Genomic DNA, 55,558 nt, shown 5'->3' on the forward strand with positions numbered 1-55,558 from the left:
CGGCGACGAGGCCCCGGTGGGTGTGGCCTGCGGCGCCGTCTGCGACCCGCACCCGGCGAGTGCGATGCCGGCGACGAGGGCCGCGAGCGGCAGTCGTGCTCGTGCCATGTGTCCTGCTCCCCTGCTCCGACCGCGCGCCCCCTGCGCGCGGTATCGACATCATGGACGCCCCGCCGGGGCTCCGGGTTGCCTCGCGCGCCGGGAGTGACCGAGACGTGACCTCCCGGGGTGCGCCGGAGGCCCGGGAGCAGCCATGCGCCACAATCGTCGACATGACTGACCTCCCCACCGCCGGCGACTCCGGCTGGAGCGACCCCGACACGCTCGGCGCCATCCCGCCGGTCGTCGCGGTCACCTACTGCGGTCACTGCGGCACGTCCGCCAGCAAGGGCAACCACGTGCTGTGCCGCCAGGAGCTGGCAGCCCACGCCCCGACCTACTGCACCACCTGCCGCCGCAAGCTCACGGTCGCCACCGAGGGCACGACGTGGACGGCCACGTGCAAGAAGCACGGCGAGACGAGCGGCACGACGGGCGAGGCCTGACGACTCAGCAGGTCCCGCCGCCGAGCAGGTCGGTGAGCGCTGACCGGAGAGCGGCCACCTGCGCCGGCCCGATCCGCTCGGCCCAGTCGCGCTCGACCTCCTCGAAGAGACGGCCGACGACGGCCTGGGCGCACTCCCCCTTCGCCGTGAGGCTGACGATGCGCGCCCGCTGGTCCTGCGCGTCCGGCTCGACGGCGACGTACCCGTTGCGCTCGAGGTGGGCGATCTGCTGGCTGACCGCCTGCTTGGTCACCCCGCACCGGTCGACGATCTCGCGCGCCCGCCGGGGCCCTTCGGACAGGTGCCGCAGGACGTTGGCCGAGTGAGCCAGCGAGAGCCCCTCGATCTCGGAGTCACGCAGCCGCGTCTCGAAGTCGGCGACGAAGCTCGCCTGGGCGCGGGCGAGGAGGTTGACGAGCGGTGCCTGCCCCTCGCCGGGGCACGAGCCGGCCAGCGGGGAGGGCAGGTCGGGGGTCATGCGCCCATGGTAAGCCATTGGTCAAGGACTTGACTTTACTCGCCGGCCGCGATCACCATGGTCAAGCACTTGACCAAAACCCCCAGGAGTCCCCCCTGATGAACGTCCTCTTCCTCCTCGGCAGCCTGCGCGACGGCTCGACCAACCGCAGCCTCGCCGAGGCCGCCGCAGCCCACCTGCCCGAGGGCACGACCGCCACGTGGTTCAACCGCGGCGCCGACCTGCCGCACTACTCCGAGGACCTCGACATCGAGGGCTCGGTCCCGCAGGTCGCCACCGAGCTGCGCGAGGCCGTGGAAGCCGCTGACGCCCTCGTCGTCGTCACCCCCGAGTACAACGGCACCCTCTCGAGCGTCGTCAAGAACACCATCGACTGGGCCTCCCGCCCGCGCGAGGCCGCGAGCATCCACGGCACGCGCGCCATCGTCCTGGCCGCGTCCGGCGCCCCCTACGGTGCCGAGTGGGCCCGCAAGGACGCCGTCCGCTCGCTGCAGATCGCCGGCGCTGACGTCGTCGAGGAGACCTTCGGCGTCGGCTCCTCCTTCGAGGCCTTCGCCGACGGCAGACTCGTCGACAGCGACGCCGATGCCGCACTGCAGGCGCTCATCGCCCGCTTGGGTGCACCCGTCGCCGCCTGAGTCTCCTCACAGCACCCGGAGGGGGTCGACCGCCACGGTCGACCCCCTTCGTCGCGTCCGGCGGAGCAGAAGGGTTTTGCACAAAGGGTTCGAGAGTGCAAGAGTGCACTGTGTGACCGATAGTGCAACCATGCGAGCCGGCAGCCGCCGCTCCGCGATCATCGCCGCCGCTCAGCGGCTCGCCGTGGACTGCGGCTACTCAGGCTTCACCGTCGAGGACCTCGCCCGCGCCGTCGGGGTCTCGCGGCGCACCCTCTTCAACCACGTCTCCTCCAAGGAGGAGGCGGTCCTCGGCATGCTCCCCGAGCTCACCGACGAGCAGGCGCAGACCCTGCGCGACGGCGGCCCGACCGGCCACCTCGTCGACGACGTGCTCGCCGTCACCCTCGACTGCCTGCACGCCGACGACGGCACCCCCGCCGACTTCCAGCAGCTCCACGACGTCATCGAGCGCAACCCCGACCTCTTCGTCCGGGTCAAGGCCCACGTCGAGGACCTGAGCGAGCGACTCGTCACCCATCTCTCCGAGCGCGAGGGCGTCGACGACACCCGGGCCCGGATGGCTCTGGCCATCGTCGGCGGCGTCATCCAGCACTCCGTGGTCCAGTACATTGCCACCCCCACCCTGGGCCCGCTCTCCGCCCGGGCCCGAGCCAACCTCACCATCGCCCGGGGGATCCTCGCCGACCAGGCGTAACCCCCTTCGTCCAGCACGATCGGCCTCGACGACGCGGCCGGCCCACCCCGACGCCTCGAAAGGCACCCTCATGGCCCACGCCCTCTACCGCCTCGGCCGGACCGCGTTCCGGCGCTGGCCGGTCTTCCTCATCGGCTGGCTCGTCGTCCTCATCGGCATCGGCGCCGTCGCCGGCACCCTCTCCAAGCCGCTGAGCGACAAATTCACGATCCCCGGTATCGAGTCGGAGCAGGCGCAGACCCTGCAGCAGGAGCTCTTCCCCGGCGCCAAGGACGCCTTCGACCAGGCCACCGGCACCGTCGTCGTCCAGGCACCGGCAGGCGAAAAGCTCTCCGACCCGGCCAATGCGGCAGCTGTCGAGGACCTGCTCACCGACCTGCGCGCCGCCCCCCAGGTCGGCGCCCCGGAGCAGTTCGTCGACCCCGTCGCCGCGGCGAAGGGGGTCGAGCAGCAGTACCTCGACCAGGCCAAGGAGAGCGGCCAGCCCACCGAGGTGGCGCGGGCCAACGCCGCCGCGGTCTCCCCGCTCACCGAGGATGGCCGCACCGGCCTGATCCAGTGGACCTTCGACGTCGAGACCGTCACCGACGTCGAGCAGACCAGCCGTGACGCCGTCACCGAGGCCGTCGACGACGCCCGAGACGCGGGGCTGACCGTCGAGGCCACCGGCACCGGCATGCAGGGTATGCCCGAGATGGGCATGACGAGCGAGCTCATCGGCATCGCCGTCGCCCTCGTCGTCCTCGTCCTGACCTTCGGCTCCCTCGTCGCTGCCGGCCTGCCGATCCTCACTGCCCTCGTCGGGGTCGGCATCGGCATCACGGGCATCACCGCGTCGACCGCGGTCTTCGACCTCGGCACGACGACCCCGATCCTCGCCTCGATGCTCGGTCTGGCCGTCGGCATCGACTACGCCCTCTTCATCCTCTCCCGCTACCGCACCGAGCTGCGGCGCACCACGGACCGCGAGCACGCGATCGGCCTGGCCGTCGGCCGCGCCGGGTCCGCCGTCGTCTTCGCCGGCCTGACGGTGATCATCGCGCTCGTCGCGCTGGCCGTCGTCAACATCCCCTTCCTCACCGCGATGGGCCTGGCCGCCGCCGCCACGGTGCTCGCCGCCGTGCTCGTCGCCCTCACGCTGCTGCCCGCCGTGCTCGGGGCCCTCGGGCACCGCGCCTTCGCCGGCCAGATCCGCAAGGACAAGGCCGTCGACGAGGGGCAGCACGTCGACAACGGCGGCACGCGCTGGGCCCGGGCCATCGGCGCCCGCCCGGTCCTCGCCGCCCTCGTGGCCGTGCTCGCCCTCGGGGCCCTGGCCATCCCGGCCAAGGACCTGCACCTGGCCCTGCCGAGCGACTCGACCGCCGCCCCCGGCACCTCGCAGCGCGATGCCGCCGACCTCATCGCCGACGGCTTCGGCCGCGGCCAGGAGGCCCGGATGGTCGTCGTCGTCGACGGCCGCGACATCGAGGACCCGCGTCAGGCGCCCGCCGCATACGGCGAGGTCGCCCAGTGGCTCGGCCAGCTCGACGGGGTGACCAATGCCCAGGTCGTCGCGATGAACGACGAGGGCACCGGCGCCCAGGTCATGGTCACGCCCGCCGCGGGCGCGAGCGACGAGGCGACCGAGGAGCTGCTCCACACGATCCGTGACGGCATCCCCGCGCAGGAGGAGGCCACCGGCACGACCCTCGGCGTCACCGGCCTCACCGCGATCCAGACCGACGTGTCGCAGAAGCTGCAGGACGCCCTCGTGCCGTACCTCGCGGTCGTCGTCGGCCTCGCCTTCGTCCTGCTCATGCTCGTCTTCCGCTCGATCCTCGTGCCGCTCACCGCGACGCTCGGCTTCGTGCTGTCGACCCTGGCGACGCTCGGCGCGACCGTGGCGATCTTCCAGGAGGGTGCCTTCGGCCTGGTCGACGGGGCACCGCTCGTCAGCTTCCTGCCGATCCTCATGATCGGCATCGTCTTCGGGCTGGCGATGGACTACCAGGTCTTCCTCGTCACCCGGATGCGTGAGGCCTACGTCCACGGCGACACGGCCCGCGAGGCCGTCGTCGACGGCTTCCGCCACGGCGCTCGCGTCGTCACCGCCGCGGCGCTCATCATGATCTCGGTCTTCGCCGCCTTCATGCTCCAGCCGGACAACCTCATCAAGTCGATGGGCTTCGCGCTCGCGGCCGCCGTCCTGCTCGACGCCTTCGTCGTGCGCATGGTGCTCATCCCCGCGCTGATGTACCTGCTCGGCGACAAGGCCTGGGCGATGCCGCGCTGGCTGGACAAGGTGCTGCCCAACGTCGACGTCGAGGGCGAGGCCCTCACCCGACGCACGTCGGCCGAGGAGCCCGCCGAGGACCTCGCCACCGTGGGGTGACCTCCCTTCGCCGCAGTGCAGGAGCGGCCGGCCCGATCTCGGGCCGGCCGCTTCGTCGTCCCCCGGGGAGCGCTCCCCCTCGCCCTCCCCCGGCCGCGCGCCTACGCTCGCCAGGACGAAGGGGGCATGAGACATGGATGCACGCACCGGTCGACGTGGGCCGGCCCTGGGTCGGCGGACCTTCCTGGCCCTGCTGGGCGCGAGCGCCCTCTCCGCCTGCGGGGACGACTCGGCCGAGGCCGAGCGGACCCCACTGGCCGGCGCGACCGTCCTCCGCCAAAACCTGCCGACGGATGTCGACGGCGTGCGGCTCATCGCCTTCAACATCGACCCCGACCGGGCGGGCCTGCACCTGGGGTCCGACCGGCGGACGATCCGGCTCGACGAGACCCTCTCGGTCGGCGGCACCCGCTACACCGTGGCGGAGCTGGTGCCGACGCACCCGGCACGCGGCGAGCACGCCAACGGATGGGTCTCCCTGACCCGCGAGTGACCGCACCCCTGCGACTAGGATCGTCGCAGCGGCGCTGGACTCGGGGCCGACGGCTCGGCAAGGGGTGAGCACAGTGGAGCGCACACGCGTGGCGGTCATGGGGGCCGGCAGCGTCGGCACCTACATCGGCGGCTGGCTGGCTGCCGGAGCCGATGTCACGCTCGTCGGGCGGCCACACCTCGTCGACGCGATCGAGCGCGACGGCCTCACCGTCACCGACCTGCGCGGCCGCACCCGGGTCGTGCGACCTGACGCCCTGACCCTCGCCACGGAGGCGAGCGCCACCGTCGGCGCGGACATCGTGCTGCTGACGACGAAGACCCTCGACCTGCAGGCCGCCGTCGCCCAGATCGCCCCCTACCTCGGTCACGACTCCATCGTCCTGTCCTTCCAAAACGGTCTGCGCAATGCGAGCGCGATCGACGAGGCACTCGCCGGCGCCTTCCCCAGCAGGGCCTCACGACCACTCGTGCTCTCCGGCATGGTGCCCTTCAACGTCGTGCGCTCCGGCGAGACCCACTGGACCCAGACGACGAGCGGGCACCTCGTCGCCAAGGACCACCCCCGGGTCGACCCCTTCGTCAAGGCGGCCCACGGGGCCGGCCTGCGCGTCGACGTCGAGCCCGACATGCGGGCGGTGCTCTACGCCAAGCTCCTGCTCAACCTCAACAACGCGATCAACGCGCTCACCGGCCTGCCGCTCGCCGTCGAGCTGCGCGACCGTGACTGCCGCGTCGTGCTCGCGGCCTGCCAGGACGAGGCACTCGCCCTCGCGCGGCGGCTCGGCATCACGCCCAGCCGGCTCACCCCGCTCCCCGCCTCCGCGATGCCACGCCTCCTGCGGACCCCGACGCCGGTCTTCGCCAACGTCGCCCGCGCCTCGCTCAAGGTCGCACCGACCGCCCGCTCGTCGATGGCCGACGACCTCGACGCCGGTCGCGCCACCGAGATCGACGAGCTGCAGGGCATCGTCGTCCAGCTGGGTGCCGACCACGGCTCGAGCACGCCCGTCTGCGTGCGGATCGTCGAGCTCGTGCGCGAGGCCGAAGCCGCCGGCCCCGACCGGCACCGGTGGACCGGGGCCCAGCTGCGCCGGGCTGTCGGCCTGTGAGCGCGCTCTCCGAGGTCGCACTCCCCCGCGTCGTCCTCCTCACCGACGCCCGGGGCGTCAACGTGACCGACACCGCCGCCGCCTGCACCTCAGCGCTGCGCGACGAAGGGCGTGAGGTCCACCTGATGGCGCTGTCGCCCGGCCCCGACCCGCTCGCCCGGCGCGCCCTGCGGGCCGTCGAGGCGACCGACGGCCTGCTCCTGCTCACCGCCCCCGGCCTGCTGGCCCGTCTCGACCCACGGGGTGGCACCCTCGCCGACGCGGGGACCGCCCTTCGCTACAAGGGGATCTCCACCGGTGTCGTCCTCGCGGCCGACCCGACGACGCCGGGCACCCTGCACGCCGTCGCCCTGCACAGCGAGGTGCTGCGACACCGCGAGCTGCCGCTGCTCGGGACGTTGGCACTGTCAGCGGGACCACAGGGTCTCTCGTGGTTGCTCCCGGAGGAGTGGGAGACGATGACGGCATGAGCGACTACCGGATCACCGTGGTGTGCACCGGCAACATCTGCCGGTCGCCGATGGGCGAGTGGCTGCTGCGCGAGCGCTTCGAGGCTGCTGGGCTCGGCCACCGCGTCGTGGTCGACTCGGCCGGCACCACCGCGTGGGAGGAGGGCAACCCCGCCGACCCGCGCACCATCGCGGCCATGCACCGTCACGGGCACACCGGCGACTACTCGAACCACCGGGCCCGCACCTTCGACAAGCGGAGGTTCGACGACCGCGACCTCGTGCTCGCCGCCGACCACGGCCACTACACGGTGCTGCGACGTCTCGCCGGTACCCGCGAGGCCAAGGACCGCATCCGGATGATCCGCTCCTACGACCCGAGCGGGCCGAAGGGAGACGACCTCGCCATCGCCGACCCCTGGTACGGCGACGACAACGACTTCGACCGCACCTATGCCGAGATCGATGCCGCGCTCGACGGCATCATCTCGCACGTCCGCCACGAGCTCGGAGAGTGAACCCATGACCCGTGGCCCCGCCCCCCTCGCCCTCGTCCTCGGCACCGCGCTGCTCCTCGGCGCCTGCTCCGGGTCACCCGAGGAGAGCCCCTCGAGCTCGGCCGCGTCGAGCCGCACGTCGAGCCCGACGGATGCGACGAGCTCGAGCACCTCGTCCGAGGGCAGCGAGACGTCGTCGGAGGGCAGCGAGACCTCCGCCTCCGGCGCAGGCGGCGGGCTCGACTGCGGCGCGGTGACCCCCGACGAGCTCGAGGAGTGGGTCGGCTTCCCCGTCGAGGTCTCCGATCTCTCAGGCCAGTGCAACGTCCTCCCCGGCGACGAGGCCGACCTCGGCGAAGGCACCGGATTTTCCTTGAGCTGGGGGCTCGCGGAGGACGGCACCAGCGTCGAGGACGCTGCCGCCAGCGACGAGTTCGCCGGCACGGGCGCCAAGACCGAGAGCCGCACCCTCGACGACGGCACGAAGGCCACCCTCGTCACCCTCGACCCGGCCGGCGCCTCAGGCGGCAACGTCTACCTCTTCGCCGAGCTCGACGGGGGACTCACCCTGACGGTCCTCGCGGCCGATCTCAACGGCGACCGCACGGACAAGCAGCTGACCACCATCGCCGAGGACGTCGCGCAGGCGTACACCTCCTGACCGGCCGTACCGGCCGGGCCTGCAGTGGACGCCGGGACCGGGCCCCCCTTCGTCTCTGGGAGGATGGCGCCATGCAGAGCCTCGCTGACGCCACGCCCCAGATCGCCCTCGGCGCGCTCGACGGTCGCTACCGTCCGGCCGTCGCACCGCTCATCGACCACCTGAGCGAGCCCGCGCTCAACCGGATGCGCGTGCACGTCGAGGTCGAGTGGCTCATCCACCTGACGAGCCGGCAGGTCGTGCCCGGCGTGCGCCAGCTGACCACCGACGAGCAGGCCGCCCTGCGGCAGGTCGTCGAGGACTTCGGCCCCGAGGACATCGCCGAGCTCGCCGCGACCGAAAAGGTCACCCAGCACGACGTCAAGGCCGTCGAGTACTACCTCAAGGAGCGCCTGCGCCAGATCGCGCCGGCGCCCGAGGACGCCGGGCTGTGCGAGCTCATCCACTTCTGCTGCACGAGCGAGGACATCAACAACCTCTCCTACGCGCTCATGGTCCAGGGCGCCGTCGAGCAGGTCTGGCTGCCGCGAGCCGACGCCCTCGCCGAGGCCGTCGCGACGCTGGCTGACGAGCTGCGCGACGTGCCGCTGCTCGCCCACACGCACGGACAGCCGGCCACGCCGACCACGATGGGCAAGGAGCTCGCTGTCCTCGCGCACCGGCTCCTGCGGCAGGTGCGGCGCATCTCGTCCGACGAGTACCTCGGAAAGATCAACGGCGCCACCGGCACCTTCGGCGCCCACCTGGCCGCCGTGCCCGAGGCCGACTGGCTGGAGATCTCGCAGTCCTTCGTCGAGGGTCTCGGCCTGACGTGGAACCCGCTGACCACCCAGATCGAGTCGCACGACTGGCAGGCCGAGATCTACGCCGACATCGCGCGCTACAACCGGGTGCTGCACAACCTCTGCACCGACGTGTGGAGCTACATCTCCATGGGCTACTTCGCCCAGGTGCGTGGACAGGGCACCGTCGGCTCGAGCACGATGCCGCACAAGGTCAACCCGATCCGCTTCGAAAACGCCGAGGCCAACCTCGAGGTGAGCAATGCCCTCCTCGACGTGCTCGCGACGACGCTCGTCACCTCGCGCCTGCAGCGAGACCTGACCGACAGCTCGATGCAGCGCAACATCGGCACCGCGCTCGGCCACTCGCTCCTCGCGATCGACAACGCGGGCCGCGGCCTGGCCGGTCTCGACGCCGTGCCCGAGGCCATGGCGGCCGACCTCGACGCCAACTGGGAGGTGCTCGGCGAGCCGATCCAGTCGGTGATGCGGGCGCTGGGCGCCCGGGGCGTCGAGGGCATGGACGAGCCCTACGAGCGGCTCAAGGAGCTGACCCGCGGGCGCCGCATCGGTCAACCCGAGCTCGTCGACTTCGTCCGTGGGCTCGGCCTGCCGGCCGACGTCGAGGAGCGGGTCGCGGCGATGACGCCCGCCACCTACATCGGTATCGCGCCGCAGCTGGTCGACCTGCTCGACTGATCTGCCGGCGCCGGGTGGCTCAGCGCATGGCGGCGTAGAGCGCCAGCGCACTCGCGCCCCACCCGGCGGCGTTGGGGTGCACCCACTCGGAGAACTCGCGACCGGTGCCGAAGATCGGCACCAGCCAGGCATTGGACTGGCTGGCGAGGGGACGCGGGTCGATGCCGTGGGTGTAGCCACCCCAGTCCGGCTTGACGTCGACGAAGGTGAAGCCGCCCCGCCCGGTCGTGGATCGGTCCAGCTCGAGCATCGCGGCCCGCTGCGCCGTGTCGCCACGCCGCTGCAGCCGGTCGAGCTCCTGCCCGAAGTCGTAGGTCGAGCTCAGCTTGTGGCTCCGGGTGTTGATGAGGTGCGGGTAGCCCAGGAGGTAGACCTCTGCGCGACCACCGGAGCGGGCGTGCACCGCCTTGAGCACCGTCTTGGTGCGTGACTTGAGGGTGCCGATCTCGGCATTGGCAGCGTCGATGGCCTGCTTGCAGCCGGCCGCCGCCCGTAGCGCCATGCACTGCGTGGCGATCGTCGTGAACCCCAGGTCGTTGCCGCCGATCGTCACGAAGACCGCATCGGTCGAGGTCGTCACGGAGTCGATCTGCGGGCGTGCCACGAGCTGGCAGCGGACGGTGGCGGTGAAGAGGGAGCCCGCCGAGGCGCTCGAGCGGATCGAGTAGGTGTAGGAGAAGTCGCGCTGGCTCGGCGTGCCGCACAGCTTGTCCGCCTTGGCCTGGCGCAGCCACTGGGCGCGTGCGTCGACCGCACCCACCGGGACGCGGTAGGTCCGGGTCCGCAGCGTCGGGGACCCGAGCTCACGCGGGGAGAGGATGTCGTCGATGACGCCGCCGCTGCACGCGGCCGTCGTGTGCGTGGCACCCTGCCGCGTCGCCACCCGCTGGCCGTAGTTGTTGGGTGAGCGCCAGCAGGTCTTCTCCACGTAGGCGCCGGCCCCGTTGCCGGCAGAGTAGGAGTCACCGAGCGTCACGTAGTGGGGTCGGGTCTTCGCTGCAGCGGTGGACGCCGGGGCAGCAGACGCACCCCCTGAGGCACCTGCGACGAGGAGTGCCGCGGTCGCAGCGAGGGTGGACAGGACTCGAGGGCGACGCATGGCAGGCCTCCTGGCAGGGGGTCGATCGCCGGTGATCGACCTTGGTTACTCCAGAGTAACTTCAGGAGGTGGGGCGTGCACCAGATGCGTCTCACCCCGCGAGCAGCCCGCCCCCGTACCGGCGCTGCGGAGCACCTCGTGGGCCCGAGGGACCCACCTCGATCACTCTCGCGGCTCGTCGGCCGCGATCCGCCCTGCCCACGGCCACCAAACGCGGTCCCCCAGATCGGCCACGAGGGAGGGGACGAGGATCGAGCGCGTGACGATGGTGTCGAGCAGCACCCCGAAGGCGACGATGAAGGCGATCTGCGCGAGGAAGAGCAGCGGGATGACCCACAGCGCCGAGAAGGTCGCCGCGAGCACCACGCCCGCGCTCGTGATGACCCCGCCGGTCACCGCGACCGCCTGGGCGATGCCGCGGCGCGTGCCCACCTGCAGCGACTCCTCCCGCGCCCGCGTCATGAGGAAGATGGAGTAGTCGACCGCGAGCGCCACGAGGAAGACGAAGGCGAGGACAGGGGTCGACGGGTCTGCGCCGGGGTACCCGAGCAGGCCGAAGACCACCGCGGCGACCCCAAGCGTCGCCGCGAAGCCGAGCACGTTGACGACGACGAGCAACGCGGCCGCGGCGACCGATCGCAGCAGACCGACAAGGATGAGCGTGACGACGAGCAGGATCGCCGGGATGACGACGACGTAGTCGCGCTGGCTCGCGGCGTCGGTGTCGACGCTCGTGGCCGTCGCCCCGCCGACGAGGGCCTCGGGGCTCACGGCACGCACCTCGTCACGCAGCTCGAGCACGACCTCGCGCGCCTCGTCGGACTCGGAACCCACGGTGAGCGGCGCGCTCAGCAGGGCGTCGGAGCCGCCCCGCTCGGCCGACTCCTCGACGCGCTCGGCCACCTGCGGGTGGTCGGCGAGCACCGCCTTCGCCTCGGTCGTCGCGGACGCCGGGACGATCACCTGGACCGGCCGCTGGTCACCGCCGTCGAAGTGCCTGTCGATGACCTCCTGCCCACGCACCGACTCGACCTCGGTCGTGAAGAACTGCGCCTGCGTGATGCCCGAGGCGTCAAAAGTCGTCGCCGCGCCCGCCGCGACGAACATCGCGGCGGCGGTGACGACCCACGTGCGGCGCGGCCGTCGGGTGACACGGTCGGCGACGCCCTGCCAGAGGCGGTGCCGCGGCGCGTCGTCGCGGCGGGGCGGGGAGGGCCAGAAAGCGACGCGCCCCAGCAGCGCCAGCACCGCAGGCAGCAGGGTGAGCGCGGCCACCATGGCCCCGACGATGCCGAGGGCGCCGACCGGCCCGAGACCCGAGATGTTGCCCAGGTCCGACAACAGCAGGCAGAGCAGGCCGGCGATGACCGTCAGCCCGCTCGCCATGACCGGGCCGAGCGTCTGCCGCCAGGCCACGCGCAGCGCGGGCAGCGGGTCGGCCCGGTGCAGCTCTTCGCGATAGCGGGCGACGAGCAGCAGCCCGTAGTCGGTCGCGGCCCCGACGACGAGGATGAAGAGGATGCCCTGGCTCTGTCCCGACAGCTGGATCCACCCGGCCTCGGCCATCGGGTGGATGACCAGCGCGGCCAGGGCCAGACCGCACACGCTCGTGACGAGCACGGCGAAGGGGAGGACCGGACTGCGATAGACGAGCACGAGGATGACGAGGACGACGGCGAGCGCGACGAGCAGGAGGATCCCGTCGATGCCCGCGAAGGCCTCACCGAGGTCAGCGGTGAAGCCGGCCGGTCCGGTCACGGAGACCTCTCCGGTCACGTCGGGAGCAAGGTCACCGCGAAGTGCGTCGACGACGCGTGTCGAGATCGCCTCGCCGTCGACACGCTCCTCGACCTCGGCGGCGTCGAGCTCGATCGGGACGAGGACGGCCGCCCCGTCGTCAGCGGGGATCACCGGCACGGTGTCGGACGCGAGCAGGTCACCCAGCGTGCCGGGCACGCTGTCGACCTGCTGGTCGGGCAACCGCTCGGCCCAGCCCTGCAGCAGGCCGATCGTCGACCGGTCGATGCCGCCGTCGTCCTCGACGACGAGCAGGAGGGGCAAGGTCGCGTCGGCGCCGAAGTCACCGAGCCGCGCGCTCACCTGCGTCGACTCGGCGTCGGCGGGCAGGAAGGACGCCTGGTCGTTGTCCTGCACGCTGCTCAGCTGCCCCACGAGCGGGCCACCGACGCCGGCCACGACAAACCAGAGCACGATGACGACGCCCGCGATGAGGCGGGGCACGGCCGTGGGCCGTCTGCGGAGTGACATGCCCCAAACCTAGACGAGCATGGGACAGCCGTCCTCAGGGCAGACGCACGAGCGCGGAGGGGTCCTCCTGCGGGAGGGTGCCCTCGGTGAGCGTGGCCGTGACGACCTGCCGGTTGAAGGTCATGCGCCCGCCGCGGGTGGTGAGGAAGGCGGTGTCGGCCGCATCGCGGCCGGTGGCGATGCGGATCATCGACTCGCGTGGCGCCAGCCGCGTCGCGTCGACGATGTGCCAGGCGTCGTCGACCCAGGCCTCGGCGACGGCGTGGAAGTCCATCGGCTGAAGACCGGGCGCGTAGACCGAGACCAGGCGCGCCGGCGTCCCCAGCGCACGCAGCAGCGCGACGACGACGTGCGCGAAGTCGCGGCAGACCCCCGACGCCTGGAGGATCGAGTCGACCGCGCCGTCGGTTCCCCGGCTGGAGCCGGAGATGTAGGCCATGTGCGTGTTGACCCACTCGCCGACGGCCTCGACCCGCTCCACGCCCGTCTGGGTCGGGAAGAGCCGAGCAGCCATGGGCGCCAGGCGGTCCGACTCGGCGTAGCGGCTCGGCCGGGTGAAGACCCACCGGTCGAAGTCGATCTCGCGTCCCACCTGGTCGCCGGTCGGCCGGGTGATGTCGACGAGTGCGGAGTAGGTCACCTCGAGCCACCCGTCGCCGACGCCCTCGACGAGGTGGAGCCGGGTGCCGTGGTTGCCCGCGAGCTCACGCGCCTGCACCTCACGCCCGCCGGCGTGAATGAGGATCTCCTCCTCGAGGATGTCGTGGGCGTTGGAGACCGCGAAGGACAGCAGCGCCTCGCGGACCCCCGTCGTGCTGTAGGCGAACTTGGTGCCGACCCGGGCCTGGAGCGGGGTGGCAGCGGCGTCGACGATCGCGAGGTCGGTCATAGGTCCATGGGACAGCGCGCGAGGCCCCCACGTCAAAGCGACGAGGTGCGGTCGGGTGTGGTTCGGTGATTTCCCTAGGGAAATACGGCGGGGCCTGCGCCTCTCCTAGGCAGATGCGCAGCCCGCGCTCTACGCTGGCGGCGACCACGAGGAGGTGGCCGATGGCGGAGTCCGGCCGACAGCGCACGCTGCAGCGCGCCTGGGAGCACTGGCGCGAGGGGAGTGCCCCCGAGCAGGTGCGCCCCGAGATCCTCTCGTCGTGGGAGCGGTCCGCCGAGCACCTGCCGGCGACCGTCGAGGCCGCGCCACTGGCGGACGAAGGGGAGACCGCCACCCTCTTCGCGGAGTCACCGCTGTCGGCCGCCGTCAACCGCCTCGAGGGCGCGCTGCGGTCCGCCGCGGAGGACGGTGACCTCGTCGTCGCGGTCACCGACCCGCAGACCCGCATCCTGTGGACCTACGGCGGGCGGGTCATGCGCAGCGCCGCCGAGCAGGTCAACTTCGTCGCCGGCGGCCGGTGGGACGAGGGCAGCGTGGGGACCAATGCGCTCAACCTCGCCCTGCGCACCGACGCCGTCTCGACCGTCTTCGCCGCCGAGCACTACGCCCCGATCGTGCACAGCTGGGCCTGCTGGGCCGCGCCCGTCCACGACCCGGTGACCGGTGCCCAGCTCGGGGTGCTCGACCTGTCGACGACGTGGGACCGCAGCCACCCCATCGGCGCCGCCACCGCCCAGGCGCTGGCGCGTCTCCTCGAGACGGCGATCCCCGCGTCGTCGCTCGCGTCGACGCTGACCCTGCCCGCCCACCAGGGGCTGCACCTGCGGCTGCTCGGCGCGAGCGAGGTCCACCTCGACGGGTCACGGCTGCTCCTCACCCGACGCCAGGTCGAGATCCTCGCGATCCTCGCGCTGCACCCCGACGGGCTCTCGCTCGGCGAGCTGCACGCCCACCTCTACGGCGACGAGCGGGTCTCGACGAGCACCCTGAAGTCGGAGGTCAGCCACCTGCGCTCGGCCCTCGGCGGCCGGCTCGCATCGCGCCCCTACCGACTCGACCTGCCGGTGGTCAGCGACGTCGACGCGGTGCGAGCAGCGGTGCGGCGCGGCGATGCCCGCTCCGCCGTCGACGCCTACGGCGGCGACCTCGTCCCCGGGACCAGCTCACCCCTGCTCACCGAGACCGCGGAGTACCTCGCGGTCGCCGTCCGCGAGTGCCTGCTCACCGACCCCGACCCCTCGGCGGTCCTCGCCTACAGCGAGGTCGTCGCCGACACCGAGGTGCTGCAGCGGGCACTCGACGAGCTGGGCGATGGGCGCCACCCGGCCCGGGCACCGCTGACCGCGCGGCTGGCGGCGGTGCTGCGGTAGGGCGGTAGCGTCGGGCCATGAGCGCAGCCGACCGAGCGGGCCAGCCCGCACTGCCCGAGGACCTCATCGACGTCAGCCACGTCGTCACCGCCTACTACGCAGTCCAGCCCGACCCCGACGACGTCGACCAGCAGGTCGCCTTCGGCACGAGCGGGCACCGGGGCTCCTCGCTCACCGGGTCCTTCAACGAGGCGCACATCCTCGCGACGACCCAGGCAATCGTCGACCACCGCCGCGCGGCCGGCATCGACGGCCCGCTCTTCCTCGGCCGCGACACGCACGCCCTCTCCGAGCCGGCGTGGACCACCGCCCTCGAGGTCCTCGTCGCCGGCGGTGTCACCGTCCTCGTCGACTCCCGCGACGGCTACACCCCGACCCCCGCGATCTCGCACGCGATCCTCACGGCCAACCGGGGCAAGGACCTCACGGCGAAGGGGACGGGGCTGGCCGACGGCATCGTCGTCACCCCCTCGCACAACCCCCCGAGCGACGGTGGGTTCAAGTACAACCCGCCCCACGGCGGGCCCGCCGACACCGACGTCACCAGCGCCATCGCCGACGCGGCCAATGCCCACCTGCGCGACGGCCTGCGGCAGGTGCGGCGGACTCCCTTCGCCCGGGCCCGGGCCGCCGCGACCGACCACGACTACCTCGCCGCCTATGTCACCGACCTGCCGAGCGTCGTTGACCTGCAACGGATCCGGGACGTCGGAGTGCAGATCGGCGCCGACCCGATGGGCGGGGCGGCCGTGCACTACTGGGGCGAGATCGGCGAGCGCCACGGCCTCGACCTGACAGTGGTCAACCCGCTCCTCGACCCGACGTGGCGGTTCATGACCCTCGACAAGGACGGCAGGATCCGGATGGACTGCAGCTCGCCTGCGGCCATGGCGAGCCTTGTCGCACAACGCGATCGGTACGACATCGCGACCGGCAACGACGCAGACTCCGACCGGCACGGCATCGTCACGCCCGACGCGGGGCTGATGAACCCCAACCACTACCTCGCCGTCGCGATCCAGTACCTGCACGGCGGCGCGCGTCCGGGATGGTCGAGCCGGCGCATCGGCAAGACGCTCGTGTCGAGCTCCATGATCGACCGCGTCGCGGCCGACCTCGGCATGGACCTGTGGGAGGTGCCGGTCGGCTTCAAGTGGTTCGTCCCCGGCCTGCTCGACGGCTCGGTCGGCTTCGGCGGCGAGGAGTCGGCCGGCGCCTCCTTCCTGCGCCACGACGGGTCGGTGTGGACCACTGACAAGGACGGCATCATCCTCGCGCTGCTCGCCTCCGAGATCCTCGCGACCACCGGCCGCTCCCCCAGCGAGCACTACGCCGACCTCGTCGCCCGCCACGGCGAGCCCGCCTACGCCCGCGTCGACGCGCCCGCGGACCGTGAGCAGAAGGCTGCCCTCAAGGCCCTGACCCCGGCCGCCGTCACCGCGGACTCGGTTGCGGGAGAGGCGATCACGGCCAAGCTCACCGAGGCCCCCGGCAACGGCGCGGCCATCGGTGGGCTCAAGGTCACCACCGAGTCGGCATGGTTTGCCGCCCGCCCGTCGGGCACCGAGGACGTCTACAAGATCTACGCCGAGTCCTTCCGCGGACCCGAGCACCTGGCCCAGGTGCAGACGGACGCCAAGGCCGTCGTGGACGCGGCACTGGGCGGCTGACGACCGACCAACCTTTGGCCAACCTTCCTCGTCCTACGGTCGGCCCAGGACGACTTCGCAACGGTGCGTCGTCGATTGACCCCAGGAGGCAGACATGGCCGTCTACAGCCCGCCCGGCAGCTCGGACTCGACCATCGAGGTCAAGGAGCAGTACGACAACTTCATCGGTGGCGAGTGGGTCGCCCCCGTGAACGGCGAGTACTTCGACAACATCACCCCGGTGACCGGTCAGGTCTTCACCCGGGTCGCCCGTAGCACCGCCGAGGACATCGACAAGGCGCTGGACGCCGCGCACGCCGCCAAGGACGCGTGGGGCCGCACCTCGACCACCGACCGCTCCAACATCCTGCTCAAGATCGCCGACACCATCGAGGCCAACCTCGAGGACATCGCGGTCATCGAGACCTGGGACAACGGCAAGGCCGTGCGCGAGACGCTCGCCGCCGACATCCCGCTCGCGGTCGACCACTTCCGCTACTTCGCCGGCGCGATCCGTGCCCAGGAAGGCAGCATCTCGGAGATCGACCACAACACGATGGCGTACCACTTCCACGAGCCTCTCGGCGTCGTCGGCCAGATCATCCCGTGGAACTTCCCGATCCTCATGGGCGTGTGGAAGATCGCTCCGGCGCTGGCCGCCGGCAACTGCATCGTCCTCAAGCCGGCCGAGCAGACCCCGTGGTCGATCCTCAAGGTCGTCGAGCTCATCGCCGACCTGCTGCCCCCGGGCGTGCTCAACGTCGTCAACGGCTTCGGCGTCGAGGCCGGCAAGCCGCTCGCCTCCAGTCCCCGCATCGCCAAGATCGCCTTCACCGGCGAGACGACCACCGGCCGGCTGATCATGCAGTACGCCAGCCAGAACATCATCCCCGTCACCCTCGAGCTCGGCGGCAAGTCGCCCAACGTCTTCTTCGACGACGTCGCGGCCGCGCAGGACGCCTTCTACGACAAGGCGCTCGAGGGCTTCACGATGTTCGCCCTCAACCAGGGCGAGATCTGCACCTGCCCCTCCCGCGCGCTCGTGCAGCAGGGCATGTACGAGCAGTTCGTCGGCGACGCCGTCAAGCGCGTCGAGGCGATCACGCAGGGCAACCCGCTCGACACCGAGACGACGATGGGCGCCCAGGCGAGCAACGACCAGTTCGAGAAGATCAAGAGCTACCTGGCGATCGGCCGCGAGGAGGGCGCCAAGGTGCTCACCGGTGGCGAGTCGGTCGACCTCGGCGGCGACCTGTCCGGCGGCTACTACATCGCGCCGACGGTCTTCGAGGGCAAGAACTCGATGCGGATCTTCCAGGAGGAGATCTTCGGACCGGTCGTCTCGCTGACCTCCTTCGCCGACGAGGACGAGGCGCTGCAGATCGCCAACGACACCCTCTACGGCCTCGGCGCCGGCGTCTGGTCCCGCAGCGCGCACACGACCTTCGCCATGGGGCGCGGGATCCAGGCCGGTCGCGTGTGGACCAACTGCTACCACCAGTACCCGGCCCACGCGGCCTTCGGCGGGTACAAGCAGTCGGGCATCGGCCGCGAAAACCACAAGATGATGCTCGAGCACTACCAGCAGACCAAGAACCTGCTCGTCAGCTACGACCAGAACAAGCTCGGCTTCTTCTGATCGAGCCCGACCGAAGGGAGTCCCCCGCCATGGGTGCACGCGTCGACCTCACCGACGAGGCAGCAGCGCTGCTCGCGAAGCTCGAGCAGCGCCACGGCCCGCTGATGTTCCACCAGAGCGGCGGCTGCTGCGACGGGTCGTCGCCGATGTGCTACCCGGCGGGGGACTTCATCACCAGCCAGGCCGACATCAACCTCGGCACCCTGACCGGCGAGGGCTTCACACCGATCGAGTTCTGGATGAGCGTGTCGCAGTACGAGTACTGGAAGCACACCCACCTCACGGTCGACGTCGTCCCGGGGCGCGGGTCCGGCTTCTCGGTCGAGGCGCCCGAGGGCGTGCGCTTCCTCATCCGCTCGCGCCTGATGACCGAGGACGAGCTGCGGGAGTTCGACCTCCTCTGAGCGGGGTGGGGGCGGCGGAGCGAGCAGGTCTACCGTGGGGTCGTGACCGCTCCCCTCCTCACCGCAGCCGCCGTCGATGCCGCCGCCCGGGTGTTCGCCGACGTGCTGCCCCCCACCCCGCTGCACCGCAGCGACCGCCTCTCCGCCGCGACCGGGGCCGAGGTCTGGCTCAAGCGCGAGGACCTCCAGCCGGTCCGCTCCTACAAGTTGCGCGGAGCCTTCAACTTCATCGCCGGCCTGAGCGACGAGGAGCGGGCGAAGGGAGTCGTCGCCGCCTCCGCGGGCAACCACGCCCAGGGCGTCGCCTTCGCCGGTCAGCGCTTGGGCGTCGGGGCGCGGATCTACCTGCCGCGCAACACCCCTCGGCAGAAGCGTGACCGTGTCGCGGCCCTCGGGGGCGACCTCGTCGAGGTCATCGTCACCGGCGAGGTGTACGACGACGCGGCGACCGCGGCCGCGCAGGACGCGGCCCACACCGGGGCCGTGGTCGTCCCCGCCTTCGACGCCCTCGACACGATGGCCGGTCAGGGCACCGTCGCGAACGAGATCGTCGCGCAGCTGGGGCGGGTCCCCGACCTCGTCACGGTGCCCGTCGGCGGCGGCGGGCTCCTCGGCGGGATGGCGACGTGGCTGGCCGCCCACGCCTCGACCACCCGCCTCGTCGGGGTGGAGCCCGAGGGTGCCGCGTCGATGGCGGCAGCCCTCGCCGCCGGCCGGCCGGTCGACCTGGAGGAGGTCTCCCCCTTCGTCGACGGGGCTGCGGTCCGCCGCGTCGGAGACCTCACCCACGCGGCCGTCGCGGCGACCGGCACCCACCTCACCTCGGTCTCCGAGGGCGCCCTGTGCGTCGAGATGCTCGCGATGTACCAGGCGGACGGGATCATCGCCGAGCCCGCCGGCGCCCTCGCCACGACCGTCCTGCCGGACCTGCGGATCGAGCCCGGGTCGACCGTCGTCGCGGTCGTCTCGGGCGGCAACAACGACGTCTCCCGGTACGCGGAGATCGTCGAGAAGGCGCTGATCCACGAGGGCCGCAAGCACTACTTCCTCGTCACCTTCCCCCAGGAGCCGGGCGCGCTGCGCCGCTTCCTCGACGAGGTGCTCGGGCCCGACGACGACATCGCCTACTTCGAGTACGTCAAGCGGAGCAACCGGGAGACCGGGCCGGCGCTCGTGGGTCTCGAGCTCGGCCACCCCGACGACCTGGTCCCCCTCCTCGCCCGGATGGAGGCCTCCCCGCTGGTCATCGAGCGGGTCGACCCAACGAGCCCGCTCTTCCGCTTCATCGGCTGACCGCTCTCCCTCACGCTGCGCATCTGCCTAGGGAAATGCGCAGGCCCCCCGTATTTGCCTAGGGAAATGCGCAGGCCTGCCGTATTTGCCTAGGGAAATGCGCAGGCCTGCCGTATTTGCCTAGGGAAATGCACAGGTTCGAGCGTCGGGGAAATACCCTAAGGGGGTATGGTGTTCGCGATGGTGAGACCCACGAGACGGAGGACCGCATGCCCGGGTACAGCGGCAGCAAGGACGACTACCTCAAGCGACTCAGGCGCGTCGAGGGGCAGATCCGCGGCATCTCGCGGATGGTCGACGAGGACACCTACTGCATCGACATCCTGACCCAGGTCGCCGCCGCGACCAAGGCGCTGCAGGCCGTGAGCCTGGGCCTGCTCGAGGACCACATCGGTCACTGCGTCGTCGACGCTGCCAAGGAGTCCGACGAGGCTGCGGCCGCCAAGGTCACCGAGGCCAGCGCCGCCATCGCCCGCCTCGTGCGCTCCTGACCCGACCCACCCCCTTCGCCTCCCCGGCCATGCCGACACGACTCGAGATGATGACCCCATGAGCACCACCAGCCCCACGACCGATCCGGCCACCACGACGACCTCCGGGCAGAGCGTCGACCTGGCGATCACCGGCATGACGTGCGCGTCGTGCTCCGCCCGGATCGAACGCAACCTGGGCAAGATCGACGGCGTCGAGGCCGTGGTCAACCTCGCGACGGAAAAGGCGCGCGTCAGCTACCCCGACGACGTCACCGTCGACGACCTCGTCGCCTCGGTCGAGTCCGCCGGCTACGGTGCCAGCGTCATCACCCCCGAGAGCCGGCTCGCTCCCCCGACGCACACGCCCATCAAGCGCGCCGATCTGCAGCGCCGGGCCGTCGTGGCCGGAGCCCTGGCCCTCGTCGTCGTGGTCCTCGCCATGGGCCCGTGGGACTTCGCCGCCAACCCGTGGCTGCAGTGGCTGCTCGCCACGCCGGTCGTGACGTGGGCGGCGTGGCCCTTCCACCGGGCGGCCTACCTCAACGCCCGCCACCTCGCCTCCACGATGGACACCCTCGTGAGCCTCGGCGTGAGCGCCGCCTACCTCTGGTCGACGGTCACCCTGCTCACCGGGGCCGGACCTCACGGCCACTACTACTTCGAGACCGCGGCGGTCATCACCACATTCCTCCTCCTCGGTCGGTGGCTCGAGGCCCGCAGCACCGACGAGGGGCGCTCCGCGCTCACCGAGCTCATGGACCTCGGGTCGAAGGGAGTGGCCGTCCAGCGGATCGACTCCCGCACCCGCGCGACGACCGAGGTCAACATCCCCCTCGACGACCTGCAGGTGGGCGACCACTTCATCGTCCGCCCGGGCGAGAAGGTCGCCACCGACGGCACCGTCATCGACGGCACGAGCTCCATCGACACCTCGCTCGTCACCGGCGAGTCCCTGCCCGTCGACGTCCGCAGCGGTGACCACGTCGACGCCGGCACGGTCAACACCTCCGGCCGGCTCGTCGTCGAGGCGACCGCCGTCGGGTCCGACACGACGTACTCCGCCATCGTCCGCCTCGTCGAGCAGGCCCAGACCGGCAAGGCCGACATCCAGCGGCTCGCCGACCGTGTCTCGGCCTACTTCGTGCCCGCGGTGCTCGGTCTGGCGCTGCTCACCTTCGTCGGGTGGTGGATCGGCAGCGGCTCGGCGACGACGGCGCTCGGCGTCGCCGTCACGGTCCTCATCATCGCCTGCCCCTGCGCCCTGGGTCTCGCGACGCCCATGGCCCTGCTCGTCGGCACGAGCCGCGGCGCCCAGCGCGGCATCCTCGTCAAGGGCGCCCAGGTCCTCGAGGACACCCGACGGATCGACACGATCGTCCTGGACAAGACCGGCACGATCACCACGGGCGTCGCGCAGGTGACCGACCTCGCCGCGGCCCCCGGCCTGCACCCGGCCGCGGTCCTCACCGCCGCGGCCGCGGTCGAGTCGGGCAGCGAGCACCCCATCGCCCGGGCGATCGTCCGGCGTGCCCAGGACAAGGGCATCAAGGTCCCGGCGATCCGGGACTTCGAGGCGCTGCCGGGCTCCGGCGCGGTCGCGACGATCAAGGACACCCGGGTCACCGTCGGCCGCGCAGACCTCTTCGACGAGGTGCCGACCGAGCTCGCGACGCTCGAGCGGCCCGGCACGACCGTCTTCGTCGGCTGGGACGGCGTCGCCCGCGGCGCCCTGACCGTCGCCGACGAGGTCCGCGACACCTCCGGTGACGCGATCCGGGCCCTGCGGGCCGAGGGGCTGCAGGTGTGGCTGCTCAGCGGCGACAACGAGCACAACGCGACCAAGATCGCCGCCCAGGTGGGCATCGACCCCGAGCACGTCGTGGCCGACGTGCGCCCCCAGGACAAGCACGACGAGATCGCGCGCCTCCAGGACTCCGGGAGGGTCGTCGCCATGGTCGGCGACGGCATCAACGACGCCGCCGCCATCGTCAGGGCCGACCTCGGCATGGCGATGGGCACGGGCACCGACGTCGCGATGGAGTCCGCCGACATCGTCCTGGTCCACGCCGACCTCGAGTCCGTCCCCCGCGCGATCGCCCTCTCCCGGGCCACGCTCGACGTCATCAAGCAAAACCTCGCCTGGGCCTTCGGCTACAACATCGCCGCCATCCCGCTCGCGATGGCCGGCCTGCTCAACCCGATGGTCGCCGGCGCCGCGATGGCCCTGAGCTCGGTGCTCGTCGTGCTCAACTCCCTGCGCCTGCGGCGGGCCGTCGAGGACTGACGGCTCTCCCCCTTCGCTCCGGCACTGGAGGGGCGCACGATCGGCCGGGCACCACCCCTGCGGTGCCCGGCCGATCGGTCCGTGTGCGTCAGAGCTCGGCGTTCCACGCGTCCTTGTACGTGAGCTTGCCGCCCGTCTGCATGAGCGCCCGGCGGTAGATCCGCTCGGCGACGAGGATGACGGCGACGGTGGCCGCGGCGAGCAGACCCAGGCTGATGACCGCCTCCCACCACTGCGCCTCGCCCGAGACCAGGCGCATCGGCTGGAGGATCGCCGAGAAGGGCGGGATCCACGCCAGCACGTCGACGACCGTGCCGCTGGCAAACATCGCGCCGAAGAACATCACCATGAGCAGCATCGTCACGGGGAAGGACGTCGACTGGATGTCCTCCTGGCGCGAGGCCAGAGCACCCGACACGGCGTACAGCGCCGCGATCATCGTGAAGCCGGCGATGAAGAAGATGACGAACCACGCCAGCCCGGAGGTCAGGCCCGGCAGCATGTCACCCCAGTCGGTGAAGCTCGCGCCGACCACTGCCACCGCCGCGTAGAGCAGCAGCTGCCCGACCGCGAGCGCGATGGCCGCGATGAGCTTGCCGAAGAGCAGGTGGCGCAGGGGGATCGACGTCGCGATGATCTCGACGATCCGGGACTGCTTTTCCTCCGTCACGCTCATCGCGAGGTACATGCCGAAGATCGCCGCCGACATGTAGAAGAGGATCGCCATGCCGAAGCCGACCGCCTTGGCGATGCCCTGCTGCTCGGCGTCCCCGTCGAGGATGTCCGTGGTCAGGGTCGTCCCCCGCTGCAGGGTCGCGATGTCGGTGCCTGCCTTGTCGGCGTTGGCGGCCAGGGCGACGCTGCTCACGGTCTGGGTGGCGATGTCCTGGAGGGTGCTCGGGACGTCCGCCTTGCCGGTGAGCTGCCAGCCGTCGTCGGTGGGCGCCAGGTAGGCGTCGGCGCTCTCGTCCGTGACGGCCGCCTCTGCGGCTGCGGCGTCGTCGACGTCGATGAGCTGGACGCTCACCTTGTCGTCGATGCCGGGAGCCGCGTCCACGATCGCCTGGCCCATCTCTTGCGACTGGCTGGTGACGGCCAGGTCGTACGTCGTCGCCTTGTTGGCATTCCACGCCTGGAACCCGAAGACGGCGACGAGGATGACGAGCGAGAGCAGGGTGGACCCGATGAAGGTCTTGTCGCGCAGTCGGACGGACAGCTCGCGCTTGGCGACGAGGGTCCATGCGTGTGTGGTCTTCATGCTGTCACCTCTCGGTAGACCTCGGACAGTGGCGGGATGATCGGGGAGAGCTCGGTGACGCCACCGCGGCGCAGGCCCTCCGCGAGGACCTCGCCGAGCAGTCGCTGCCGCTCCGCCTCGGAGTCGGCGCTCAGGTCGAGCACGGCGACGGGCCCGTCGACGTCGACGGCGGCGATGCCGGGCAGGTCACGGACCCAGCCGGCGTCCCGGGCCGCGACGAGGCGGTGCCGGCGCGGCGCGCCGCCCCGCAGGTCGGTCGGGGTACCGGAGGCGCGGACCTGCCCCTTGGCGAGGATGACCAGCTCGTCGCACAGGCGGTCGACGAGGTCGAGCTGGTGGCTGGAAAACAGGACCGGCACGCCACGGGCGGTGTGCTCGCGCAGCAGGTCGGCCATCGAGTCGACGGCGTCGGGGTCGAGCCCGGAAAAGGGCTCGTCGAGGATGAGCGCGGCCGGCTCGATCATCAGCGCCGCGGCGATCTGCACGCGCTGCTGGTTGCCGAGGGAGAGGGACTCGACGGTGTCCTCGGTGCGCTCCTCGAGCCCGAGGCGCTCGAGCAGGGTCATGACCGACTCGCGGGAGGCCTTGGCGGTCATGCCCCGCAGCTGCCCGAGGTAGATCAGCTGGTCGGCGACCTTTTGCTTCGGGTAGAGGCCGCGCTCCTCCGGCATGTAGCCGATGGATCGCTGGTCGGCGGCCGTGATCGGCCGGTCACCCCAGAGCACCCGCCCCTCGGTGATCGACAGGACGCCCATGATCATGCGCATCGTCGTCGTCTTGCCGGCGCCGTTGCCCCCGACAAATCCGGTCATCTTGCCCTGGGGGACGGTGAAGCCGATGTGGTCGACGGCGGTGAAGTCGCCGAAGCGTCGGGTCAGCCCCTCCACGGTGATCGTCTGCGGTGTCGTGTCCATGACCCCAACGCTATGGATCCCGCCGGCACCGCGGATCAGCCTCGAGGCTGGTCTTGGGGTCGCGGGCCCCTCCCCCCGTGGGGGGAGGCACCTCCCCCGCGACGGTGGGGCCCTCCCCCCCCTTCGTCCGACGAAGGGGGGTCAGCCCGCCGAGCCGCCGTCGACGACGAGACCCGACTCGTGGGCGATGATCACCGCACCCACGCGGTCACGCACCTGCAGCTTGGCGAAGATGCTCGAGACGTGCGTCTTGACCGTGGCCGCGCCGATGACGAGCTCGTCGGCGATCTCGGCATTGGACCGGCCCACGCCCATGAGCCGCAGCACGTCGCGCTCACGGTCGGTGAGCTGGCCGAGCAGCCCGGCGTGACGACCGGTACCCCCCGGCTGGGTGGCGGGCCCGACGGACATCTGGGCGATGACCCGCTGGGTCACCTCGGGCGCGAGCAGCGCGTGCCCGTGACCGACGGCCCGCAGCGCGTCGACGAGCTGCTCGGCCTGCGCATTCTTGAGCAGGAAGCCGCTCGCGCCCGCCTGCAGCGCGGCGAAGAGGTAGTCGTCGCTGTCGAAGGTCGTGAGGATGATGACCCGGCCGAGGTCCCGCGCGACGACCTCGCGGGTCGCGGTGATGCCGTCCATGACGGGCATCTGCACGTCCATGACGATGACATCGGGGTGGAGCTCGGCCGCCAGGTCGATGGCCTCGCGGCCCGTCGACGCCTGCCCGACCACCTCGAGGTCGTCCTCGACGGAGAGCATCATCGCGAAGCCGGAGCGGATGAGCGCCTGGTCGTCGACGAGCAGGACCCGCAGGGGTGCGGTCACGTCGACGGCCCCGGTCGAAGGGGGATCCGCGCCCGCACCCGGTAGCCGCCGAGGGGGCGCGGGCCGATCTCGACCGACCCCTTGTGGGAGGAGATGCGCTCGCGGATGCCGAGCTGCCCCATGCCGGTGCCGGAGGTGCCGGGGCGCGTTCGGCCGTCGTCGGTCACCTCGACCTCGGCATAGCTCGCGTCGACGCGGACGGTGACGCGGGCGCGCTGGGCGGTGGAGTGCCGGGTGACATTGGTGAGCGCCTCCTGGGCGGTGCGGTAGAGCGAGTGCCCGACGGCCTGCGGCACGGCGGCGAGGTCCCCGTCGGTGGCCTCGACGACCTCGTGGGCGACGCTCAGGCCGGCGCTGCTCCGCTCGGCGACGAGCGACGGGATGTCGGCGAGGGTCGGCTGGGGTGCGTGCTCGTCCTCGTCGCGGACGGTGCCCCCGGTCCGCAGCGTGCCGAGCAGACCGCGCATCTGGGTGACGGCGTCACGGGAGGCGTCCTCGATGGTGGCCAGGGCCCCCTTCGCCGCGGTGGGGTCACGGTCGAGGACCCGGCGGGCCGCTGCCGCCTGCACGCCGATGCTCGAGACGTGGTGTGCGACGACGTCGTGCAGCTCGCGGGCGATGCGCAGACGCTCCTCGACGACCGCGCTCTCGCGCAGCTGCTCGGTCTGCTCGCTGATCGTCACGGTCTGCTGCTCGAGGCGGGCGCGCTGCCGGGCGGCACGCCAGGCGACCTGGCCGCCGAGGACGGCGCCGCCGAAGTACAGGAGGTTGATGAGACCGAGCATGAGGGGTGCGGCGATGGTGGCGGGCAGCCAGGCGGCGGGGTCAGCGGCCTGGACCAGGTCGCTCAAAGACTGCCCAACGGCCATCCCCCAGACCAGCCAGAGGAACATCGCGAAGATGATCACCCCGTAGACGATCGCCATCTCGCTGCGCTGCCGTGCCCACGCCACGCCACCGAGGACGACGAGGAAGTACGCGATCTGCGTCGACAGCAGGCTCGCCATGGGCGGGTCGATCGTCGAGATGGCCCAGTAGGCGATCGAGGCGGCGATGACCGTGGCGAGCGGGAAGCGCCGCCGGGTCAGCAGGAAGAGCGCGGGGACCGCGGTGTAGACCCACTGCATCCACCGCCCGGAGTCGTTGTCGACGAGTCCGCCGAGCGAACGCATGAGCTCCAGGACGAAGAGCGAGGCGGCGACGACGGCCGCGGTGAAGACGACGTCGCCACGGCTGATCGTGCCGCCGGGGCGGACCCAGTCGTCGTCGAGGGCGAAGAAGTCGCCGAGGCGGTCGGACCAGGCCATGTCGGGGCGGTCAGAGGGTGACCGGGCCACCCGGGGTGTTGAAGGTGACCGACATCAGGCCGGGGGTGCCGTGCGGGGCGACGAAGTCGAAGGTGATGACCGACGAGGTCTCCTCGGGCGGCAGGCCGCCGAGCCAGTCGGTGACCCGCGCCGGGTCGCCGGCGATCATCAGGGACGAGATGGTGACGTCGGTGCTCGCCTCGGCGGAGGGGTGCGGGGAGCCCTCGCCCCACTTGACGAAGAAGGGCAGCTGCGGGTCAGCGAGCGTGCCCTTGATGCCGATCTGCTTCCAGAGGAACTCGCGACCGTCGGCGAGACGACGGTTGCCCTCGACCGCGGTGCGGTCGAGGCGGGCCTCGACGGCGGCGAGGTCGTCGTCGACGCGGATGACCCAGCCCATCCAACCGCCGCCGGCCTCGGAGCGGGCGCGCACGACCTGGCCGAAGGGGGCCTTGTCGGAGCTCGGGTGGTCGAGGACCTCGACGATCTCGACGTACCGCTCGTGTGCGAGCGGCAGGATCATGTTGCGCGTGCCGAAGCGCGGGTGGATGCCCCCGTCGCACGGGGTGACGCCCAGGGCCTCGCCGAGACGCTCGGCAGTGGCCTTGACACCGGACTGGTCTGCGGCATAGGAGACGTGGTCGACGCGCATGCAGGCATGGTGGCACAGGCCACGCGTGGGGCCGTAATCGGGTCGGTCAGGCGGTCCGCCGCTGCCGCACGGCCTCGTAGACGACGATCGCCGCCGAGGTGGCGACGTTGAGCGAGTTCGCCCGGCCCACCATGGGGATCCGCACGTGGTGCTGGGCGCGCTCGAGCGCGATGTCGGTGAGCCCGTACTTCTCGGACCCGACGGCAACCGCCACGGCCCCGGTGAGGTCGACGTCGGTGTGCTCGACCTGGGTGTCGGGCGTCGTCGCGATGATCTCGACCTCGTGGGCGGCCAGCCAGGCCCAGGCCTCCTCGGTCTTCGCGGCGGCGACGGGGACGCTGAAGACCGTGCCCTTGCTCGACCGGATGACGTTGGGGTTGCCCCAGTCGGTCACCGGGTCGGCGGCGATGACGAGCGAGACGCCGGCGGCGTCGGCGGTGCGGAGCATCGCGCCGAGGTTGCCGGGCTTCTCGACCCCTTCGCACAGGAGGACGAGAGCACCGTCCGGCAGATCGACCTCGTCGAGGCGTCGGCCGGGAGCCGGCACCTTGGCGAGGATGCCGTCGGGGCCCTCGCGGTAGGCGACCTTTTCGAAGGCGGTGCGGCCGAGCTCGACGACCTCAGCCCCCGCGTCGCGGGCCCGCTCGACGAGAGCGGCACCGACCCGGGGGTCGAGCATGAGCTCGGGGCAGTGGAAGAGCGTGCGCGGCCGGACACCGGCGTCGAGAGCGAGCGAGGTCTCCTCGAGCCCCTCGACGAGGGTCGTGCCGGTGCTCTCGCGGATGCGGCGGCGGCGCAGGGTGACGAGGTCCTTGAGGCGCTGGTTGGCCGGGGACGTGATGACGAGATCGGACATGGCGGATCAAGCATGCCCCACAATCGGTGGATGCCCCCGGACTACCGCGTCTCAGCTCGCCGCGTCGTCGTCGCACTGGGTGCGATGTCGCTCGCCATGCTGGTCGTCGCCGCGCTGGGTCGGTGGGTGCTCATCCCGGCCGACTGGGCCCGGGCGCTGGACGAAGGGGGCGTGGCCGCCGGCACCGACCTCGTCCTGTCGGCGCCATGGCTGGGTGACGTCGCCCGTGCGTGGTCGGCCCTCAGCGGGCCGTGGGTCGTGCACCCGCTCGTGGTCGTGGTCGCGGTGACGCTGTGGGTCCGTGGGCGGGTCGGGAGGTCGGTGCTCGTTGTGCCGGCGATCGGCCTCGTCGGGTGGGCACTCGGTGCGGTGTGCAAGGAGATCGTGCAGCGGGCCCGCCCGGAGGACGCGGTCGTCTCGTACGGCAGCTGGTCCTACCCGAGCGGGCACGCGACGAATGCCGCCCTCGGCGCGGTCCTGCTCATCGCCCTGCTGACCCTCGTGGCCACGGTCTGGATCCGCTGGGGCGCCACCCTGCTCGTCGTCGTCGCAACGGCGCTGACGGCCGCCGACCGGATCGTCCTCGGCGTCCACTACGTCAGCGACGTCGCCGCCGGGCTGGTCCTCGGGTCGGCCCTGGCGCTCGTCGGGCTGCGCTGCTTCCCCCCTTCGTCCTGCCGCTGACCCGCCGCCCTCCGACTCCACATCTCCCTAGGGAAATCACCACCCTCAGTGCCATCTGCCGAGGGAAACACGACCCCACCTGCGCATTTCCCTATAGGGACTCCCCCTTCGCCGGGCAAGGGATGTGGGTCAGATGCGCTGGTGACGTGCGCGGGCGAAGCAGTACAGGCCGAAGGCCACGAGCCCCACCGCGACGACGGTCAGCAGCGCGGGACCGAAGGGCTCGTCGCGCAGGGACTTGAGCGCCCCGTCGAGTCCGTCGGCCTGCGAGGACTGGTGCCGCACCGCGGCGATGACGAAGAAGGCGCCGACGAGGGCGAGGACGGCTCCCTTCGCCGGGTAGCCGACGGCCCCGAGGGCCGTGGCGATGCGCCCGGGATGCTCCTCGAGGTCCTCGAGGAAGGTGCGGGCGACACCCTTGTACACGTGGTAGCCGCCCACGGCGATGACGGCGACGCCGACCCCGCCGACGAGCCACTGACCGGCGGGCTGCTGCATGAGCGTCGCGGTGACGTCCTGCGACGACTGCTCCGACGACGAGGAGGAGCCCGACCCGATGGCGAACTGCCCTGCGGTCCAGGCGATCGCGGCGTAGACGACGGCCTTGCCGACCGCCTTGGCCCGATCGGCTGCGCCGTCACCCGCGCCGGGGGTGACGGCCTCGGTGAGCTGCCACAGGACGAGGCCGGCGAGGGTCACGGTGATGACCCACATGAGCAGGGTGCCGGCAGGGTTGCTCGCGAGCGTGGCGAGCGCACCGGACTGATCCGCCTGCCCGCCTCCTCCCCAGCCGACGCGACCCGCGGTGTAGCCGAGGACGATGTGGAGCAGGCCGGAGGCGACGAAGCCGGCGCGCGCCAACGCCTCGAGTGCCGGGTGGTCACCCACCGTGCGTGCGGCGCGGCGGGCGTCGCCGAGATCAGGAGCAGAGGTCACCGGATCATGATGCCCGCCACCGGACGTGGTGGCGACTACCCGAGCGGACGAAGGGCGTGCGCCAACCCGTCCTCGTCGACGGACCCCGTGGTCTCGTCGGCGGCGGCCACCACCTCGGGCGGCGCGCCGCCCATGGCGACGCCACGGGCGGCCCACCGCAGCATCTCGAGGTCGTTGCGCTGGTCGCCGGCGGCGAAGGTGCGGTGCGGCTCGACCCCCAGCCGCCGTCGGACGAGCTCGAGGGCCGAGCCCTTGGAGACGCCTTCGGGCGCGAGGTCGAGCCAGGCGGTGTACCCGACGGCATAGCTCACCCCGTGCAGGCCGATGCGCTCGACGAGCTCGAGGAAGTCCTCGCTCGCCGCGTCGGGGTCGTGGAAGGTCACGCGTGTCGTCGGCCCGTCGACGAGCTGCTCGAAGGGGACGACCACCTGCTCGCCCTGGAGGACACCCTCCGGGTAGGGCCGGGCGACCTTGAAGCCGACCCCCACCTGCTCCACCGCGACGAGGATGTGCGGTGCGTGCCGCATGACGAGGGTGAGCGCCTCGCGGGGGTCGAAGGTCACGGTGTCGGCGATCCGGTAGCCCTGCGGCTCAGCGGGATCGAGCTCCAGGGTCACGGCGCCGTTGGAGCAGACGGCCCAGCCGTGGGAGAGGCCGAGCAGCTCGAGCACGGGGGTCGTGGCGACGACGGACCGGCCCGTCGAGATGACGATGTGGTGCCCGGCGTCGGCGACCGCCCGGATCGCGTCGCGCGTGGCCGGGCGCAGCTCGCCGGCGTGGGTGAGGATCGTGCCGTCGACATCCAGGGCGACGAGGTGGGGCTCCATGGGTGGAACGCTACCCGCCGACTTTGCGACACGTGGCGGCCGCAGAGGAGACCCGGCGCGCTGCCGAAGTCCCTCGTCGTCGCGTGGTCGCGTGGTCGTTCTCGACTTCGGCTTGATGCTGCGCCGGGCCTCCTCTGCGTCCGCGCCTGGCTCAGCCGCGGGCGGCGCCGAGCTTCCAGTAACCGGAAAAGGTGATCGAGCGCTTGTCCATCCCGACCTCCTGCACGAGGTGACGGCGCAGGGAGGTCGCCAGCCCGGACTCGCCGCACACCCAGGCGTAGTCGAGGTCGCAGGTCGAGGCGGGGTCGGCCACGATCGCGGGGACGACGGCGCTGCCGGGGTCGCCGGCGCCGCGGACGTGCACCGTCACCGCGGCGGGGACGTCGAGTCCGTCGAGCACGTCGGCGGACGGCACCTCGACGTGCGCGTCGATGCCCTCACCGAGACCCGGCAGGCCTCGACGGTCGCGCTCCTCGAGGATCGCGAGCAGGGCCGGCGCGGCCGTCTCGTCCGCGACGATGAGCTGACGTGCCTCGTCGAAGCTCGAGTACAGCGCACCCCCGGAGCGGAAGGCCGCCCGGTCGCCGACCTGCGCGGCCGTGGCCCACGCGGACCCGGGCCCGGAGTCGCCGTGGGTGACGATGTCGACGTCGAGCTCGGCGGTATCGCGGCGCAGCTCGCGCACCGTGTACCAGCGCAGCCCCGGCTGCTCGTTCTCGTCCATCTCGCTGATCGCCGCGCGCACGTTGGTCCGCTCGGGGTCGGGCAGGTGCAGCCGGCCGTCGGCGCCCGGCATGAGCAGGCCGAAGTACTCGTCCGGACCGAGGAGCCGGTACTCGGCGAGCTCGGGGGCCGTCAGGGTGATCCGGCGCATCACGGGGTTGAGGTCGACGACGCGCGCGACGGTGACCTCGAACTGCGACTCCTCCGGGCGCTCGGCGTAGTCGGCCATCGTGCGGCGGGCGTATGCGCGAGCGGCGCCGAGGACGACGCGGTCCTTGAGCTCGGCGATCTTCATGGCTCTCCTGAGGCCGGGTACAACGGGCTTAGGAGAGCCTAACCTGCAGCAGGCCGTTCCCCCACACGGCCGGTTTCGCTTGCCCGGACGGCGGGCGGCTCAAGCCAGGCCGAGCTCCTCCAGCCCGAAGACGTGGCGGTACTCCAGGCCGGCCTCGGCGAACTTCTCCGCGGCACCGGTCGCCCGGTCGGCGATCGTCGCGACGGCGACGACCTCGGCGCCTGCCTCGCGAGCGGCAGTGGCGGCCTCGAGCGGCGAGTTGCCGGTCGTCGAGGTGTCCTCGACGATGAGGACCCGTCGGCCCGCGATGGCCGGGCCCTCGATGCGCTGCTGGAGCCCGTGGGCCTTGCCTGCCTTGCGCACCACGAAGGCGTCCAGCCGCTCCCCCTTCGCCGCGGTGGCGTGGAGCATCGACGTGGCGACCGGGTCGGCGCCGAGGGTCAGGCCGCCGACGGCGTCGAAGTCGAGGTCCGCGACGAGGTCGAGCATGACGCGGCCCACGAGCGGGGAGGCCTCGCCGTCGAGGGTGATGCGGCGCAGGTCGACGTAGTAGTCGGCCTCGGCCCCGGAGGAGAGGGTCACGCGTCCGTGGACGATGGCCTTGTCCTTGACGATCTCGAGCAGGCGGGCGCGGTCGGCGGCGATGTCAGTCACGCCCGCAGTCTATGGACCAGGTCGGTGGCCTGCGTCGTGTGCCGGTGGCAGACCGTGTCAGGCATGGAGGCGCCGCACCTGAAGGAGGACGCGTCATGCGCGCATCCCGCCCTTCGCCCGCACGTGACGGAGGGCGAGCACACCCGGCTCATCGCCTGGGCCCACGAGCTGCGGGCGGTCCACGCCCGCCTGCGCGAGGCGCTCGACCTCGTGCGCACCGCCGGGGCGGACCCCGAGGCAGCACGGGACCTGCTGCTGTACTGCCGCGGGTTCTGCACGGCCCTGGCCCGCCACCACGAAGGGGAGGACCGTCACCTCTTCCCGGCAGTCGCCGCCGCGCACCCCGAGCTCGCCGAGACGCTGCGCAAGCTCACCCAGGACCACTCGATGATGAGTCACCTCATCGGCGGGCTGGAGGCGGCGCTCGACCGCGACGCTCCACCCGACGAGGTGTACTCCCACGTCGAGGGGCTCGGCGCGATCATGGAGTCGCAATTCGGCTTCGAGGAGAGGGCACTGCTCGAGGTCCTCGAGACGCTCGACCTCCCGACCGACCCCGCCGCCGTCCTCGGCCCGCTCTGAGCCCCCCTGCGCATTTCCCTAGGCAAATACGGTCACCCGTGGGCATTTCCCTAGGGAAATGCGACCTCCCCTTCGTATTTCCCTAGGGAAATGCGGTTCACCCGAGCGCAGGGCGAAGGGGAGGTCAGTCCGGCTTGCGGTGCAGCGCCGTGACGCGCGGGTTGCGCACGAGCGCCCGCGGGATGTGCCGCGCCAGGGCGACGACGGCCTTGTACTGCGCGCTGGGGATCGACACGACCCGCCCGCGCTCGGCGTCCGCGAGCGCCTGGCGCACGAGGTCGCTCGCGTCGAGCCAGAAGGGCCCGGACCGCGACCCCTTGTCGATCCCGGCGCGCTCGTGGAACTCGGTGCGCACGTAGCCGGGCAGCAGCGCCATGACCTGCACCCCGGTGCCGGCGAGCTGACCGGAGAGCGACTCGGTGAAGGTCGTGACGTAGGACTTCGCGGCGGCATAGGTGCCGCTCGCGGTGAGGCCGGCGACGGACGAGACGTTGATGACCTGCCCCCTCCCCCTGCCGACCATCGTCGTGGCGGCGGCGTGGCTGAGGACGAGCACCGCGCGCACCAGCACGTCGAGCAGCTGCTCCTCGGCCTCGACGGGGCTGTCGACGAAGCGCGAGCCCAGCGAGTAGCCGGCGTTGTTGACGAGCAGGTCGACCGGCCGGGCCGTGTCGCGCAGCCGCTCGGCGACCCGCTCGAGCTGCACCCGGTCGGACAGGTCGGCCGGCAGGACCTCGACGGCCACCCCGTGCCGCCCCGAGAGCTCGCCGGCCACCGCCGCCAACCGGGCCTCGTCGCGGGCGACGAGGACGAGGTCGACCCCCTTCGCCGCGAGCTGCTCGGCGAACTGCCGTCCGATGCCGGCGGTGGCGCCGGTGACCAGTGCCGTGCTCATGCGCCCAGCACCCGGTCGAAGAGCTCGCGCAGCTCGCGCCAGTGGCGGTCCTCGCCCGCCTGCTGGTGGCTCGAGGTGTCGGTCATCGTGTATCCGTGCGGGGCGTCCGGGTAGACAGCGGTCGTCGCGGTCAGCCCGTGCTCGGTCAGCGTGCGGTCGAGCAGCTCGATGCTCTCGGGCGGCATGGACCGGTCCTTGTCGGCGTGCCCGTAGACGAAGGCCGCGCGGGCGCTGCCGAGCGACAGGTGCGGGCTGTCGGGCTGGTCGGAGGCGACCTGCGCGCCGTGGAACCCGCCGCACGCCGCGATGCTCGGGTCGACGCACGCGGCGCGGGTCGCGTGCTTGGCGCCCATGCAGTAGCCCGTGGTCCCGATGGGGCCGTCGGCGACCCCGGGCAGCCCACGCAGCGCGGCGACGAAGGGAGCGACGTCGGCCTCGGTCCGCTCCTTGGTCAGCTCCGCCACCCGCGGGAAGCTCTGCTGCCCGTAGGCCGCCCGCTGCTCCGGGTCGGTGAGGTCCATGCCCGCCGGTGGCGACATCTCGGCGGCGCTGCCGAGCCGGTAGAAGGTGTTGGGCGCCAGCACGACGTAGCCCCACGAGGCGATGCGGTCGGCCATCTCCTCGATGCGCGGGCGCAGGCCGATCGCGTCCATCCACAGCAGGACGCCGGGGTGCGCCTGATCGTCGTCGGGTCGGGCCACGATCGCCTCGGCGGTGCCGTCGGCGGCCGGGATCTCGATGAAGGGACGCATGCTGCGCACGCTAACGACCCCCCTTCGCCGTGGCCAGCCCCACCTCCGGCTCAGTGGTGGCGACTCCGCCCGCCTCGGCGCTCGTTCACCTCGAGGCCGGCCCACAGGGCGGTCCCGAGGAAAACGCCGGGGAGGACGCCCCAGCTCTGGTCGGGAACGAAGAACCCCTGCCCACACCAACCACCACTGCCGCCCTGTCACCTGTGGTGGCTAGGGTGGCGCCCGTGCGCATCGCGACCTGGAACGTCAACTCCATCCGCTCTCGCGTCGACCGCGTCGAGGCCTGGCTGCAGCGCAGCGACGTCGACGTGCTCGCCATCCAGGAGACCAAGGCCAAGGAGGAGCAGTTCCCCTTCGACCGCTTCCGCGACCTCGGCTACGAGGTGGCCCACCACGGCCTCAACCAGTGGAACGGCGTGGCGATCCTCTCCCGGGTCGGCCTCGACGACGTGGCGATCGGCTTCGACGGCGACCCCGGCTTCGGCGATCCCGTGGCGCCCGAGGCGCGCTCGATCGGCGCGACGTGCGGTGGCGTGCGCGTGTGGTCGCTCTACGTGCCCAACGGCCGCACCCTCGACGACCCGCACATGGCCTACAAGCTGCAGTGGCTGGCCCGGCTGCGTGACCGCGCCGTCGAGTGGGCCGCCGACGGCACCCCCGTCGCCCTCTGCGGCGACTGGAACGTCGCGCCCCAGGACGAGGACGTGTGGTCGATGGAGTACTTCGCCGACAAGACGCACGTCTCCCCGCCGGAGCGGGCGGCCTTCAACGCCTTCCTCGAGTCCGGCTTCGTCGACGTCGTGCGCCCGTACGCCCCCGGACCGGGCACGTACACCTACTGGGACTACCAGCAGCTCGCCTTCCCCAAGCGGCGCGGCATGCGCATCGACTTCGTCCTCGGGTCGGCCTCCTTCGCCGAGCGGGTGAGCGGCGCGGCCATCGACCGCGAGGAGCGCAAGGGCAAGGGCGCCAGCGACCACGCGCCGGTCATCGTCGGTCTCGACGGCGACGACGGCGCGGCAGTGGACAAGACGGCCGAAGGGGGCGCCCCCCGGTGAGCACGACCGCCCCCGTGAGCACCGTGGTCGCCCCGGACGGCGCCCGCCTCGCGGTCCGCGAGCACGCGCCGCGGTCCGGGTCCGCTGAGGGCCCGACCCTCGTCCTCGCCCACGGCTGGTGCCTCGCCGCCGAGACCTGGGACCCGGTGGTCGCCGAGCTCCAGCGACGCCGCCCGCACCTGCGGGTCATCACGTACGACCAGCCCGGCCACGGCCGCTCGACGCCGGGCCGCTCGCGCTCGGTCTCGCTCCTCGACCTCGGCGCGGCCCTGCGCGAGGTCCTCGTCGAGTCGGCGCCGGACGGCGACGTCGTCCTCGGCGGGCACTCGATGGGCGGCATGACGGTCCTGGCCCTGGCGCAGATCGACCCCGAGCTCTTCCGCCGGCGCGTCCGCGGTGCCGCGCTCGTCGGCACCGCCGCCCATCTGGGCCGACGCCGGCCGGTCCCCGGCGAGGGACTGGCCATGGCGCTCCTCGGGCGGCTGCCGGCGTCCGCCCGGGGCCTGCCGACGACGCCACGGCTCACGGCGGCCAACCTCTTCGGCGACGACCCCGACCCGGTGGCGGTGCGCGCCACGGCGCGGCTCACGAGCAGCACGCGAGCCAATGTCGTCGCCGACTGGCACCGGGCGATCGGTGGGCTCGACTTCCGCGAGCACCTCGCCCCCTTCGCCGGGGTCCGCACGGCCGTCCTCACCGGCTCCCGCGACCGGCTCACCCCCGTCTCGGCGGGTCGGCGCCTGGCCGCCGGCATCCCGGGCGCGGACTTCTGGTCCGTCACCGGCGTCGGCCACATGATCACCTACGAGGCACCCGGCCTCGTCGCGGACAAGATCGAGCTACTCCTCGACGCCGAGCCCGCGAGCCAGCGAGCCTGACCCCTCACGACGCCTGATCCCGAGGCAGGCGAGGGCGAGCAGAGCACCGACGAAGGCGGCCCCAGCCGCCCCGACGAAGACGGTGTGCACCTGCAGCAGCGCCGCGTCGAGCAGCGCCTGCCCGCTCGTCTGCTGCTCCCGGGGCAGGGCGTCGACGGCCTCGTAGTACCGGTGCAGCCCGATGCCGGTGAGCAGCGCGAGGCCGACGACCATCCCGACCATCCGGGCGACGACGACGAGGCTGCTCGCCGTGCCGTGGGCGTGCTGCGGCGCGTCGGCGAGGGCCGCGTCGTTGACCGGCGCCAGAGCCATGCCGAGGCCGAGCCCGACGAGCGCGAGCGTGATCGTCGAGCTCACCTCGGCGAGCGAGCCGCGGTCCCAGCCGGACATCACGAGCAGGCCGGACGCCGCGAGGAGCAGCCCGATCCCGGCCGAGAGGCCGTCTCCGACCCAGCGCAGGACCCACCCGCCGAGGAGTGCGCCGACGGGCACGGCGACGAGGAACTTCACCAGCTCCATCGCCGCGTCGGTCTGCGACCCGGAGGTGGTGAGCCGTGAAAACAGGGGCACGTCGACGACCACGGCGACGAGCGCGACCCCGACGAGCAGCGACACGAGGAGCGCCCAGCCCGTGCGACCGCGCACCGTGCCGCGCGGCACGAGCGGGGAGGCCGCGGTGCGGTGCCGCCACACGTAGGCGAGCGCGGTGACGACCGCCACGGGCAGCAGGGCGTAGCCGAGCGGCCCGACGACCTCGGTCTCGGGGTCGGCGGAGCTGAAGGTCAGCACGACGCACCCGAGCGTCGTGCCGAGCAGCAGCGCTCCGGGCAGGTCGCTCTCCCGCAGCGGCGGCCACCACCGGCGGGCCGTCAGCACGACGAGGGCCAGGGCGAGCCCCAGGGTCACCAGGCCGATGGGTGTGAGCAGCCGGCTCGTCCCGACGACGGGGACGAAGGGCAGGCCGAGGTAGACGTCGGTGGCGAGTGCGGCAGGCGCCGCGAGGGTCAACCACAGCAGGCCGACGGTGACGACGCCGAGCACCGTGGTCACCAGCCGAGGACGAAGGGGGCGGCCCTCCCCGCTGTCCCCCCGATCCCTGAGGAGGCCGTCCGCGGCCGTCTCCCCCCGATCCCTGAGGAGGCCGTCCGCGGCCGTCTCGAAGGGACGCGTCGCGACCGCGATGGCCACCCACAGGAGCACCCCGAGCACGACGTTGAGCCAGAAGATCGCCCGCCAGTCGGCGACGACGAGCACCGCGGCACCGAGCAGTGGCCCGAGCACCGACCCGAGCTCCTGGACCGCGCCGACGACGCCGAGGGGCATGCCGCGGCGGCCGGGCGGCCACAGGTCGGCGACGAGGGCGAGCGTGGCCGGGACGAGACCGCCCCCGCCGACGCCCTGGACGACACGCCCCGCGACGAGCACGTCGAGGTCGACGGCGAGCGCGGTGATGCCGGAGCCGATGACGAAGACGACGAGGCACCCGAGGAGGATCCGCGAGCGCGGGACGAGGTCGGCGAGCCGGCCGATGAGCGGGAGCACGGCGATGTAGCCGAGGAGGAAGCCGGAGATGATCGGCGCGGCGCGCTGCAGGTTGTCCAGCCCCAGCCCGACGCCGCTCATCATGTCGGTGAGCGCGAGGACGACGACGTAGGTGTCGGCGGCCGCGAGAGCGACGGCGGTCGAGGCGAGCGTGAGCAGGGTCCGGGGGTTGGCCCCGGTCAGGCCGGCCACGTCAGGAGGACGGCTCGTCGATCTGCACGCTCTTGCCGTAGTCCTTGAGGGTGAGCGTGAAGGTCGTCTCGGTCTCCTTGTAGAAGTCCCCGGTGATCTTCACCGAGCGCAGCTGCCCGCTGTCGGGCTCGATGCCGTAGGTGACGTCGAAGGTCTCCCGCCCCTCGCCGAGGTTGAATAGGCGCGTAATGTCCTCCTTGGGGATCGTCCCCGTGTACTCCTGCAGCACCGTGTCGCCGGATCGGGTGCGCTCCCCGGCCGTGGCGTCGGAGGTGTGGGCGAGGATCTGGTCGACGCCGCTGCCGGTGCGGAAGAACTCGGCGGGGTTGGGCGCGCCGAGGTCGGCCATGTCGACGGGGTTGAAGTCCTTGGTGAAGAAGGACATCCACGTCTTGTCGTCGACGGCGATGATCTCGACGCCCGCGGAGTTGCCGTCGATGACGCCGGTGACCTGACCCTGGAACTTCGGGGTGGTCTTGTCGACGATGCCGGAGCCGGTGGCCGCGGAGACGCCGTTGCGCCCCTTGGGTATCGCCGACTGCTTGAGGTCGAAGCCGACCGAGCCGGCGTCGACGAAGGTCGTGCGGGCGGTCTCGAGGGCCTCGGGCGGCGGGGCCGCATCCTCGAAGGCCGAGCACCCCGCGACGAGCGTCAGGGCGAGGGGCACGGCGGCAAGCACGGATCGACGTCGCATGTCGGCCAACCTAACCCGCTGGGTACCGGTGGCGACACCACCGCGACCCAGCCCACACGATCGTGAGCTGGGCCGCGGTGGGGCCGGTCGGACCTCAGAAGTCCGAGCTGGCGGCGCGGCGGCGCCGCAGCAGACCCCAGACGACGCCGGCGGCGAGCAGGACGTAGAGGACGATCGTGATCGGCGAGCTGACGAGCACGAAGGGGTCGTTGCCCGAGTTGCCCATGGCGTCGCGCAGGTTGTACTCGGCGAGCGGGCCGAGGATGACACCGATGAGCACCGGCGCGATCGGCACGTCGTAGCGCCGCATCGCGAAGCCGAGCAGACCGAGGCCGAACATCAGCAGCAGGTCGGTCGTGCTCGCCGCCGTCGCGTAGACGCCGAAGGAGGCGAGCAGGCTGATGCCGGCGTAGAGGTAGGCCTTGGGCAGCTTGAGCAGCTGGGCCCACATCGGCGCGAGCGGCAGGTTGAGGATGAGCAGGGCGACCATGCCGATGAAGAGGCTCGCGAGCAGCGCCCACACGATGTCGGCATTGCGCTCGAAGAGCAGCGGCCCCGGCTGCATGCCGTACTGCCGGAAGGCGATGAGCATGACCGCTGCCGTCGCCGATGTCGGCAGGCCGAGCGCGAGCAGCGCGCCCATGGCGGTGCCGGCCGTCGCATTGCCCGCGGCCTCGGGGCCGGCGACACCCTGGATCGAGCCGTTGCCGAAGGTCGGCTCCGCCCGGCGACGGTCGAGGGCCCGCTCGGTGCCGTAGGAGAGGAAGGTCGGCACCTCGGCGCCACCGACGGGGATGACGCCGAAGGGGACGCCGAAGCCGGTGCCGCGCAGCCAGGCCGGCAGCGCCTGGCGGAACTCCGCGCGGGAGAGGAAGGGCCTGCCCTTCGTCGGGAGCAGCTTGGCCTCGTCGGACCGGCCGATGCGGGAGGCCTGGTGGAAGACCTCGCCGAGCGCGAGGAGGGCGACGGTGAGCACGACGATGTCGATGCCGTCGAAGAGGGTCCGCAGGCCGAAGGTGAAGCGCTCCGTCCCCGTCGGCTGGTCGATGCCCACCATGGCGATGGCCAGGCCGATCGCCAGCGCGGCAAGGCCGCGGATCGCCGAGTCGGAGACGACGGTCGCGATGGCGACGAAGGCGAAGACGGCGAGGGCGAAGTACTCGGCGGGGCCGAACTTCACGGCGGCGTCCGCCAGTGCCGGCGCGAAGAAGACGACGATGAGCGTCGAGATGATGCCACCGATGAAGGCGCCGAGGGCCGCGGTGGCCAGGGCCTGCGGGGCCTGGCCCGACAGGGCCATCCGATGCCCTTCGAGCGATGACGCGATCGCGGTGCTGTTGCCCGGGGTGTTCATGAGGATGCCGGCGATGGAGTCACCGAAGAGGCCACCGAAGTAGATCGCCGAGAGCATCGCCAGCGCGGCGAGGGGGTCGAGGCTGGCCGTGAGCGGCAGGAGGAGGGCGACCGCCATGGCCGAGCCGAGGCCGGGCAGGACCCCGACGGCGGTGCCCATGAGGGCCCCGACGAAGACGAAGACGAGGTTTTCGGGCGTGAGGATGTCGCCGAAACCGTTGAGGAGGTTGGTGATCTGGTCCACGTCACATCACCCGAGGATCCCGGCCGGCACGTGGATGCCGAGGAAGCCGCTGAAGACGATCTGGATCGCGGAGGTCATCCCGACCCCGCCGAGCACCAGCCCGAGCGGGCTGCGGGCGCCGAGGCCGAAGCCGACGACGGCGAAGAGCAGCGACCCGGCGATGAGCCAGCCGAGCGGCTGGAGCAGGGCGACGAAGAGGAGCACCCCCGCGGCGACGATGAGCAGCGAGCGCCAGTTGCTGGCCTCGGGCTCCGGCGGCGCCAGGTCGAGGATCGCGTCGGCCTCGTCGCCCGGGTCGGCGGTGACGGTGACCGGGCGCGGGCGCAGCACCTCGACGGTCATGAGCGTCGCGACGACGAAGCAGAGGACCGCGACGATCCACGGGAAGGCCTTGGGCCCGAAGAGCCCGCCGTCACCGGCGACGCGCATGCCGAGGATGCCGGCGACGAGGAAGACCCCGACGGCGGCGACGACGGCCGGGATGATCAGGGCCCCGAGGTCGACCTTGGGGCGGACGGTGGCAGTGGTGGTGTCGGGCGCGGCATTCATACCAGCCCCAGCTCCTTCATCAGCTCGTTGATGCGCTTTTGCTCGCTCGCGACGAAGTCCTCGAACTCCTCGCCCTCGGCGGGGTTGACGACCCACCGGTTGGTCTCCACGGCCTCGCCCCAGCTGTCGGTTGCGAACATCTCGTCGACGATGTCCTCGAGCTCACGACGCTGCGCGTCGCTGATGCCGGGAGGAGCGACGAGGCCGCGCCAGTTGACGAGGTCGACCTCCTCGTAGCCGAGCTCCTCCATCGTCGGGGTGTCGACCCCTTCGAGTCGCTCGGGGGCGACGACGGCCAGTGCCCGCAGGCGCCCGCCCTCGATGAGGTCACGGAAGTCGTTGTAGCCACTGATGCCGACGCCGACGGTGCCCTGGGCGGTCGAGGTGAGCGACTGGGTCAGCTCGCCCCCGCCGGAGTGCGGCGTGTAGTGCAGCTCCTCCGGGTCGATCCCGGCCGCCCGGGCCAGCTGCGCGGCGACGAGGTGGTCGATGCCACCGGCCGAGCCGCCGCCGATGGGCATGGCGCCGGGGTCCTTCTTCCACGCCTCGAGCAGGTCGTCGAGGGTCTTGAACTCGGAGTCCGCAGGCACCGCGATGACCTCGAAGTCCTCCGCGAGGCGGGCGATGACCGTCGTGTCCTCGAGGTCGCGCTGGCCACCGGCCTGGGTGATGCCCCCGAGCATGACGGTGCCGGTGACCATCATGGTCGAGCCGTCACCCTCCATGCCGATGAGCTGGCTCAGGCCGATGGTGCCGCCGGCACCGGGGACGTTGACGACGTTGACGGAGTTGACGATGCCGTCGCTGCGCAGCGCCTGCTGCGACTCGCGGGCGACGAGGTCCCAGCCACCACCGACGGCCGCCGGGGCGATGAGGGTGAGCTGGCTGCGGGCGCCGGCCCCTTGTGCGGAGCCACGCGCGTCCCGCACGGCGAAGACCGCGAGGACGATGACGGCGAGGATCCCGATGATGCGCATGACGTGGGCGCGGGCTACCACGGGTGAGACCACCTTCGTCGTTGAAGAGCCGGAGAGGCGGGGACAGGGGTCCCCCATGATGTCACCATTGCATGACCCACGTCACACACGGGGTGCCGCTCCAGTAGGTTGACGCCCATGATCATCGCCGTCGCGCACAGCCGCACCCCCGCCGGCCGGGCCGCACTCGACCTCGCCCTGCGCGAGTCGGTGCTCCGCGGAGCCGAGCTCGTCGTCCTGCACGTCGTCGACCGTGCGGAGAGCGCGACCAGCGAGGCCGAGGACGCGGTGCGCGCGTCGATCGCCGAGCACGTCCCCACGATCGAGGGCGCCGGTGACGTGCCCACCCGCATCGCGACCGCGGCCACCCGGGGCGACGTCGCCGAGGCGATCCTCGGGCTCGCGGCGGAGGCCTCGGCCGAGCTCCTCGTCATCGGGTCGCGCCGCCGCTCCCCCGTCGGCAAGCTCATCATGGGCTCGACCGTGCAGCGGGTCCTGCTCGACTCCCCCGTGCCCGTCCTCGTCACCCGGGGCTGACACCCCTCCCCCGCATTTCCCTAGGGAAATACGGCCCCCCGTGCGCATTTCCCTAGGGAAATACGGGCGACCAGAGCCGGCTCGTCGCCAGCCGAAGGGCGGGGAGGGACGCCGCCCGCAGCACCTGCCCCCGCAGGTGGCGGCGTCGGGCGAAGGCGCGGGGCGCTCCCTTCGTCCCGTGGCGGTGGACGAGGTCGGCGAGGGCGGCGGCGTCGGCGAGGGCTTCGTTGGCACCCCGCCCGAGGTTCGGGCCCATCGCGTGGGCGGCGTCGCCGATGAGCACGACCCCGTCGCCGACGGAGGTGCGCAGGGCGGGCGCGAGCAGCACCCGTTGTGCGTCGGCGGCGTCCCCCACGGCGGCCAGCACCTCTCCCACCCGCGGGTCCCAGTCGGCGAGCCGACCGCGCGCCAGCGCCACGACCTCGTCACGGTCGACCTCGGTGCTCCGGCGGTCACCGCGAACGGCCGCAAACCAGGCCGCCCCCTGCGGCCCCGGCGTCATGCCGAAGAGCCCGCCGCGGCCCCACCACTCCGTCGCCGTCGTCACCGGCGGACCGGGCAGGTGGCCGCGCAGCGCGACCCAGTCGGTGACGACCGGGGCCGACCCCGCCCAGGTGTGCTGGCGCACGGCCGAGCGCACCCCGTCGGCCCCGACGACGAGGTCCGCGCCGACCTCCGCAGCCAGTGCGCGGGGGTCGGTCACCTGCCGGGTCACCCGGGTGACCGACGGGGGGATCGCCGCCTCGAGGGCGGCGACGAGCTCGGGTCGCGGGACGAACCACAGCCGGGCCGTGTCCGTGGGGCGCAGGTCGTGCAGGGCCCGACCGTCGCAGCGGCGCAGCGCTCCACCCGTCACCGAGAGGGACGCGGCCCGCACCCGGTCGCCCACGCCGATCGCGTCCAGGGCTTCGCGCCCGCCGCGCCACATGGCCAGGACCGTGCCGGCACCGGCCCGCTCGGGCCGCTCCTCGACGAGGGTCACGTGGACCCGACGAGGGTCGAGGGCGACGGTCAGGGCCAGGCCGGCGATGCCGCCGCCGACCACGAGGACGTGTTCGCGAGCTCGCACGCCCCCAGCCTGCCAGCCCCGGGACGAAAAGGTAGTCCCCGGTGCCGGCAGCCCCTCACGGGGATCTGCCGGCGCCGGGGACTACCGCTTCAACACACAACCATCCAGCGCCCCTCAGCGAAGGGAGAGCCCGCCACCCTCCTCGTCGCGGTCGACGACGACGGTCGAGCCGTCACGCACGTCGCCGGAGAGCAGGGCGGTGGCCAGCCGGTCACCGATCTCGCGCTGCACGAGGCGACGCAGCGGGCGGGCGCCGTAGGCCGGGTCGTAGCCGGTCTCGGCGAGCCATTCGCGAGCCGCCGGAGTGACCTCGAGGTGGATCCGACGGTCGGCGAGCCGACTCGCGAGCTCGCGCACCTGCAGCTCGACGATGTGGCCGAGCTCGTCGCGGCTCAGCGCGTCGAAGATGACGATCTCGTCGAGCCGGTTGAGGAACTCCGGCTTGAAGGCTTGCCGCACGACGCCCATGACGGACTCACGGCGCGCCTCACCCTCGAGCAGGGGGTCGGTGAGGAACTGGCTGCCGAGGTTGGAGGTCATGACGAGGATGACATTGCGGAAGTCGACCGTGCGGCCCTGCCCGTCGGTCAGGCGCCCGTCGTCGAGGACCTGCAGGAGGATGTCGAAGGTCTCGGGGTGGGCCTTCTCGACCTCGTCGAGCAGGACGACGGAGTAGGGACGCCGGCGCACGGCCTCGGTGAGCTGGCCACCCTCCTCGTAGCCGACATAGCCGGGGGGCGCACCGATGAGGCGCGCGACCGCGTGCCGCTCGGCGTACTCCGACATGTCGATGCGCACCATCGCGCGCTCGTCATCGAAGAGGAAGTCGGCCAGCGACTTGGCCAGCTCGGTCTTGCCGACACCCGTCGGGCCGAGGAAGAGGAAGGACCCGGTCGGCCGGTTGGGGTCGGCGATGCCGGCCCGCGAGCGACGCACGGCGTCGGAGACCGCGCGCACGGCATCGGCCTGCCCGACGAGCCGGGAGCCGATGATCGACTCCATGCTCAGCAGCTTCTCCGTCTCGCCCTGCAGCAGGCGCCCGGCGGGGATGCCTGTCCACGCCGAGATGACCTCGGCGATGTCGTCGCTGCCGACCCGGTCCTTGACCATCGGCGAGCCCTCGCTCGCCTCGACCTCGGACTCCTGGGCCTGCGCGGCCGCCAGCTCCTGCTCGGCGGCGGGGATGTCGCCGTAGAGCAGCCGGGACGCGCTCTCGTAGTCACCCTCGCGCTGCAGCCGGTCAGCCTGCGTGCGCAGCTCGTCGACCCGCGCCTTGAGGTCACCGACCCGGTTGAGGCCGGACTTCTCCGCCTCCCAGCGCGCGGTGAGCGCGGCGAGCTCCTCGGACTTGTCGGCGAGGTCAGCGCGCAGCCGCTCGAGCCGGTCGACGGAGGCCGCATCCGACTCCTTGGACAGGTGCAGCTCCTCCATCTTCAGCCGGTCGACAGCGCGGCGCAGCTCGTCGATCTCGACGGGGCTGGAGTCGATCTCCATCCGCAGGCGCGACGCGGCCTCGTCGACGAGGTCGATCGCCTTGTCGGGCAGCTGCCGGCCGGTGATGTAGCGGTCCGACAGCGTGGCCGCCGCGACGAGCGCCGAGTCCTCGATCTCGACCTTGTGGTGCGCCTCGTAGCGCTCCTTGAGGCCGCGCAGGATGGCGATGGTGTCCTCGACGCTCGGCTCACCGACGAAGACCTGCTGGAAGCGCCGCTCCAGGGCCGGGTCCTTTTCGATGTGCTCGCGGAACTCGTCGAGCGTCGTCGCGCCGACGAGTCGCAGCTCGCCGCGGGCGAGCATCGGCTTGAGCATGTTGCCCGCATCCATGGCGCCCTCACCGGACGCGCCCGCACCGACGACGGTGTGCAGCTCGTCGATGAAGGTGACGATCTGCCCGTCGCTGGCCTTGATCTCCTCGAGCACGGCCTTGAGCCGCTCCTCGAACTCGCCGCGGTACTTCGCGCCGGCGACCATCGCGCCGAGGTCGAGGCTGACGAGCCGCTTGTCGCGCAGCGACTCAGGCACGTCACCGTCGACGATGCGCTGGGCCAGGCCCTCGACGACGGCGGTCTTGCCGACGCCGGGCTCGCCGATGAGCACGGGGTTGTTCTTCGTCCGGCGGGAGAGCACCTGGACGACGCGGCGGATCTCGGCGTCCCGCCCGATGACCGGGTCGAGCTTGCCGTCGCGGGCGGCCTGGGTCAGGTCGGTGCCGTACTGCTCGAGCGACTCGCCGCCCTCGGCGGGCGTCTCGGACGTCACCTTGCGCCCGGCGCGCAGCTCGTCGATCTTCGCCTCCATGTCGCGGGCGCCGCGGGACTCGACGGCCGCGAGGTGGCCCGTCTCGGCGAGCGCGAGCAGGAGCAGGTCGAGGGCGAGGTGCGTGTCCCCCTTCGCCCGCATGAGGGTGTCGGCCTGCTGGAGCACAGCGAGCAGGCTGCGCCCGAGCGTCGGGGAGGCCGCCGCACCGCTCGTGGTCGGCAACGAGCGCACGGCCGCATCGGCCTGCGCGAGGACGTGCCCGGCGCCGGTCCCGGCGGCCTGCAGGAGGGTGTCGCACTGCGGTGTGTCGAGCTGCACGAGGGCGCTGACGAGGTGCTCGGGCGTGACCTCGGGGTGCCCCTGGGTCTGGGCCGAACGCTGGGCCAGGGCGAGCGCCTCGGCCACCTTGGTGGTGGGCTGGAAGTCCATGGGTCTCCTCTATGGCTGGCGGATGATCTCTGTCTGGAACAACCTCCTCAGAGTTGAGTCTATTCCGCTCAACTCTGGCGCTCACCCCGTGCATGTGGCTGCGGTCAGCAGCTGGCCGTGATGTCGCTCAGCTCGTCACCGCTGGTCGTGCTCGACGACGTGGAGGAGGTCGTCGACGACGTCGTCGAAGTCGTCTTCTTCTTCGTCGACTTCTTCGGCTCCGGCTCCGGCGGGTTGATGGCCTCGTCGACCATCGTGTGGATCTTGTCGTAGTCCGGGCGGTTGACGTCGATGTTCTTGTTGGTCAGGGGCAGCGACTTGATGGTGCCGCCGTCCTGGATGCGCAGGACGAGTTCGGCCCAGGCCTTGAGGTCCTGCTGCGGGATGTCGACCGTCACGTTGTCCTGCAGGGTCTTGGCAAGAGCGGGGTAGCGCACGAGCATCGACGTCGGGTTGACCTGGTTGAGCAGCGCTCCGACCATGCAGCGCTGACGCCGCATCCGCGAGAAGTCACCGTCGGCGGAGTCGGCACGCGAGCGCGAGTACCAGAGGGCGTGGTAGCCGTCGAGCTCCTGCACCCCCGGCTCGATGTAGCCGGTGGTGCCGACGACGACACCCCCTTCGATCTTGCAGCCGATGCACACGCGCTCCTTGACGTCGACGGTCACGCCGCCCATCGCGTCGACGAGCTGGGTGAAGCCCTCGAGGTTGATGACGGTCGTGTAGTCGATGTGCAGCCCGAGGATCTCGGAGGCGGCGTCCTTGGTCGCGACGAGCCCCGGGTTGACGTCCGCCGGGAAGAGGTCGGCGTTGTCGCGCCCGAGCGTCCAGACGTACTCCATGAGGCACTGGTCGCCGCAGTTGAAGCCGTCGGGGTACTTCTGCTTGAGGGGGTTGCTGTCGGAGAAGGGGATGTTTTGCAGGTTGCGCGGGATGCCGAAGAGCACCGTCTCACCGGTCTGCGTGTCGACGCTCGCGACCATGAGCGAGTCGGGGCGGATGCCGTCGCGGTCGGCTCCGGCGTCCGAGCCGACGAGCATGATGTTGACCCGGTCGGTGCCGGCCCACGGGTCGTCGCCCTCGCCGGGAGCCGCGGCACCATCGGGCCGCAGGTCCTCGAAGACCGAGCCGATGAGCGAGCGCTGGATGACTGCATAGCGCACTGACTGCGCCGCGGGGGCGAAGACGAGGAGCGCCGCGAGCGCCGCGAAGACGACCATGGCGACCCGCGGCCGCCCGGAGGTGCCCTCGGGCAGGTTGTCGCGGGCAGTGGTGATGATGCCCCAGATCCACACGATCGCCCCGATGACGATGATCGGGATGAGCACCATGAGGGCCCGCCGGCTCACGCCGACCCCGATGATCGACGAGGTCACGCCCTTGGCCAGGGCCCAGCCGAGCACGAGGAGGATCGTCGCGACGAAGGCGGTCACGATGGTGATGCCCGTCCTCCGGCGGGTGCGGATGAGACCGAGCCCGGGGATGACCGTGCTCGCCGCGGTCAGCGTGTAGTACCGCCGGCTCTGGCGTGCCTTGCGCCGCGCGATGATGCCGCGCTCTCCGAGAGCACGCCGGCTCTCAGGGGTGGTGCTGTCGGACACGGGTGCCAACCTCCGCGTGATGGGGACCGCCGGGCTGCATGGCTGGTGCTCGGCATCCCTGGGCGCGCGTATTCACGACATCGTGACACAAAGGTGACCCGATCCAGCAATGCCGAAGGGGGGTCAGGCGCGCGTCGTCGGGTCCGGGTCGTACCAGCCGTCGTGCTCCTCGGCGAGTGCGGCGAAGCGCTCCCGCAGCCCCTGGGCCACCGCGGTCGACTCGTCGGCGACCATGTCCTCGCGCACGTGCACCGCCCACTCGTGGTCCTCGCTGTCGTCCTCGCCGGCGAGGGCCTCGCGCACGACCCGGACCTCGGTGAAGCCCTCGTCGCGCAGGTCCTCGGCGATGCGGTCGGCGTCGTCACGGTCGGGGAAGACCATCAGGTGCTCGGACATGCCACCAGCCTGTCACGCGTCGGGGGTGGACAACAGGTGCTGGGCGTGGTGTCGTCGGGGGATGGCACAGGAAAACAAGATCACTGTCCAGCGCACCATCGACGCGTCCGCCAAGGACATCTTCGAGGTATTGACCAATCCCGAGCGGCACGCGGAGCTCGACGGCTCCGGCTTCGTCCGCTCGGACGAGAAGACCGACCGCATCCAGGCCGTCGGCGAGGTCTTCACGATGAACATGTCCGGCGACCACATGGGCGGCGACTACCAGACCGACAACCACGTGACCGCCTTCGACCCCCACAAGATGGTCGGTTGGAAGACGGCTCCGGCCGGCACCGAGCCGCCCGGGTGGGAGTGGCTGTGGGAGCTGGAGCCGCAGGGTCCTGACAGCACCCTCGTCACGCACACCTACGACTGGAGCGGCGTCACCGACAAGGCGTTGCTCGAGAAGGTCGGCTTCCCGCTCGTCCAGGAGTCACAGCTCGAGGACACGCTCGGTCGCCTCGCGGCCGCGGTGAGCAGCTAGCGGGGGTCCCGTCCGGTGAGGCCGAGCGCCCGGTCCTGCCGCGAGGCGTCCGGACCGACGTGGACCGCTGGGCCGCACACCCCGTCACCGCGGATCGCGTCGCCGAAGCCGGCGATCGCCGCCTCGACCTCGTCGAGCTCGGCCTCGTTCAGCTCGACCGGCACCCCGGCGCTCGCGCCGATGTCCCACCGGTGGACGAGCAGGTCGAAGCCGTAGAAGCGGTCGAAGGCCGCGCCGATCGTCGTCGCGCCGAAGGGCGTCTCGTACGGCCGCTCGGCGAGGGTGTCGTCGGCGAGCTGGCGGGCGACGCCCTCGGCGTGCGTGCGCCAGGCGGTCGCCGGCCCGAGCGCGGCCACCGTCGGCGCCGGGTCGGGCAGGTCGGCGCCCGCCTTGAGCAGGAAGTCGCGCTGCGTGTCGATGAGGTGCTGGATGACGTCGAGTCCGCTCCACCCGTCGCACGGGCTGTCCCCGGCGAGGGCCTGCGGGTCGGTGGCGTCGATGAGCCGCATGAGCGGCGTGTGCTTGCGGTCGAAGACGGAGGCGGCGTCCTGGGGTCGAGGCATGGCGCCAGCCTGCCAGCCCCCACCGACATCGGCACGCGACGCCCTCCCCCTTCGTCGGTGAACTCCCGGCGGCGGGACGGCGAAGGGAGCCCCCGCCCCCTTGATCCGTGGGCAGGCCGCCACCAGCATGACGAAGGACATGAGCGGGCTCTTCGTCGCCGTCGGCGACTCCTTCACCGAGGGCGTGGGTGACCCCAACCTCCACTACCCCAACCAGGTGCGCGGGTGGGCCGACCGACTCGCGCGGCAGCTCGGGCGGGCGGACCCGACGTGGCGCTATGCCAACCTCGCGATCCGCAGCAAGTTCCTCGACCAGGTCGTCGACGACCAGCTGGACGCGGCCCTCGCGCTGCGGCCCACGCACATCTCCTTCTGCGCCGGGGGCAACGACCTGCTGTCCCTGCGCGCGGACGTCACCGGCATCGCGGAGCGCTACGAGCGCGCCCTCGTGCGGCTCGTCGGGTCGGGTGCCGAGGTCATCGTCTTCACGACCTTCGTGCCGCAGGCAACGGGGCTGCTCAAGCCGCTCACCAAGCGGGTGCACGCCTTCAACGCCGCGATCCGCGACCTTGCGTCGACCCACGACGCCACGCTCGTCGACCACGACCTGCTGCGCGAGTACGACGACAAGGCGCTGTGGTCGCTCGACCGGATCCACATGGCCCGGCCGGGCCACAAGCGGATGGCGGCCGTCGTCGCGGAGGCCCTCGGCGTGCCCCACACGCTCAAGCTCAGCGACCTCGTGACCGCCGACCAGCCCGGGTGGCGGCACTCCGTGCGCGTCGAGGCGGAGTTCGTCCGCGACGAGGTCGTCCCGCTCGTGCGGCGGCGGCTGCGGGGCGAGTACGAAGGGGACACGACCCGCCCGAAGTGGCCCGAGCCGATCCACCCGAGTGACGGGATGAAGCGGCTGGCCGCCGAGCAGGCAGCCGTCGAGCGACGGTTGCGGGAGTGGGGCGACCTGCTCGAGCGGGTCTGACGGCGCGAAGGGAGGCTCAGCGCGGCTGCCACACGACGAGCGCCTGCCCGCCGCTGCGGGGTCGCGGCCGCTGGCCGTGCCGCAGCGCGACGATGTCGCCCTGCGAGCCGACGGCGAAGAAGCGCCGGCCCTCGCCGAGCTGCTCGCGCGCGGCGTCCAACTCGTCGTCGAGCTCGGCGACCCGGGCGCGCAGGGCCTCGACCTGGTGCTCGAGGTCGAAGATCCGCTGGATCGCCGCGAGCGAGACGCCCTCCTCCTGGGAGAGGCGCTGCACCTCGCGCAGCCGGGTGACGTCGGCGGCGCTGTAGCGCCGACCGCCGCCGCGGGTGCGCGACGGGGTGACGAGCCCGATCCGGTCGTACTGGCGCAGCGTCTGCGCGTGCATGCCGGCGAGCTCGGCGGCGACGGAGATGACGAAGACGGGCGTGCGGTCGTCACTGCTCAGTCCTGAGATCCGGGCCATCGGGCCCACCTCCCTTCGTCATCTCCGTCGCCACCGGCTCGCCATCAGTGTCGTGGTCAGGCGCTCGCGGCGGCGACCAGCGCGGCGCGCGGGTCGTCGGTGCGAGCATCGCGCAGGACCTCGACGGCCTCGCGCTCGGCCTCGCTGAGATCGGTCGGCACGATGATCTGGACCTTGGCGAGCAGGTCGCCGGTGGCCCTCTTCGTCGCGATGCCGCGCCCCTTGAGCCGCAGGACGCGGCCGCTCGGGGTCCCCGGCGCGATCCTGACCTTGACCTGCGACCCGTCGAGGGTCGGCACGGCGACCGTGGCACCGAGGGCGGCCTCGGCGAAGGTCACCGGCAGGTCGAGGGTCAGGTTGTCGCCGTCGCGGCCGTAGACCGGGTGCTTGCCCACCGACACGGTGAGGATGAGGTCACCGCGGGGCCCGCCCTGATCGCCGTGACCTCCCTTGCCGCGCAGGCGGATCTTCTGGCCGTCCTTGACGCCGGCAGGGATCTTGGCGTTGACCTTTTCGCCGTTGACGCTCAGCGAGATCGTCCGCCCTTCGACGGCGTCGCGGAAGGACAGCTCGGTGCGGGCGGTGAGGTCCTGGCCCTTGACCGGGCCCCGCGGGGCGCGGAAGCCCGCACCCTGCCCGCCGAAGCCGGCGCCGCCACCCCCGCCGAACATCGACAGGATGTCCTCGAGGTCGGGCTCACCCGCCCCACCCCCGGCGAAGGGGGAGCCGCCGCCGGTGCTGTAGCGCACCCGCGAGCCGCCCCCACCCCCGCCGAAGGCCGAGAAGATGTCCTCGAAGCCAGCGCCCCCACCCGGGCCGCCGGCGGTGAATCGCGCACCGCCGCCGGCCATCGAGCGGATGGCGTCGTACTCACGACGCTGCTCCGGGTCGGAGAGCACGGCATGCGCCTCGCCGACGTCCTTGAACTTCTGCTCGGCGGCGTCGTCCCCGGCATTGCGGTCGGGGTGGTACTGCTTGGCGAGCTTGCGGTAGGCCTTCTTGATGTCCGCGGTATCAGCGTCCTTGGCGACGCCCAGGACCGCGTAGAAGTCCTTGTCCAACCAGTCCTGACTGGCCATGTCTCCTCCTCTCGGTGGTGGTTACTGCGGGTCGGCGACCGCGACGCGGGCGGCGCGCAGGACGCGCTCGCCGGCGCGGTAGCCGGGCTGGAGCACGGTGACGACGGTCGTGGCCGTCGCGTCGCTCGGCAGCTCCGTGTCGGAGGCGTCCCACGCGCCGTGCATGAGGGCCTCGTGCACGTTGGGGTCGAAGGCCTCGCCCTTGACGCCCACGCGCTCCAGACCCTGCTTGGCGAGGACCTGCTCGAGCTTGTCGGCGATCGCCCGGAAGGGGCTGCCCTCCGGCAGGTCGCCGTGCTGCTCGGCGAGGTGGATCTCGTCGAGGACCGGCAGGAGCGACTCGAGCAGGTCGTGGACTGCGCGCTCCTTGTGCACCGGCAGGTCCCGGTCGACGCGCCGCTTGTAGTTGACGTACTCGGCCTGCAGGCGCAGGTAGTCGTCCTGGAGCTGGTCGGCGCGGGCCGTGTCGGGGTGGACCTCGGCGTCGCCGGCGGCCTCCCCGTCGCCCGGGGCCGGGGCGGCCCCGTCGGCCGGGGTGGCCGACTCGGGCGCAGCGTCAGCTGCAGCCTCGTCGACCACCTCGGCCTCGACGACCTGCTCCTCGGCCTCCGGGTTCGCCGCGTCGGCGGTCACCTCGGGCTCGATCGGCTGGTTGGGGTCGGTCACTTCTTCTCCTCGTCGTCGTCGACGACCTCTGCGTCGACGATGTCGTCGTCACCCTCGGGAGCGGGCTGCTCGGCGCCGGCGTCGCCGCCGGGGGCCGCGCCCTCGCCCTGCTCCGCGGAGGCCGCGTAGAGGGCGGCGCCCATCTTCTGCGACTCCTCGTTGAGGGTGTCGACCTTCTTGGTCAGCTCCTCGACGCTCACGCCGGACTCCGGCTTGAGGGCCTCCTTGAGGTCGGCGAGCGCGTCGTCGACAGGCTTGCGCTGCTCGTCGGTCAGCTTGTCACCGGACTCGCCGAGGAACTTCTCGGTCGAGTAGACGAGGTTTTCCGCGTTGTTGCGGGCCTCGGTCTCCTCGCGCCGGGCCTTGTCCTCATCGGCGTGGGCCTCGGCCTCCTTGACCATGCGCTCGATCTCCTCCTTCGACAGCGCAGAGCCGCCGGAGATGGTGATCTTCTGCTCCTGGCCGGTGCCCCGGTCCTTGGCCGTCACGTGGACGATGCCGTTGGCGTCGATGTCGAAGGTGACCTCGACCTGCGGCACGCCGCGCGGCGCCGGCGCGATGCCGGAGAGCTCGAAGGTGCCGAGGTTCTTGTTCTGCTGCGCGATCTCGCGCTCACCCTGGAAGACCTGGATCAGCACGGAGGGCTGGTTGTCCTCGGCGGTGGAAAAGACCTCGGAGCGCTTCGTCGGGATGGCGGTGTTGCGCTCGATGAGCTTGGTGAAGAGGCCACCCTTGGTCTCGATGCCGAGGGAGAGCGGCGTGACGTCGATGAGCAGGACGTCCTTGCGCTCGCCCTTGAGGACACCGGCCTGCAGGGCCGCGCCGAGCGCGACGACCTCGTCCGGGTTGACGCCCTTGTTGGGCTCCTTGCCACCGGTGAGCTGCTTGACGAGCTCGCTGACGGCCGGCATGCGGGTGGAGCCACCGACGAGGACGACGTGGTCGATGTCGGAGAGCTGGACGCCCGCGTCCTTGATGACGTTTTCGAAGGGGGTCTTGGTCCGGTCGAGCAGGTCCTTGGTCATCTGCTCGAAGTTCGCGCGGGAGAGCGACTCGTCGAGGTGGATGGGGCCGTTCTCGCCCATGGACAGGTACTGCAGGTTGATCGACGTGGTCGAGGAGGAGGAGAGCTCCTTCTTCGCCTGCTCCGCCGCGTCACGCAGACGCTGCATGGCGATCTTGTCGCCGGAGAGGTCGACGCCGGTGGTGTTCTTCACCTGCGTCAGCAGGTGCTTGACGATGCGCTCGTCCCAGTCGTCGCCACCGAGCTGGTTGTCACCGGAGGTCGCGCGGACCTGGATGGTGGAGAAGCCGTCCTCGGGGTCCTTGCCGACCTCGAGCAGGGAGACGTCGAAGGTGCCGCCACCGAGGTCGAAGACGAGGATGAGCTCGTCCTCCTTGCCCTTGTCGAGGCCGTAGGCCAGGGCGGCCGCGGTGGGCTCGTTGACGATGCGCAGGACGTTCAGGCCCGCGATCTCGCCGGCCTCCTTGGTGGCCTGGCGCTCGGCGTCGTCGAAGTAGGCGGGGACGGTGATGACCGCGTCGGTGACGTCCTCACCGAGGTAGGACTCGGCGTCGCGCTTGAGCTTCTGCAGCGTGCGGGCGCTGATCTCCTGGGCGGTGTACTTCTTGCCGTCGATGTCGTCGGTCGTCCAGTCGGTGCCCATGTGGCGCTTGACCGAGCGGATGGTGCGGTCGGCGTTGGTCACCGCCTGACGCTTGGCGATGTCGCCGACGAGGACCTCGCCGCCCTTGGAGAAGGCGACGACGGACGGGGTGGTGCGGCCACCCTCGGCGTTCGCGATGATCGTGGGCTCGCCACCCTCGAGGACGGCGACGGCAGAGTTGGTGGTTCCGAGGTCGATGCCAACGGCACGAGCCATGGGGCGCTCCTTTGTTCGGGTGGTCGAGGTGGTCACCCCGACGCGAGTTGAGTTGCTGTCGCTCAACTTAGGATCCCGTCCGCGGCTTGCGCAAATCCGTGACCCCAAAGTTGAGTTCACTTGGCTCAACTACGAGCGAAGGGAGGTTGTTCCCGGCCTCGCACATCCCCTTTCAGGCGGGGAGGAGGGGCTCGCCGGGCCGGGAAGGTCTGACCTGGCCGGGATATCCAGAACTGGCCGAGCAATTGCGCGGCCATGTCCGGCCTTCCCGGCCATCTGCAGGTTTCCCGGCCAGACCCCTGCCCTTCGAGACGTCGGCCGCAGGGCGGCCTCCTCCTCAGGACCCGGAGGCCGCCCCGCGCCGCCGGGACACCTACCGACCCGGCTGACGGCTCAGACCGCGACGTAGACGGTGTTGCTCGACACCCCGCCCGTGAGGAAGTTGTCGAAGGCGACGACGTGCGCCTCGACCTCGTCGAAGACCTGCTCGAGCAGCGCGCAGAAGTCGGCGTCCGGCGGGTCGTCGGACCACATGGCGAAGACGCCGCCGGGACGTAGGTGCGCGCGCAGCCGCTGCAGGCCGTCGACCGAGTAGAAGGGGGCGTGGTCGGGGTGGAGCAGGTGGTGCGGCGTGTGGTCGATGTCGAGCAGCACCGCGTCGTGCAGCCG

At 71.8% G+C, this 55,558-nt stretch carries 56 protein-coding genes (2 of these 56 only partly in view); 24 read left to right on the plus strand and 32 right to left on the minus strand.

Going from position 1 to position 55,558, the window contains the following annotated elements; translation table 11 throughout:
* Positions 1–108: the 5' end (the start) of a L,D-transpeptidase family protein gene (locus tag CWN80_RS09620; RefSeq protein ID WP_083853590.1), read on the minus strand. The gene continues 699 nt to the left of window position 1, outside the view; the window shows 108 of its 807 coding nt (coding positions 1–108); the start codon lies at positions 106–108; its stop codon lies beyond the left edge, outside the window.
* Positions 109–272: 164 nt separating this feature from the next.
* Between CWN80_RS09620 and bsaP the strand changes: the two genes are divergently transcribed.
* Entirely contained in the window at positions 273–545 is a 273-nt protein-coding gene (gene bsaP / locus CWN80_RS09625; protein WP_007924566.1) for a biotin synthase auxiliary protein BsaP, read from the plus strand.
* Positions 546–549: 4 nt separating this feature from the next.
* Here bsaP and CWN80_RS09630 read toward each other — a convergent pair whose 3' ends face one another.
* Positions 550–1,023 carry a MarR family winged helix-turn-helix transcriptional regulator gene (locus CWN80_RS09630; RefSeq protein WP_128277211.1) on the minus strand — a complete coding sequence of 158 codons (474 nt, stop codon included), beginning with the start codon at positions 1,021–1,023 and terminating at the stop codon, positions 550–552.
* A 98-nt stretch (positions 1,024–1,121) separates the two neighbouring features.
* On the opposite strand from CWN80_RS09630, the gene CWN80_RS09635 reads away from it, so the two are divergent.
* The 9 genes from CWN80_RS09635 (at position 1,122) to purB (ending at position 9,424) form a co-directional block, all read left to right on the plus strand.
* Positions 1,122–1,661, plus strand: coding sequence for an NADPH-dependent FMN reductase (locus tag CWN80_RS09635; RefSeq protein ID WP_007924563.1), 540 nt, complete (start codon positions 1,122–1,124; stop codon positions 1,659–1,661).
* A 130-nt stretch (positions 1,662–1,791) separates the two neighbouring features.
* Positions 1,792–2,358 (plus strand): TetR/AcrR family transcriptional regulator, encoded by a 567-nt coding sequence (locus CWN80_RS09640; RefSeq protein ID WP_157986924.1) that lies wholly within the window; start codon positions 1,792–1,794, stop codon positions 2,356–2,358.
* 70 nt (positions 2,359–2,428) lie between these two features.
* Positions 2,429–4,732: an MMPL family transporter gene (locus tag CWN80_RS09645; RefSeq protein ID WP_128277213.1), complete on the plus strand. Its 2,304-nt coding sequence runs from the start codon at positions 2,429–2,431 to the stop codon at positions 4,730–4,732.
* A 133-nt stretch (positions 4,733–4,865) separates the two neighbouring features.
* On the plus strand, positions 4,866–5,225 hold the full coding sequence (locus CWN80_RS09650; RefSeq protein WP_007924557.1) for a hypothetical protein: 360 nt from the start codon (positions 4,866–4,868) through the stop codon (positions 5,223–5,225).
* A gap of 73 nt (positions 5,226–5,298) precedes the next feature.
* Entirely contained in the window at positions 5,299–6,336 is a 1,038-nt protein-coding gene (locus CWN80_RS09655; protein WP_202865237.1) for a 2-dehydropantoate 2-reductase, read from the plus strand.
* On the plus strand, positions 6,333–6,806 hold the full coding sequence (locus CWN80_RS09660; RefSeq protein ID WP_128277214.1) for a PH domain-containing protein: 474 nt from the start codon (positions 6,333–6,335) through the stop codon (positions 6,804–6,806). The genes CWN80_RS09655 and CWN80_RS09660 overlap by 4 nt, the downstream gene beginning before the upstream one ends.
* Positions 6,803–7,303: a low molecular weight protein-tyrosine-phosphatase gene (locus tag CWN80_RS09665; RefSeq protein WP_007924551.1), complete on the plus strand. Its 501-nt coding sequence runs from the start codon at positions 6,803–6,805 to the stop codon at positions 7,301–7,303. The genes CWN80_RS09660 and CWN80_RS09665 overlap by 4 nt, the downstream gene beginning before the upstream one ends.
* Before the next feature lie 4 nt (positions 7,304–7,307).
* Positions 7,308–7,943 (plus strand): hypothetical protein, encoded by a 636-nt coding sequence (locus tag CWN80_RS09670; protein WP_007924549.1) that lies wholly within the window; start codon positions 7,308–7,310, stop codon positions 7,941–7,943.
* A gap of 71 nt (positions 7,944–8,014) precedes the next feature.
* Positions 8,015–9,424: an adenylosuccinate lyase gene (gene purB / locus CWN80_RS09675; protein ID WP_007924548.1), complete on the plus strand. Its 1,410-nt coding sequence runs from the start codon at positions 8,015–8,017 to the stop codon at positions 9,422–9,424.
* 19 nt (positions 9,425–9,443) lie between these two features.
* Here purB and CWN80_RS09680 read toward each other — a convergent pair whose 3' ends face one another.
* The 3 genes from CWN80_RS09680 to CWN80_RS09690 form a co-directional block, all read right to left on the minus strand.
* On the minus strand, positions 9,444–10,523 hold the full coding sequence (locus CWN80_RS09680; RefSeq protein ID WP_128277215.1) for an SGNH/GDSL hydrolase family protein: 1,080 nt from the start codon (positions 10,521–10,523) through the stop codon (positions 9,444–9,446).
* 162 nt (positions 10,524–10,685) lie between these two features.
* The gene (locus tag CWN80_RS09685; protein ID WP_040880552.1) at positions 10,686–12,791 is read right to left on the minus strand and encodes an MMPL family transporter; all 2,106 of its coding nucleotides are present in this window, start codon (positions 12,789–12,791) and stop codon (positions 10,686–10,688) included.
* Between the two features lie 34 nt (positions 12,792–12,825).
* Complete coding sequence (locus tag CWN80_RS09690; protein ID WP_007924542.1) at positions 12,826–13,680, minus strand: transglutaminase-like domain-containing protein; 855 nt, start codon at positions 13,678–13,680, stop codon at positions 12,826–12,828.
* Between the two features lie 161 nt (positions 13,681–13,841).
* Between CWN80_RS09690 and CWN80_RS09695 the strand changes: the two genes are divergently transcribed.
* The 7 genes from CWN80_RS09695 to CWN80_RS09725 all read left to right on the plus strand — a co-directional run bounded on the left by CWN80_RS09695 (position 13,842) and on the right by CWN80_RS09725 (position 22,792).
* Positions 13,842–15,050, plus strand: coding sequence for a sigma-54-dependent transcriptional regulator family protein (locus CWN80_RS09695; RefSeq protein WP_007924540.1), 1,209 nt, complete (start codon positions 13,842–13,844; stop codon positions 15,048–15,050).
* 17 nt (positions 15,051–15,067) lie between these two features.
* Positions 15,068–16,720, plus strand: a complete 1,653-nt coding sequence (gene pgm, locus CWN80_RS09700; protein WP_007924539.1) for a phosphoglucomutase (alpha-D-glucose-1,6-bisphosphate-dependent) — start codon at positions 15,068–15,070, stop codon at positions 16,718–16,720.
* Between the two features lie 94 nt (positions 16,721–16,814).
* Positions 16,815–18,338 carry an acetaldehyde dehydrogenase ExaC gene (exaC, locus tag CWN80_RS09705; RefSeq protein ID WP_007924538.1) on the plus strand — a complete coding sequence of 508 codons (1,524 nt, stop codon included), beginning with the start codon at positions 16,815–16,817 and terminating at the stop codon, positions 18,336–18,338.
* Between the two features lie 29 nt (positions 18,339–18,367).
* Entirely contained in the window at positions 18,368–18,742 is a 375-nt protein-coding gene (locus CWN80_RS09710; RefSeq protein ID WP_007924537.1) for a DUF779 domain-containing protein, read from the plus strand.
* A 42-nt stretch (positions 18,743–18,784) separates the two neighbouring features.
* Positions 18,785–20,035 (plus strand): threonine ammonia-lyase IlvA, encoded by a 1,251-nt coding sequence (gene ilvA, locus CWN80_RS09715; protein WP_007924536.1) that lies wholly within the window; start codon positions 18,785–18,787, stop codon positions 20,033–20,035.
* A 209-nt stretch (positions 20,036–20,244) separates the two neighbouring features.
* Complete coding sequence (locus tag CWN80_RS09720) at positions 20,245–20,526, plus strand: metal-sensitive transcriptional regulator (protein WP_007924535.1); 282 nt, start codon at positions 20,245–20,247, stop codon at positions 20,524–20,526.
* A gap of 58 nt (positions 20,527–20,584) precedes the next feature.
* Complete coding sequence (locus CWN80_RS09725) at positions 20,585–22,792, plus strand: heavy metal translocating P-type ATPase (RefSeq protein ID WP_007924534.1); 2,208 nt, start codon at positions 20,585–20,587, stop codon at positions 22,790–22,792.
* Positions 22,793–22,880: 88 nt separating this feature from the next.
* Here CWN80_RS09725 and CWN80_RS09730 read toward each other — a convergent pair whose 3' ends face one another.
* The 6 genes from CWN80_RS09730 to CWN80_RS09755 all read right to left on the minus strand — a co-directional run bounded on the left by CWN80_RS09730 (position 22,881) and on the right by CWN80_RS09755 (position 28,604).
* Positions 22,881–24,050: an ABC transporter permease gene (locus CWN80_RS09730; RefSeq protein WP_007924533.1), complete on the minus strand. Its 1,170-nt coding sequence runs from the start codon at positions 24,048–24,050 to the stop codon at positions 22,881–22,883.
* The gene (locus CWN80_RS09735; protein ID WP_007924520.1) at positions 24,047–24,964 is read right to left on the minus strand and encodes an ABC transporter ATP-binding protein; all 918 of its coding nucleotides are present in this window, start codon (positions 24,962–24,964) and stop codon (positions 24,047–24,049) included. The genes CWN80_RS09730 and CWN80_RS09735 overlap by 4 nt, the downstream gene beginning before the upstream one ends.
* A gap of 141 nt (positions 24,965–25,105) precedes the next feature.
* Positions 25,106–25,789: a response regulator gene (locus tag CWN80_RS09740; protein ID WP_007924518.1), complete on the minus strand. Its 684-nt coding sequence runs from the start codon at positions 25,787–25,789 to the stop codon at positions 25,106–25,108.
* A complete protein-coding gene (locus CWN80_RS09745) occupies positions 25,786–27,096 on the minus strand; it encodes a sensor histidine kinase (RefSeq protein ID WP_040880565.1) in 1,311 nt (436 codons plus the stop codon). Before CWN80_RS09745 ends, CWN80_RS09740 begins: the two co-directional genes overlap by 4 nt.
* A 10-nt stretch (positions 27,097–27,106) precedes the next feature.
* Entirely contained in the window at positions 27,107–27,748 is a 642-nt protein-coding gene (locus CWN80_RS09750) for a VOC family protein (RefSeq protein ID WP_007924509.1), read from the minus strand.
* 46 nt (positions 27,749–27,794) lie between these two features.
* The gene (locus CWN80_RS09755; RefSeq protein WP_128277216.1) at positions 27,795–28,604 is read right to left on the minus strand and encodes a TrmH family RNA methyltransferase; all 810 of its coding nucleotides are present in this window, start codon (positions 28,602–28,604) and stop codon (positions 27,795–27,797) included.
* Positions 28,605–28,634: 30 nt separating this feature from the next.
* Between CWN80_RS09755 and CWN80_RS09760 the strand changes: the two genes are divergently transcribed.
* Positions 28,635–29,288 (plus strand): phosphatase PAP2 family protein, encoded by a 654-nt coding sequence (locus tag CWN80_RS09760; protein ID WP_157986925.1) that lies wholly within the window; start codon positions 28,635–28,637, stop codon positions 29,286–29,288.
* Positions 29,289–29,417: 129 nt separating this feature from the next.
* Here CWN80_RS09760 and CWN80_RS09765 read toward each other — a convergent pair whose 3' ends face one another.
* The 4 genes from CWN80_RS09765 to pyrE form a co-directional block, all read right to left on the minus strand.
* The gene (locus CWN80_RS09765) at positions 29,418–30,224 is read right to left on the minus strand and encodes a DUF1206 domain-containing protein (protein ID WP_128277218.1); all 807 of its coding nucleotides are present in this window, start codon (positions 30,222–30,224) and stop codon (positions 29,418–29,420) included.
* 35 nt (positions 30,225–30,259) lie between these two features.
* Positions 30,260–31,051, minus strand: a complete 792-nt coding sequence (locus CWN80_RS09770; RefSeq protein ID WP_007924874.1) for an HAD family hydrolase — start codon at positions 31,049–31,051, stop codon at positions 30,260–30,262.
* Between the two features lie 151 nt (positions 31,052–31,202).
* Positions 31,203–32,069 (minus strand): siderophore-interacting protein, encoded by an 867-nt coding sequence (locus tag CWN80_RS09775; protein ID WP_007924876.1) that lies wholly within the window; start codon positions 32,067–32,069, stop codon positions 31,203–31,205.
* Between the two features lie 99 nt (positions 32,070–32,168).
* Complete coding sequence (gene pyrE, locus CWN80_RS09780; RefSeq protein WP_007924878.1) at positions 32,169–32,723, minus strand: orotate phosphoribosyltransferase; 555 nt, start codon at positions 32,721–32,723, stop codon at positions 32,169–32,171.
* A gap of 63 nt (positions 32,724–32,786) precedes the next feature.
* Between pyrE and CWN80_RS09785 the strand changes: the two genes are divergently transcribed.
* Positions 32,787–33,305: a hemerythrin domain-containing protein gene (locus CWN80_RS09785; RefSeq protein ID WP_238148166.1), complete on the plus strand. Its 519-nt coding sequence runs from the start codon at positions 32,787–32,789 to the stop codon at positions 33,303–33,305.
* Between the two features lie 124 nt (positions 33,306–33,429).
* Here the strand turns inward: CWN80_RS09785 and CWN80_RS09790 are convergent, their stop codons facing one another.
* Positions 33,430–34,200: an SDR family NAD(P)-dependent oxidoreductase gene (locus CWN80_RS09790; protein WP_007924882.1), complete on the minus strand. Its 771-nt coding sequence runs from the start codon at positions 34,198–34,200 to the stop codon at positions 33,430–33,432.
* The gene (locus CWN80_RS09795; protein WP_040880642.1) at positions 34,197–34,952 is read right to left on the minus strand and encodes a dienelactone hydrolase family protein; all 756 of its coding nucleotides are present in this window, start codon (positions 34,950–34,952) and stop codon (positions 34,197–34,199) included. The genes CWN80_RS09790 and CWN80_RS09795 overlap by 4 nt, the downstream gene beginning before the upstream one ends.
* A gap of 224 nt (positions 34,953–35,176) precedes the next feature.
* Between CWN80_RS09795 and CWN80_RS09800 the strand changes: the two genes are divergently transcribed.
* Both CWN80_RS09800 and CWN80_RS09805 read left to right on the plus strand, forming a co-directional pair.
* Positions 35,177–36,010, plus strand: a complete 834-nt coding sequence (locus tag CWN80_RS09800; protein WP_040880643.1) for an exodeoxyribonuclease III — start codon at positions 35,177–35,179, stop codon at positions 36,008–36,010.
* Entirely contained in the window at positions 36,007–36,888 is an 882-nt protein-coding gene (locus CWN80_RS09805; protein ID WP_007924888.1) for an alpha/beta fold hydrolase, read from the plus strand. Before CWN80_RS09800 ends, CWN80_RS09805 begins: the two co-directional genes overlap by 4 nt.
* On the opposite strand, the gene CWN80_RS09810 is transcribed toward CWN80_RS09805, so the two are convergent.
* The 5 genes from CWN80_RS09810 to CWN80_RS09830 form a co-directional block, all read right to left on the minus strand.
* On the minus strand, positions 36,850–38,622 hold the full coding sequence (locus CWN80_RS09810) for an MFS transporter (protein WP_007924895.1): 1,773 nt from the start codon (positions 38,620–38,622) through the stop codon (positions 36,850–36,852). The genes CWN80_RS09805 and CWN80_RS09810 overlap by 39 nt on opposite strands.
* Before the next feature lies 1 nt (position 38,623).
* The gene (locus CWN80_RS09815; protein ID WP_128277219.1) at positions 38,624–39,316 is read right to left on the minus strand and encodes an LppX_LprAFG lipoprotein; all 693 of its coding nucleotides are present in this window, start codon (positions 39,314–39,316) and stop codon (positions 38,624–38,626) included.
* A 94-nt stretch (positions 39,317–39,410) separates the two neighbouring features.
* Positions 39,411–40,913, minus strand: coding sequence for a tripartite tricarboxylate transporter permease (locus CWN80_RS09820; protein ID WP_007924900.1), 1,503 nt, complete (start codon positions 40,911–40,913; stop codon positions 39,411–39,413).
* Positions 40,914–40,919: 6 nt separating this feature from the next.
* Positions 40,920–41,462, minus strand: coding sequence for a tripartite tricarboxylate transporter TctB family protein (locus tag CWN80_RS09825; RefSeq protein WP_007924903.1), 543 nt, complete (start codon positions 41,460–41,462; stop codon positions 40,920–40,922).
* Positions 41,459–42,460 (minus strand): Bug family tripartite tricarboxylate transporter substrate binding protein, encoded by a 1,002-nt coding sequence (locus CWN80_RS09830; protein WP_238148167.1) that lies wholly within the window; start codon positions 42,458–42,460, stop codon positions 41,459–41,461. The genes CWN80_RS09825 and CWN80_RS09830 overlap by 4 nt, the downstream gene beginning before the upstream one ends.
* A 117-nt stretch (positions 42,461–42,577) precedes the next feature.
* On the opposite strand from CWN80_RS09830, the gene CWN80_RS09835 reads away from it, so the two are divergent.
* Positions 42,578–42,976, plus strand: coding sequence for a universal stress protein (locus CWN80_RS09835; RefSeq protein WP_007924907.1), 399 nt, complete (start codon positions 42,578–42,580; stop codon positions 42,974–42,976).
* 52 nt (positions 42,977–43,028) lie between these two features.
* Here CWN80_RS09835 and CWN80_RS09840 read toward each other — a convergent pair whose 3' ends face one another.
* The 4 genes from CWN80_RS09840 to CWN80_RS09855 form a co-directional block, all read right to left on the minus strand.
* Complete coding sequence (locus tag CWN80_RS09840; RefSeq protein ID WP_040880638.1) at positions 43,029–44,045, minus strand: FAD-dependent oxidoreductase; 1,017 nt, start codon at positions 44,043–44,045, stop codon at positions 43,029–43,031.
* Between the two features lie 114 nt (positions 44,046–44,159).
* Positions 44,160–46,733 (minus strand): ATP-dependent chaperone ClpB, encoded by a 2,574-nt coding sequence (gene clpB, locus CWN80_RS09845; RefSeq protein WP_007924912.1) that lies wholly within the window; start codon positions 46,731–46,733, stop codon positions 44,160–44,162.
* Positions 46,734–46,837: 104 nt separating this feature from the next.
* Positions 46,838–48,334 carry an LCP family protein gene (locus CWN80_RS09850; protein ID WP_007924913.1) on the minus strand — a complete coding sequence of 499 codons (1,497 nt, stop codon included), beginning with the start codon at positions 48,332–48,334 and terminating at the stop codon, positions 46,838–46,840.
* Between the two features lie 123 nt (positions 48,335–48,457).
* On the minus strand, positions 48,458–48,730 hold the full coding sequence (locus CWN80_RS09855) for a ribonuclease E inhibitor RraB (protein WP_007924914.1): 273 nt from the start codon (positions 48,728–48,730) through the stop codon (positions 48,458–48,460).
* 61 nt (positions 48,731–48,791) lie between these two features.
* On the opposite strand from CWN80_RS09855, the gene CWN80_RS09860 reads away from it, so the two are divergent.
* Positions 48,792–49,256: an SRPBCC family protein gene (locus CWN80_RS09860; protein WP_007924915.1), complete on the plus strand. Its 465-nt coding sequence runs from the start codon at positions 48,792–48,794 to the stop codon at positions 49,254–49,256.
* Here CWN80_RS09860 and CWN80_RS09865 read toward each other — a convergent pair.
* On the minus strand, positions 49,253–49,819 hold the full coding sequence (locus CWN80_RS09865; RefSeq protein WP_007924917.1) for a maleylpyruvate isomerase family mycothiol-dependent enzyme: 567 nt from the start codon (positions 49,817–49,819) through the stop codon (positions 49,253–49,255). The two genes, CWN80_RS09860 and CWN80_RS09865, sit on opposite strands and share 4 nt — an antisense overlap.
* Positions 49,820–49,958: 139 nt before the next feature.
* Between CWN80_RS09865 and CWN80_RS09870 the strand changes: the two genes are divergently transcribed.
* Positions 49,959–50,798 (plus strand): SGNH/GDSL hydrolase family protein, encoded by an 840-nt coding sequence (locus CWN80_RS09870; protein ID WP_128277220.1) that lies wholly within the window; start codon positions 49,959–49,961, stop codon positions 50,796–50,798.
* Positions 50,799–50,814: 16 nt separating this feature from the next.
* On the opposite strand, the gene CWN80_RS09875 is transcribed toward CWN80_RS09870, so the two are convergent.
* The 5 genes from CWN80_RS09875 to CWN80_RS09895 form a co-directional block, all read right to left on the minus strand.
* Positions 50,815–51,261 (minus strand): heat shock protein transcriptional repressor HspR, encoded by a 447-nt coding sequence (locus CWN80_RS09875; RefSeq protein ID WP_007924920.1) that lies wholly within the window; start codon positions 51,259–51,261, stop codon positions 50,815–50,817.
* A 56-nt stretch (positions 51,262–51,317) separates the two neighbouring features.
* A complete protein-coding gene (locus CWN80_RS09880; protein ID WP_128277221.1) occupies positions 51,318–52,340 on the minus strand; it encodes a DnaJ C-terminal domain-containing protein in 1,023 nt (340 codons plus the stop codon).
* A 21-nt stretch (positions 52,341–52,361) separates the two neighbouring features.
* Positions 52,362–53,006: a nucleotide exchange factor GrpE gene (grpE, locus tag CWN80_RS09885; protein ID WP_007924923.1), complete on the minus strand. Its 645-nt coding sequence runs from the start codon at positions 53,004–53,006 to the stop codon at positions 52,362–52,364.
* Entirely contained in the window at positions 53,003–54,889 is a 1,887-nt protein-coding gene (dnaK, locus tag CWN80_RS09890) for a molecular chaperone DnaK (protein ID WP_007924924.1), read from the minus strand. Before dnaK ends, grpE begins: the two co-directional genes overlap by 4 nt.
* A gap of 393 nt (positions 54,890–55,282) precedes the next feature.
* On the minus strand, positions 55,283–55,558 hold the final stretch of the coding sequence (locus CWN80_RS09895; RefSeq protein WP_007924925.1) for a polyamine aminopropyltransferase. It continues 432 nt past the right edge of the window; only the last 276 of its 708 coding nucleotides appear in the window; the start codon falls outside the window, past its right edge; the stop codon is at positions 55,283–55,285.

It is taken from the genome of Janibacter hoylei PVAS-1 (assembly GCF_004025845.1).
Classification (GTDB): Bacteria; Actinomycetota; Actinomycetes; order Actinomycetales; family Dermatophilaceae; genus Janibacter; species Janibacter hoylei.

What these genes read in the sequence shown, in the direction of transcription:
- bsaP (WP_007924566.1), top strand. Translation starts at nt 273, where the DNA reads ATGACTGACCTCCCCACCGCCGGCGACTCCGGCTGGAGCGACCCCGAC.
- CWN80_RS09630 (WP_128277211.1), bottom strand. Translation starts at nt 1,023, where the DNA reads ATGACCCCCGACCTGCCCTCCCCGCTGGCCGGCTCGTGCCCCGGCGAG.
- CWN80_RS09635 (WP_007924563.1), top strand. Translation starts at nt 1,122, where the DNA reads ATGAACGTCCTCTTCCTCCTCGGCAGCCTGCGCGACGGCTCGACCAAC.
- CWN80_RS09640 (WP_157986924.1), top strand. Translation starts at nt 1,792, where the DNA reads ATGCGAGCCGGCAGCCGCCGCTCCGCGATCATCGCCGCCGCTCAGCGG.
- CWN80_RS09645 (WP_128277213.1), top strand. Translation starts at nt 2,429, where the DNA reads ATGGCCCACGCCCTCTACCGCCTCGGCCGGACCGCGTTCCGGCGCTGG.
- CWN80_RS09650 (WP_007924557.1), top strand. Translation starts at nt 4,866, where the DNA reads ATGGATGCACGCACCGGTCGACGTGGGCCGGCCCTGGGTCGGCGGACC.
- CWN80_RS09665 (WP_007924551.1), top strand. Translation starts at nt 6,803, where the DNA reads ATGAGCGACTACCGGATCACCGTGGTGTGCACCGGCAACATCTGCCGG.
- CWN80_RS09670 (WP_007924549.1), top strand. Translation starts at nt 7,308, where the DNA reads ATGACCCGTGGCCCCGCCCCCCTCGCCCTCGTCCTCGGCACCGCGCTG.
- purB (WP_007924548.1), top strand. Translation starts at nt 8,015, where the DNA reads ATGCAGAGCCTCGCTGACGCCACGCCCCAGATCGCCCTCGGCGCGCTC.
- CWN80_RS09680 (WP_128277215.1), bottom strand. Translation starts at nt 10,523, where the DNA reads ATGCGTCGCCCTCGAGTCCTGTCCACCCTCGCTGCGACCGCGGCACTC.
- CWN80_RS09685 (WP_040880552.1), bottom strand. Translation starts at nt 12,791, where the DNA reads ATGTCACTCCGCAGACGGCCCACGGCCGTGCCCCGCCTCATCGCGGGC.
- CWN80_RS09690 (WP_007924542.1), bottom strand. Translation starts at nt 13,680, where the DNA reads ATGACCGACCTCGCGATCGTCGACGCCGCTGCCACCCCGCTCCAGGCC.
- CWN80_RS09695 (WP_007924540.1), top strand. Translation starts at nt 13,842, where the DNA reads ATGGCGGAGTCCGGCCGACAGCGCACGCTGCAGCGCGCCTGGGAGCAC.
- pgm (WP_007924539.1), top strand. Translation starts at nt 15,068, where the DNA reads ATGAGCGCAGCCGACCGAGCGGGCCAGCCCGCACTGCCCGAGGACCTC.
- exaC (WP_007924538.1), top strand. Translation starts at nt 16,815, where the DNA reads ATGGCCGTCTACAGCCCGCCCGGCAGCTCGGACTCGACCATCGAGGTC.
- CWN80_RS09710 (WP_007924537.1), top strand. Translation starts at nt 18,368, where the DNA reads ATGGGTGCACGCGTCGACCTCACCGACGAGGCAGCAGCGCTGCTCGCG.
- CWN80_RS09720 (WP_007924535.1), top strand. Translation starts at nt 20,245, where the DNA reads ATGCCCGGGTACAGCGGCAGCAAGGACGACTACCTCAAGCGACTCAGG.
- CWN80_RS09725 (WP_007924534.1), top strand. Translation starts at nt 20,585, where the DNA reads ATGAGCACCACCAGCCCCACGACCGATCCGGCCACCACGACGACCTCC.
- CWN80_RS09730 (WP_007924533.1), bottom strand. Translation starts at nt 24,050, where the DNA reads ATGAAGACCACACACGCATGGACCCTCGTCGCCAAGCGCGAGCTGTCC.
- CWN80_RS09735 (WP_007924520.1), bottom strand. Translation starts at nt 24,964, where the DNA reads ATGGACACGACACCGCAGACGATCACCGTGGAGGGGCTGACCCGACGC.
- CWN80_RS09745 (WP_040880565.1), bottom strand. Translation starts at nt 27,096, where the DNA reads ATGGCCTGGTCCGACCGCCTCGGCGACTTCTTCGCCCTCGACGACGAC.
- CWN80_RS09750 (WP_007924509.1), bottom strand. Translation starts at nt 27,748, where the DNA reads ATGCGCGTCGACCACGTCTCCTATGCCGCAGACCAGTCCGGTGTCAAG.
- CWN80_RS09755 (WP_128277216.1), bottom strand. Translation starts at nt 28,604, where the DNA reads ATGTCCGATCTCGTCATCACGTCCCCGGCCAACCAGCGCCTCAAGGAC.
- CWN80_RS09760 (WP_157986925.1), top strand. Translation starts at nt 28,635, where the DNA reads ATGCCCCCGGACTACCGCGTCTCAGCTCGCCGCGTCGTCGTCGCACTG.
- CWN80_RS09770 (WP_007924874.1), bottom strand. Translation starts at nt 31,051, where the DNA reads ATGGAGCCCCACCTCGTCGCCCTGGATGTCGACGGCACGATCCTCACC.
- CWN80_RS09775 (WP_007924876.1), bottom strand. Translation starts at nt 32,069, where the DNA reads ATGAAGATCGCCGAGCTCAAGGACCGCGTCGTCCTCGGCGCCGCTCGC.
- CWN80_RS09785 (WP_238148166.1), top strand. Translation starts at nt 32,787, where the DNA reads ATGGAGGCGCCGCACCTGAAGGAGGACGCGTCATGCGCGCATCCCGCC.
- CWN80_RS09790 (WP_007924882.1), bottom strand. Translation starts at nt 34,200, where the DNA reads ATGAGCACGGCACTGGTCACCGGCGCCACCGCCGGCATCGGACGGCAG.
- CWN80_RS09795 (WP_040880642.1), bottom strand. Translation starts at nt 34,952, where the DNA reads ATGCGTCCCTTCATCGAGATCCCGGCCGCCGACGGCACCGCCGAGGCG.
- CWN80_RS09815 (WP_128277219.1), bottom strand. Translation starts at nt 39,316, where the DNA reads ATGCGACGTCGATCCGTGCTTGCCGCCGTGCCCCTCGCCCTGACGCTC.
- CWN80_RS09825 (WP_007924903.1), bottom strand. Translation starts at nt 41,462, where the DNA reads ATGAATGCCGCGCCCGACACCACCACTGCCACCGTCCGCCCCAAGGTC.
- CWN80_RS09835 (WP_007924907.1), top strand. Translation starts at nt 42,578, where the DNA reads ATGATCATCGCCGTCGCGCACAGCCGCACCCCCGCCGGCCGGGCCGCA.
- clpB (WP_007924912.1), bottom strand. Translation starts at nt 46,733, where the DNA reads ATGGACTTCCAGCCCACCACCAAGGTGGCCGAGGCGCTCGCCCTGGCC.
- CWN80_RS09855 (WP_007924914.1), bottom strand. Translation starts at nt 48,730, where the DNA reads ATGTCCGAGCACCTGATGGTCTTCCCCGACCGTGACGACGCCGACCGC.
- CWN80_RS09860 (WP_007924915.1), top strand. Translation starts at nt 48,792, where the DNA reads ATGGCACAGGAAAACAAGATCACTGTCCAGCGCACCATCGACGCGTCC.
- CWN80_RS09865 (WP_007924917.1), bottom strand. Translation starts at nt 49,819, where the DNA reads ATGCCTCGACCCCAGGACGCCGCCTCCGTCTTCGACCGCAAGCACACG.
- CWN80_RS09870 (WP_128277220.1), top strand. Translation starts at nt 49,959, where the DNA reads ATGAGCGGGCTCTTCGTCGCCGTCGGCGACTCCTTCACCGAGGGCGTG.
- CWN80_RS09875 (WP_007924920.1), bottom strand. Translation starts at nt 51,261, where the DNA reads ATGGCCCGGATCTCAGGACTGAGCAGTGACGACCGCACGCCCGTCTTC.
- CWN80_RS09880 (WP_128277221.1), bottom strand. Translation starts at nt 52,340, where the DNA reads ATGGCCAGTCAGGACTGGTTGGACAAGGACTTCTACGCGGTCCTGGGC.
- dnaK (WP_007924924.1), bottom strand. Translation starts at nt 54,889, where the DNA reads ATGGCTCGTGCCGTTGGCATCGACCTCGGAACCACCAACTCTGCCGTC.